Here is a 57,671-nt window from a genome sequence, read left to right on the forward strand (position 1 = left end):
GTGGTGTGGGAGGAGGGCCTAAAATGCCCTCCTACCCGATTCCACTACCAAGCCTTGTTCTTTTCGGTTAAACCGGGGCAGGGTTGTTTGAGTACAGCATTTCCAGACAATTTTGGGGAAGAGCGCATGAAAGAGTGCAAGGCATGGATTGCCGGTGTGTCGGGAACGAAACTGACTGAGGACGAAATCGCGTTTTTCCGCGATGAAAGACCTTGGGGCTTTATTCTTTTTGCACGCAATGTCGAAAGTCTGGAACAGGTTTCCGAGCTGACGGCGCACATGCGCGACCTGACGGGGCGGCACCAGACGCCGGTTTTCATTGATCAGGAAGGTGGACGCGTGCAGCGCCTTCGCCCGCCGCTCGTTCCAAACTATCCTTCGGCCTCGGAAGTCGGTGCGATCTATGCGCGTGATCGCGAAGCAGGTCTGCGAGCTGCGTGGCTTCATGCCCGCCTGCATGCATTCGATTTGCTGAAGGTTGGCGTCAATGTGGACTGCCTGCCGGTTCTGGACGTACCCGTCGAAGGCGCACATGATGTTATCGGCGCGCGAGCCTATTCCAAGAACCCGCAGGCGGTTGCAGAAATGGGGCGAGCTGCTGCTGAAGGCTTGCTTGCCGGTGGTCTGCTGCCTGTGGTCAAGCATATGCCGGGGCACGGCCGTGCGTTTGCCGACACCCACAAGGAGCTGGCGCGTGTCACGGTTCCCCTGAATGAGCTGGTTGCGCATGATTTCGTGCCGTTCAAGGCGCTCAATGACCTGCCAATGGCAATGACGGCGCATGTCGTATTCGATTGCATCGATCCGCAGCGCCCTTCGACATTGTCACCGACTGTCATCAACACGATCATTCGCGATGTCATCCAGTTCGATGGTCTTGTCATGAGCGACGACATTTCCATGAAGGCGCTTTCGGGCGAACTCGGTGACATTGCGGACGGCATCATCGGTGCCGGTTGTGATATGGTTCTCTATTGCGCAGGTGTGATGGAAGAACTGAAGCAGGTTGCAGCGCGTGTGCCGGTTCTTGAAGGCAAGGCGAAGCGTCGTGCCGATCTGGCCGAAGTTTATGCAGGCGATCCCGATCTTTCCGATGAGGACGAACTGCGTGCAGAATTCAACGCCATGTTCGAACTGATAGCGTAATCGTCAAAACTTGGTAAACTGACTTCACCGGCGGACTGATCCGCCGGTGGACCTTATCAGCAGGGAAACGGGTTTGGCGGCATCGGGAGCAGACACAGACGGCAAAGACGGCACGCTCGTGCCGATGGACGCGCTGTGGCAGGGCGATTCCGAGCGTATCGAAAGTGAACCGTCGCTTCTCATCGATGTGCAGGGGTTTGAAGGCCCGCTTGATTTGCTGCTCCACCTTGCGCGGAGCCAGCGCGTCGATCTCGCCCGTATTTCCGTTCTTGCACTTGCAGAGCAGTATCTGGTGTTCGTGGAACAGGCACGCGCCTTGCGCCTCGAACTTGCAGCTGACTATCTCGTCATGGCTGCATGGCTTGCCTATCTCAAATCGAAGCTGCTGATCCCGAAGCAACAGGGCGATGATGGAGCGACCGGCGAAGAACTGGCTGCTTCGTTGCATTACCGTTTGAAGAGACTTGAAGCCATGCGCGATGCGGCGGCGAAACTCGTCAACCGCAACCGGCTGGGGCGGGATGTTTTTGCGCGCGGTATGCCGGAAATGGTCATGGTGGACAGGACCAGCCAGTTTTCTGGAACGCTGTACGATCTTCTTACCGCCTATGCTTCGCAGCGCCAGCGACAGGCCGTGTCGCAGGTGCAGATTGCCAAGCGCGCAGTCTGGTCATTGAAGGAAGCTCGTGTGGCGCTCGTGCGTTTGATGGGATCGGTGGGCGACTGGATTTCTCTCGACCGTTTCCTGATCGATTATGCGCTTTCGCCGCGTGAAAGAGCTTCGGCGCTTGCGAGTTCCTTCGCCGCCAGTCTTGAACTTGTGCGCGAAGGCAAGCTGGAAGTCAGGCAAAACGCTCCTTTCGAGCCGATCTACATCAGGGCGACAGGAGATATCAGCGAATTGGATGAGGACGAGGATGTCTGAGGCGGAACGTCGAAATCTGGCTGAAATCGATAGTGACGACGATCAGATCGAAACGGAAGTTTCTGTCTTGACGCAGGGGCTTGCTGATCTTGCGCGCATTGTCGAGGCCATTGTTTTTGCGTCCTCTGAACCGGTTTCCGAACGCGCATTGGCCGAACGTCTGCCTGCCAATGTTGACGTCGCGCCAGTGTTGAAACATTTGCAGAAAATATATGAAACGCGCGGCGTGCACCTTGTTCAGGTTGGCAGTGCGTGGGCGTTCCGTACGGCACCCGATCTCGCCTTTCTTATGAGCCGCGAAGCTGTGCAGCAGCGCAAGCTGTCCCGCGCCGCGATGGAAGTGCTTGCCATCATCGCCTATCACCAGCCGGTCACGCGCGCCGAGCTGGAAGATATCCGCGGTGTGGAGACCTCAAAGGGCACACTGGATGTCCTCATGGAGACCGGCTGGATCAAATTGCGCGGACGCCGTCGTACGCCCGGTCGTCCGGTCACCTATGGCACGACCGACTCGTTTCTCGACCATTTCGGCCTTCCGGAAATCCGCGATTTGCCGGGACTGGAAGAGCTGCGCGGGGCAGGGCTGCTCTCGGCACGTATGCCATCGAGCTTTGCCGTTCCGGTGCCGAATATCGACCCGGATGAGCTGACAGAAGACGAAGAGCCGCTCGAAGATATCGATCTGGAAAGCCTTGGCTTGCTCGCCCCACGCGGTGAATAGTCTCAGTATGGCCTTTGGAGCCAATTTTATTTGTCGCAAAGCCGTTCACCGTCACACTTCTGTTTGAAAGATTTGTTGAAAGCGCTTAAATCGTAACTGGCATTGCAGGAACATGCCGCACGTTCGCGGCAATGAGAGGAATAAAATGGGTAGCTTTTCCATCTGGCACTGGCTGATCGTCCTGGCGGTTGTCCTTCTTCTGTTTGGCCGCGGCAAGATTCCCGAGCTGATGGGTGATGTTGCCAAGGGCATCAAGAACTTCAAGCAGGGCATGTCCGACGAAGACGCCAAGGATGACGCGCGGGATTCGGGTCGTACGATCGACGCCAAGGCTGACGAAACCGTCAACGACGTCAAGAAAACCACCAAGTCCTGATCTAACGGATAAAGCATGCTGCGCACGTGCAAGCGCGCGCAGCATATTTTGCCATTTACAAGTGCGGTTTTCCGCCGAAAGACGGGACGCGCGCGCGAATTGCGCGGGGTATCAAGAATATGTTCGACATCGGTTGGTCTGAACTTCTGATTATTGCGATCGTGATGATCGTGGTGGTCGGTCCCAAGGATTTGCCGAAAATGCTGCGTGCATTCGGCAAGGCGACAGCGCGCATGCGTGCCACCGCCAATGAGTTCAAGCAGCAGTTCGACGAAGCCTTGAAAGAGGCTGAGCTTGACGACGTCAAGAACATCATCGATGAGACCCGCAAGCTCGACCCGCGCTCGAAGATCACGCAGGTATTCGATCCGATTCGAAGTGCGGGCGAGGATCTGCGCTCGGGCCTTCAGTCCACGTCTTCCATGTCTCCGGCGACACCCGAAAAAGTCGCTGAAGTGACGACGCCGGTTGATGCCGGTGGCGCACCGGTTCCGCCTGCTGTGGAAAAAGCCGCAGCGCCCAAGAAGGCGACCCGAAAGACTGCACCGAAGGCAGAGAATAAAGCGACCGAAGTCACTGTAGCCAAAACGAAGGCTGCGCCGAAGGCGGCTTCCGTTGCAAAGCCGGCTCCCCGAAAGCCCGCAGCGGCAAAAGCGGAAACGGCAAAGGCTGGAACGGTCAAGGCTGCTGCCGCCACAACTGCCAAGAAGACCACGAAGAAGACAGGAACCAAAGCGTGACACGCGACGAGGACGAAATCGAACAGAGCGCAGCGCCTCTGCTTGAGCACCTGATCGAGCTGCGCCGCCGCCTGATCTGGGCAATTCTGGCATTTTTCGTGGCATTCATTTTCTGTTTCGCTTTTGCCAAACAGCTCTTCAACCTGCTTGTCGTGCCTTATCAATGGGCGCTCGACTGGGCGGGCATGGATCGCTCGAAAGCGGAACTGATATATACCGCGCCGCAGGAATTCTTTTTCACACAGGTGAAGGTGGCCATGTTCGGCGGCATCGTGCTGGCATTTCCGATCATTGCCGCGCAGATATACAAGTTCGTGGCACCCGGCCTCTACAAGCATGAGCGCATGGCGTTCCTGCCGTTCCTGATTGCATCGCCGATCCTATTTTTGACCGGGGGCGCGCTCGTCTACTTCTTCTTCACGCCGATGGTGATGTGGTTCTTCCTCGCAATGCAGCAGACTGGCGGCGCCGGTGAAGTGCAGATTTCTCTCCTGCCGAAGGTATCGGAATATCTGAGCCTCATCATGACGCTCATCTTTGCGTTCGGTCTGGTCTTCCAGCTGCCGGTGGTAACGAGCCTGATGGCTCGTGTCGGACTGGTGACGTCGGCTGGCCTTAAGGACAAGCGCAAATACGCAATTGTCATTGCTTTCGTCGTTGCAGCGGTCTTGACCCCGCCCGATCCGGCGAGCCAGATCGGCCTTGCCTTGCCAACAATCCTTCTCTACGAGATTTCAATCATCGTGGCTCGCATGATCGAGAAGAAGCGGGATGAGGCGCAGGAAGCTTCCGACGCTGAAAACAACGCTTCATCGTCCTGATTTGTCACTATGATTCTGTGAGGTCGCAGGTTGTGCGGCCTCGCTTCTGTTCAATTTCACGAAACGGCTTTTCCCATGCTCGACATCAAATGGATTCGCGAAAACCCTGAAACCCTCGACAAAGCGCTCGCCAAGCGTGGGGCTCAGTCGCTGTCGTCCGAATTGATGGCGCTGGATGAAAAACGCCGCGAATATGTTGGCAAGGTTCAGGCTGCGCAGGAGCGCCGCAATGCCGCTTCGAAGGAGATCGGCAAGGCCATGGCTGCGAAGGACGCGGCGACGGCTGACAAGCTGAAGGCCGAAGTTGCGGAGTTGAAGGATTTTCTTGCGCAGGCTGAGGACGAAGAGCGTCGCCTGACCAAGGAACTGAACGACGCTCTGTCGACCATTCCCAATATTCCGCTCGAAGACGTGCCACTTGGCAAGGACGAAAGCGACAATGTCGAAGTTCGTCGCGTCGGCAACCAGCGAAACTTTGCCTTTCAGCCGAAGGAACATTTCGAGCTGGGCGAGGCGCTCGGTTACATGGATTTTGAACGCGCTGCAAAGCTTGCAGGTTCGCGCTTTACCGTGTTGAAGGGGCCGCTTGCACGTCTCGAACGTGCGCTTGGCCAGTTCATGCTCGACCTGCACACCATGGAACACGGCTATACCGAAACGATGCCGCCGCTGATGGTGCGCGATGAAGCTGTCTATGGCACCGGCCAGTTGCCGAAATTTTCGGAAGATCTGTTCCGCACGACGGATGGTCGTTGGCTGATTCCAACCGCCGAAGTCCCGCTGACCAATCTGGTTGCAGATGAAATCGTCGACACCAAGTCGCTTCCCCAGCGCTACACGGCGCTGACTCCATGCTTCCGTTCGGAAGCGGGTTCTGCCGGTCGCGATACGCGTGGCATGCTGCGCCAGCACCAGTTCCTGAAAGTGGAAATGGTGTCGATCACCGATGCCGACAGCTCGATCGCAGAGCATGAGCGCATGACCGCCTGTGCGGAAGAAGTGCTGAAACGCCTTGGCCTACCGTTCCGTACCGTCGTGCTCTGCACCGGCGACATGGGCTTCGGCGCACAGAAGACTTACGACATCGAAGTATGGATGCCCGGCCAGAACACCTATCGCGAAATTTCCAGCTGCTCGGTCTGCGGCGATTTCCAGGGCCGTCGCATGAACGCCCGCTATCGTCCGGAAGGCGAGAAGTCGACCCGTTTCGTGCATACGCTGAACGGTTCGGGTGTCGCCGTCGGACGCGCGCTGATCGCCGTCATGGAAAATTATCAGGAAGAAGATGGCAGCATTCATATTCCTGAAGCATTGCAGCCATACATGGGCGGCCTCACGCGGATAGAGAAAACTGCGTGAATCACATTTATTGATAAATGAAGGAGTGACGACGTGCGAATTCTGCTGACGAACGATGATGGTATCCACGCTGAAGGCCTCGCAGTTCTGGAGCGGATCGCACGCAAGCTCTCCGACGATGTCTGGGTTGTCGCTCCGGAAACCGACCAGAGCGGCCTCGCGCATTCGCTGACGTTGTCGGAACCGCTTCGCCTTCGCCAGATCGATGATCGTCATTTCGCATTGCGCGGCACGCCGACCGATTGCGTCATCATGGGTGTGCGCCACGTTCTGCCGGGTGCGCCTGATCTCATTCTTTCGGGCGTGAACTCCGGCGCGAATATTGCCGACGATGTCACCTATTCGGGTACGGTTGCCGGCGCCATGGAGGGCACGTTGCTCGGCGTGCGGTCTATCGCGCTGTCGCAGGAATATGAATATGAAGGCGATCGCCGCATCGTGCCGTGGGAAACGGCGGAAACGCACGCGCCTGATCTTATAAAAAAGCTGATGGAGGCAGGATGGCCGGAAGGCGTCCTGTTGAATCTCAACTTCCCGAACTGCGGTGCGGATGAAGTCAAGGGAACGCGCGTCACAGCTCAAGGCAAGCTCAGCCATGATGCCCGCCTCGATGAACGTCGCGACGGGCGTGGCTTCCCGTATTTCTGGCTGCATTTTGGTCGGGGCAAGGCGCCGGTTGCGGATGACAGCGACATTGCAGCCATTCGTTCCGATTGCATTTCTGTAACCCCGTTGCACCTCGATCTGACCGCGCATAAGGTTCGGGCAGAATTGAGCGCAGCACTTGGGGTTGAAGCATGAGGCAGGCAGCGTCTGAGCGCCCACGGCTTTCGGACAGAGAAGGATTCGCATCCTTCGTTATGCGAATGCGCGGGTACGGGATTGACGATCCGCGCCTTTTTGCAGCCATCGAGTCCACACCACGCCAGAGCTTTCTCGCGTCGTCATGGTCTCATCTTTCCTACAGCTCCCGTACTGCGCCGCTCGACTGCGGCGAGTACATGGAGGGCATTGATGATCAGGCTCGCGCCATCGCCGCGCTCAAGCTGGAACCCGGCCATCGTGTGCTGGAGATCGGAACCGGCTCCGGTTTCACGGCTGCTGTTATGTCTTCGCTCGCCGGTCGTGTCACAACGGTCGAACGTTATCGCAAGCTCTGCGACCACGCCTTGCAGCAATTCGTGTCGCTTAAGCGCGAAAACATCATGGTCAAACATGCCGATGGTCGCCATGGATTGCCGGGTGGCCCCTTTGACCGCATCCTGATCTGGCTTGCTTTCGACGAAGTGCCGCGTCATTTCGTTGATCTTCTGGCAACGCATGGCGTGCTGATCGCTCCGATCGGTCCGGGAGATGGTCGACAGATCATGACACGTATCGCCAAGGTCGGCAGCCGATTCGAGCAGGAGGACCTGATGGTGGTCCGCTATCAGCCTTTCATCGAGGGCGTTTCGTCCGTTCTGTGAACGGAGCGCGTATCGATTCGTCAAAATGATGGCTATCAGGCTCTCTTTGGCAGTGTCAGGGAGGGCTTTCGGTCGCTTTGTGCGCTTATGGTATTTAATTGGTGAATCTTTTTTCGAAGATTTGCCGTTCTTAACCAGAGAGTAACATTAACGCGTTTTAATCACCTTACTGAGTTTCGAGTATGGGCGAGTTGAACATGCGTTTACAAATTTTGCAGCACACGTCTGAACGTCTCCTGCGGAATGTCGCGATCGTTCTGATTGCCGGTTTTGGTGCCGGGTGCAGTGCCGATACGATGCGCTTCACTGATGGTATCAGTACGGGCTCTACGTCCAGTCAGCGTGTCGCACAGCAGCCGGCTGGCGATCTTTATGCATCTGCGGCTCCCGTGGCTCCCGCATCGAGCGGTTCCGTTCAGCGCAATTCATTGCCTCCGGTGTCTTCGGCGCCGATGGCAGCACCGGTCGCGGCGGCACGGCAGTCGGTTCAGGCTCCGGTCGCAGCGGCATCCAATAACATTCAGAATCAGGTGGGGCAGGCGCAGGACATGGCTGCAAACCATGTGAACAACACGGTCAATGCAGCAGAAACCAAAGTCGCCAGCGCGGCAACGTCTACGCGCAACACCGTAAATGGTGCGCAGGAAAAGGTTCTCGGGCAGCTTCCGGCGAACCCAGCCATGCCCCGGCCAACGGATAATAATATCGCGGTTGTCCCGCAGGCACCTGCCGTCAACGGCAAGAAGCCTTCGGCGAACGATATGGCTTCGGCAGGCGCAAATGCTACGACGCCGCCGGCGCCGAACGGTACTTACACGGTTAAGAGCGGCGATTCGCTCTTCTCCATCGCGCAGAAGCACAATGTTCCTGTTGAACAGTTGAAGAAGGCAAACGGTCTGTCGAACGGCGCTATCCGCGTCGGACAGGCGCTCGTCATCCCTTCTGCTGGAGCGGGCAACGCAACGCAGGTCGCAGCGGTTTCACAGCCTCCGGAAAACCCGGCCAAGGCTGCCGCACCAGCCGCCAACGCCGATGTGAAGCCTTACACGCCGCCGCAGGCGAGCAACAAGGTGATCGAAGATGCCGAAAAGGATCAGGCGGCAGCGCCTTCTTCCACCGGTATTTCACAGATGCGCTGGCCGGTACGCGGCCGTATTCTCGCAAGCTTCGGCCAGCGTGACGGTACATCGGTAAGCGACGGTATCGACATCATGGTTCCGGAAGGCACATCGGTGAAAGCTGCTGAGAACGGCGTCGTCATCTATGCCGGTGACGGTCTCAAGGAGTTCGGACAGACCGTTCTGATCCGCCACGACAATGGCCTCGTCACCGTTTATGGTCACAACAGCCAGATACTGGTTCAGCGCGGACAGAAGGTTCGCCGTGGCGAAGAAGTTGCAAAATCGGGCATGAGCGGCAACGCGAAATCCCCGAAGCTGCATTTCGAAGTGCGCAAAAATTCGGCCCCGGTCAATCCTTCCAAGTATCTGGAATCGTGACAACAATCTAATAATGAAAGAAGGCGGGCCAAAAGCCCGCCTTCTTTTTTGGTTGGTTCCGTCTTCTTTACATTGCTATTCCAAGGCGACCTGCCAGATCTTGGATATATTGCCAGGCAACGCGCCCCGAACGGTTTCCGCGCGTGGTGGACCATTCCAGCGCTTCGGCATGCATCTTGGCCGGATCGTAAGCCAGCTTAAAATAGGCCGCATAGCCATCGACCATCGCGAGATAATCGTCCTGGCTGCATTTGTGGAAGCCGAGCCAGAGGCCGAAACGGTCCGACAGGGATACCTTTTCCTCAATCGCTTCCGAAGGATTGATCGCCGTCGAGCGCTCGTTGTCGATCATGTCGCGCGGCATCAGATGGCGCCGGTTCGAGGTTGCATAAAAGATCACATTGCCGGGGCGACCTTCGACGCCGCCTTCAAGCGCGGCCTTGAGCGATTTATAGGACGTATCGTCATGATCGAAGGAAAGGTCGTCGCAAAACAGGATGAAGCGATAGTCCGTATCCTTGATGAGGTTCATCAATGTCGGAAGACTATCGATATCCTCGCGATGAATTTCGATCAGCTTGAGCGGAGCGCGATCCGCCATTTCAGCGTTCACACTTGCCTGTGCAGCCTTGACGAGCGAGGATTTGCCCATGCCGCGCGCACCCCAGAGCAGAACATTGTTTGCCGGAAATCCTTTTGCGAAGCGCCGGGTATTGTCCACGAGCTGATCACGTACCAAATCTACGCCACGGATCAGTGCGATATCCACTCGGTTGACGCGCTTGACCGGATCCAGGGTCAGTCGTTCGGGAGCCCAGACAAAGCAGTCTGCGGCATCAAGATCGGGTGTTTTGGCTTCCGGCGGCGCAATGCGTTCCAGAGCGGCGATCAAACGGTCCAGTTTCTGGCTGAGTATGTCTTCGGTCGTCATTTCATGCCCCTGATGATAGGGCTAACGGCTTAACATGTCACAGCGGAGGCGAAAAGTGTGCGACCTTGGCGCAGGCGGGATCATCGCCGGTTGCATTTGGCGCGCTAACCATTGTAATGCCGATAATAATTTGTCTTCGAGACTTCAGAGGAGTTCCTAATGTTCGTAACACCGGCTTTCGCTCAGGCATCCGGCGGCGCTGTTGGACCAGATATGCTCATGAGCATTCTGCCGTTCATCCTGATCTTCGTGATCATGTACTTCCTTATCATCCGCCCGCAGCGGACCCAGATGAAGAAGCGTCAGGAAATGCTGACCCAGGTTCGTCGTGGCGATACCGTCGTGACCGGCGGCGGCATTGTCGGCAAGGTTCAGAAGGTTGTTGACGACAACGAACTTGAAGTCGAAATCGCTGAAGGCGTGCGCATCCGCGTTATGCGCAGCACGCTGATGGATGTTCGCGTCAAGGGCGAGCCCGTCGCCGACAACAAGAACAAGTAATTCTTTTTACGACACGCAGGCCCCGGTAAGGTTTCCATAACCGGGGCCTGCGCATTATTCGGTGCGCGCTAATATACGATGCGCGTGCCACGACGCCGGAGAGCGGTTCGCAACAGGTGAACTCCGGCATGCTCTATCCAAGCTGATACGGAATTGCTGCTCTATGCTCTATTTTTCACGCTGGAAATCTGCCCTGATCTGGCTCGCGGTTCTCGTGAGTTTCATCATCGCATCCCCTAACTTTTTCTCGCGTGAAACGCTGGCAAAACTGCCAAACTTCCTGCCGAAGCAGCAGATCGCCCTTGGGCTCGATCTCTCCGGCGGCTCACGTCTGGTCCTGCAGGTGCAGAATCCCGGACGAGGGGAGCTCGAGCGCACCGCAAATATCATGCGGCAGCGTCTGGAGGAGCTTGGTTATGGCAAACCTCTCGTCGAAGAGGAAAACCGCAATCAGATTCGGGTTGAAGTTCCCGGTGTCTATGACGCGCAGCTTCTGAAAGACATTCTCAGCGTTCGCGGCAATTTCTCTTTCCGCGCCGTCGACAGCACCATGTCACCGGATGATGCCATTCGCGGTACACCGCCCGCTGACAGTGAAATCATCTATTCCTATGACGATCCGCCTGTCGGCTATCTCGTCAAGAAGCAACCGATCCTGACTGGCGCCAATGTGACGGATGCCAAGGCGACGCTGTCGGATGACGATAGTGAGCCTGTCATCACGCTGACATTGGACGATGCAGGCCGCAAAAATCTTGCCGAAGCAACATCGCATCTGGTTGGTGGTAGCTTTGCTATCGTCGTCGACAATCAGATCGTTTCCGCGCCTGCCGTCGATGAGAAGCTCGATACGAATGAGCTGCAGATTTCAGGCGCTTTCGATCTTCAGGCGGCCAACAATATGGCCGTTGTGCTGCGTTCCGGCGCGCTGCCGCAAGATGTAACGGTTCTGGAAGAACGCACGATTGCGTCGGCTCTGGGCGAGGACTATGCCAGCGCGGCCGCACTGGCAGCATTGCTTGCGGCACTGCTCGTCGGCCTGTTCATGGTCTTGTCCTACGGTATCCTCGGTGTGATCGCCATGGTCGCACTGGCCGTCAACATCATCATTCTGACAGCCATACTCTCGCTGATCGGCGCTTCGATCAGTCTCGCCAGCATTGCCGGTCTGGTACTGACCATAGGTTTGGCTGTTGACGCCCACATCCTGATTTACGAACGTGTGCGCGAAGATCGCCGCAAGGGCTATTCCGTTGTCCAGGCGATGGAATCCGGCTTCTATCGCGCACTCTCGACCATCATCGACGCAAACCTCACCACACTTATTGCAGCGCTCGTTCTGTTTCTGCTCGGGTCGGGGACGGTTCATGGCTTCGCGCTGACGGTCGCGGTCGGCATCGGCACCACGCTCTTCACGACGCTCACCTTCACCCGCTTGCTGATCGCGCAGTGGGTGCGCACAGCCAAACCGAAGGAAGTGCCGAAGCGTCGTCTGAAACTGGTTCCGACTGTAACGCACATTCCGTTCATGCGTCTGCAATTCGTGACGCTCGGCATCTCGGTGCTGGCCTGCGCTATCGTGGTCGCGCTGTTCGTCAATATCGGCTTCAACTACGGCATTGATTTCCGTGGCGGTTCGATGGTTGAACTGCAGGCCCGCAGCGGTGACGCCAATATTGAAGACATCACCGAACGTCTTACCGAACTCAATATCGACAGCGCCCGCGTTCTGCCGGCAAAGTCTCCGCGCTCTGCCCTTGTCATTATCGGCAGTCAGGAAGTCGGCGACGATGCCGAACAAACCGTCGCGGTGAAACTGCGCGGAGAGTTCGAGCAGGACTACTCATTCCAGCGCGTTGAAGTCGTCGGGCCGACCGTTTCGGAACAGCTTTCGCGCGCCGGAGTTCTGGCGGTCATTCTGTCGCTGATCGGTATCTTCATTTACGTATGGGTCCGGTTCCGCTGGCAGCTCGCGCTTGGTGCGGTGCTTTCAACCTTGCACGACGTCATCATTCTCGCGGGCATGTTCATTGTCTTCCGCATGGAGTTCAATCTTTGGAGCGTTGCAGCAATTCTGACGATCATCGGCTATTCGCTGAACGATACGGTGGTGATCTACGACCGCGTGCGTGAGAACCTGCGCGTCTATAAAAGCGCACCACTGCCTGCCATCATCGATGCCTCGATCAACCAGACGCTGTCGCGTACCTTGCTGACGTCCTTTGTGACCTTTCTAGCGCATATTCCACTCTATGCCTTCGGTGGCGCGGATATTCGCAGCTTTGCACTGGCACTGAGCGTCGGTATCATTGTTGCAAGCTATTCATCGATCTTCATCGCCGCTCCATTGTTGGTTCAGTTCGGCCTCAAGCCGCGTGGGCCGGATGAATCCAGCGATCAAATGGATGATGAACTGGCGCAATCGCTGAATTTGGAAAGCTGAAAATGGCCAAAGGGATAGAGATACGCGAGGCCCATTTTCCGGGCCGTGCTCCCATTGACGCCTATGGCGACGGTGGATTCCGCTTTGCCGAAATGTCGCATCGCGGTTCCATTCTTTGCCTGCCTTCGGGCATTCATGGCTGGGAACCTGCGACGCCGCCGACACTGGCCAAAGCCGATCTCAAGATGATCCTTGAGCAGGCATCCGATATTGAAATTCTGCTGGTAGGCACGGGCATGGATCTGCGCCGTATTCCAGAAGACGTGCGCGCTATCCTGCGCGAACACCGCATTTCTTCCGATCCGATGAGTACAGGTGCCGCCGTTCGCACCTATAATGTGCTTCTGGCCGAAGATCGTGCGGTCGCAGCGGCGTTGATTGCTGTAGACTGACATCATGAACGAGAATGAGGCACATTGCCTGGCATTGCTTCGCCAAGCTGACCGGGACCGCTATCTGTCAGTGCTTTATGCGCCGGAGGATCATCGTGGCGGTCTGGCTGCATTATACGCATTCAACGCCGAAGTCGCGCGTATCCGTGATTTGGTTCACGAACCGCTGCCGGGCGAAGTCCGGCTGCAATGGTGGCGCGATCTCATCAACGGCGAGGCGAGGGGTAGTGCGGAAGCACATCCCGTTGCCGCAGCGCTGATCAACACCATTGAAAAATATGAGCTGCCTCGAACTGCTTTCGACAATTATTGCGAAGCGCGCATCTTCGATCTTTATGACGATCCGATGCCCAGCCGCAATGATCTGGAAGGTTATTGCGGGGAAACCGCATCGGCGATCATCCAGTTAGCCGGCTTTATACTGAACAGAGATGCCGCGCAGGCACAGACGGAAATAACCGGCCATGCTGGCGTGGCACAGGCCGTAACCGGCTTGCTTCGCCTTATGCCTATTCACCGGCGGCGTGGGCAACTCTATGTGCCTGCCGATATGTTGCAGGCAGTAGGTGTGACCCGCGAGACTTTCATTGCTGGCGAAGACAAGGCTGCTGTCGAGCGAGTGATCAGCATCATGCTGGCTTTCGCGCGTGAACATCTGGCGATTTTCGAGAAGAACAAGTCACAGCTGCCGAAGAGTCTTGTTCCGGCGTTTCTGCCTTTGGCGCTTGTTCCGGCCTATCTGCGAGCAATCGAACGCCTGGGCGCACAGGCTGCGGAAAAGGTGGCGGACATTTCAGCCATCCGGAAGCAATGGCTCATGTTCAGAGCCAACTTCTGAGTAGCCAGAACCGATGGGCTTCAGTTCAATCGAACCGAAGCCCATCGCAATATCACTCAGCCGGTTCTAGCCCCGAGCCCAGCCCCAACAAGCCCAGCCATTGACGGCAGTCAGCCAGAGCACGTGCGGAAAGCGCGCGTTTCTTGGCAACAGTCTTTTCCTTGCCGCGCAGACGCTTGCCTTCCGGCTTCGGAACATCGACGGGCGGGAAAAGCCCGAAATTCACATTCATCGGCTGGAACGAACGCTTGCCCGGTTCGTCGTCGGCAACGATGTGCCCACCCGTTATATGACCGAGCAGGGCACCGAACGCGGTTGTTCCGGGAGGTGGCGTCAACGTCTGCCCCAGCTTTTCTGCTGCAGTGAAACGACCTGCCAGCAATCCAATGGCTGACGATTCGACATAGCCTTCACAACCCGTCACCTGACCGGCAAAGCGCAGTGTTTCGCGTGATTTCAGGCGAAGCGTACCGTCGAGCAGCACGGGAGAATTCAGATAGGTGTTGCGGTGAAGGCCGCCGAGGCGGGCGAATTCCGCATTTTCGAGACCCGGAATCATCTTGAAGATGCCGGTCTGCGAGCCGTATTTCAGCTTCGTCTGGAAACCGACCATGTTGTAGAGCGTGCCGAGCGCATTGTCCTGACGGAGCTGCACGACGGCATAAGCCTTCACAGTCGGATTATGGGCGTTGGTAAGGCCCATCGGCTTCATCGGCCCATGACGCAAGGTTTCCGGCCCGCGTTCGGCCATCACCTCGATCGGCAGGCAACCGTCGAAATAGGGAGTGCCTTCCCATTCCTTGAAGTCGGTCTTGTCGCCTTCGACCAATGCGGCCACGAAGGCCTCATACTGCTCCTTGTCCATCGGGCAGTTGATGTAGTCTTTTCCGGTGCCGCCGGGGCCAACCTTGTCATAGCGCGACTGGAACCAGCAGACATCCATATTGATCGAATCAAAATGGATAATCGGAGCAATGGCATCGAAGAAGGCCAAAGCATCCGCTCCTGTTTGCGCCTGAATGGCCTCAGCCAGTGAAGGCGCGGTCAGGGGCCCGGTGGCAACAATGGTCGTTCCCCATTCCTCTGGCGGCAGGCCGGTGACTTCTTCCCGAACGATTGTAATCAGCGGATGGGCTTCAAGCTTGGCAGTGACGGCCTGCGAAAAGCCTTCGCGGTCGACGGCCAGCGCACCACCTGCGGGAACTTGATGTGCATCGGCGCATGCCATGATGAGCGATCCGGCAAGGCGCATTTCAGCATGAAGAACGCCGACGGCATTGGTTTCGGCATCATCCGAGCGGAAAGAGTTGGAACAGACAAGCTCGGCCAGTTGCTCGGTCTTGTGGGCGTCGGTGCCGCGTACGGGGCGCATTTCGTGCAGTATGACGGGCACGCCCGCCTGCGCGAGCTGCCATGCAGCTTCAGAACCGGCAAGACCGCCGCCGACGACGTGAACGGGAGAAAGATCGGATGTGTTTGACATGGGCCATTCCCTTATCGCCTTTGCTGAACGCCTTCAATGGAGAAGGCTCGCTAAGGATGGGAATCGAGCCGCAAAAAGAAATGGCATCCGTCGCGGGAGGAGGAGCGACGGATGCCATTATGGTAAGACCGGCATTGGGAGGAGGAGAACCGGTCTTGTTATCGCAAAACCTGGGAGGAGGATGGTTCTGCGATGAACCAAGTCTGGTGGGAGGAGGATCCAGACTTGGAGAAACCCCTATCGGGAGAAACTGTGAGGCTCGTTAATTAACGGGCCTTGGTCTGGCGAGCCACGAACGGAATGTCCGCGCGGGAGATGCCAAGATCGTTCAGCTCACGGGTGGAGAGCTGGCTGAGTTCATTGACGGTGTCGCGGTAACGGCGCCAGTTGTTGTAAGAGCGGAGGAGGTTCATCGTGCTATTCCTTCATCGTTGAGGAACTGGAGTTCTGTTCAATTCATCTCGTTTGTTGCCCATGATATAAGCTATTGTTTTCGCAGGTTGCAGACCCGAGTTTGCATAGCTGCTCTGCGGGTTCTGCACGACACGTTAAATCGATTAGACTGGTATGGCACAAAATTGCCGCAAAGCGATTTGATCCACTCTTTGCCGGCAGCGCAGTTTCCTATATGTTCTCAAACGCTTACGGTTGCGACAGCAACAACTGACAGAATGACCAGGAGCTAATTTGTCATTTTCCATTTCTGTTGAACGCCTGATCGAGAGATGGCAGCGGGACGGTCTGATCGATGCGGAAACAGCATCGAAACTGAATGCCGACCTTGAAAAGCGCGCTTCGGTCTTCAGCCTTGGTTCCGTTCTGGCCACGCTTGGCGGGCTGCTTCTCGGCGCAGCCGTTATCATGCTGGTTGCCGCGAACTGGCAGGAAATGCCGCGCCTCATGCGCATCGGCCTCATATTCGTTCTTATTTGGGTGAGTTATCTCGGTGGAGCCTGGCGGCAGTCTCGTGGTGACAAGCTGTTTCCGGCTACGCTCTATATTGTGGGTGCTGCATCGTTCGGGGCAGGGCTGGCGCTTGTGGGGCAAATGTATCATTTGTCCGGCGACATCCATTCCGCCGCAATCTATTGGTCCATAGGCGTTCTGGTTTCGGCTTTTCTTCTACGCGCGCCGGTGCTGGCGGCTTTCGGTGCCGGTGTCGCCTGCTTTTATCTTTCGACCTACGTTTTTGATACCTCGTCCTATGATGACGTGACCTATCGCTGGATCGGACCGCTGCTTTTGCTGTTCGGTGCTGCAGCGGCCTTGTTCACGCGCTCGCGACATGCAGCCCATCTGTGGGCAATGTTCTCCATCGGCTGGGCTTTGCTCGTCTATGCGGAGCATGAGAGCAATACGGTGCTGGTGCTTATGCTGGTCGTGGGAATCGGTCTGATACTGGCTGACGGTTTTGCCCATGATACGGTGCAGAGACTGACCCGCTTCGCTCATCCGCTCGCGGCATACGGGCTGGCTCTCGCGCTGTTGGCGCTTGTTACGCTTCAGATCAACCAGATGTTCTCCTATTCCAGCGTTACCGCAAATCTGGATAGGGACATATTATATAGCATCTTCATACTGGCGCTCGCGATCGGGGCGATTGCTGTTGCCGGTCGAAATAATGGCGGCCTGCGTTCCATCGCCTATGCCGCATTTTCGATCCAGGTTCTCTATCTGGCTTTCGAGACGGTTGGCACCATGATCGGAACATCCGGCTTCTTCCTGACTGCGGGCATTCTCGTGCTGCTGCTGGCTGCTTTTGTGAGACGCATGGAGAACCGGTTCGGAAGGAAAAGCAGCGTGGAGGCCCGCCTATGACTATTCGGCTCAAATGGCTCTATGTCGGGGCAACCGTCACTGCATTGCTGCAGACCGGCATTCTTTATGCAGGCATAGAAAAGCGCGCCTCTGTCCTGCGTTCGGGTGCGGAAGTGACGCTGCAGACGGAGCCTTTCGACCCGCGCGATCTGATGCGCGGCGACTATGTCGTTCTGGGGTACGAGATTTCCAGTCTGTCCCGAAAGGATATTCAGGGCGAGCGTCCTGCCGGTTCGCGAACCGTCTATGTGGCCGTGAAGCCCGATACAAACGGGATAGCGCGGTTTTCACGCGCGTCATTCGTTCCGCTTTCAGACCTTACCTCCGGTGAGGAGCAGATTCGGGGCGAGGCTGCTTATTCCATATCCGATGATGCGGAATCGAATATTCGTCTCAATTTTGGCATTGAACGGTATTATGTACCCGAGGGGCAGGGACGTGCGATTGAAGACAGCCAGCGCGAGCGGCGGATTACTGCCGTTGTGGCGGTCGATCCGAACGGAACGCCGGTCATCAAAGCCCTGCAGGAAGACGGCCAGCAGCTTTATCAGGAGCCTCTTTATTGATCCTGTCATCACGCCCTGTTTCAAAAGGGTTGGCTGATGCGACAGGATCGCTATATAGAGACGGAAAGGGTAGGAAGAGCTCAGCCTGATCGAACCTTGTAAATCTATGCAAGGAAGGCGGCTTTTTTCCTTTGAACCGGGAAAATTGGATGATATAGAGACGCGCGCTTTCGAGGGGCGGTTCAATATCTGAGACGAATAATGGCGCGTTCTGAGGAATGTGCTTCGGTTCAGAAGCGGATGTGGCGAAATTGGTAGACGCACCAGATTTAGGTTCTGGCGGGAGACCGTGGGGGTTCGAGTCCCTCCATCCGCACCAACTGCCATAAGGCAAAAGAATTTCTCTCCCGCGACAAGGCAAACAAGCCGGTGACGGCGGGACAATGACAAGAAGTGAAGGTTTGAACATGCAGGTTACCGAAACGCTCAATGAAGGGCTGAAGCGCGAGATCAAAGTCGTGGTTCCGGCCAAGGACCTCGAAGCCAAGCTCGCAGAGCGGCTGGAAACTGCGCGTGACCGCGCCAAGATCAACGGCTTCCGTCCGGGCAAGGTGCCTGCGGCTCACCTCCGCAAGATGTACGGCAAGTCCTTCATGGCGGAAATCGTCAACGAAATCCTCAACGACTCGTCGCGTTCGCTTCTCGCTGAACGTAACGAAAAGTCGGCTACGCAGCCTGAAGTCATCATGTCGGAAGACGAAAAAGAGGCCGAACAGGTTCTCGACGGCAAGGCCGATTTCGTTTTCTCGCTGAACTACGAAGTTCTGCCGGCAATTGAAGTCAAGGACTTCTCGAAGATCGCCGTTACCCGTGAAGTCGTCGATATTTCCGATGAGGAAGTTGACGATCAGGTCAAGCGCATCGCTTCGTCGACCCGCGCCTTCGAAACCAAGAAGGGCAAGGCCGAAAACGAAGATCGCGTCACGATCGACTATCTGGGCAAGCTCGACGGCGAGCCGTTTGAAGGCGGCGCGGACAACGATGCGCAGCTCGTTCTCGGTTCGGGTCAGTTCATTCCGGGCTTCGAAGAGCAGCTTGTTGGTGTCAAGGCTGGCGACGAGAAGGTCATCACTGTGACGTTCCCGGCAGAATACGGCGCTGCCCATCTGGCTGGCAAGGAAGCTACCTTCGACATTACCGTCAAGGAAGTTGCCAAGCCGAACGAACTCGTTCTCGATGATGAAACTGCAAAGAAGCTCGGCATCGAATCGCTTGAGCGTCTGCGTCAGGTTGTTCGCGAACAGATCGAAAGCCAGTACGGCCAGATCACCCGCCAGAAGGTAAAGCGTCAGATTCTCGACGCTCTGGACGGTGACTACCAGTTCGCAACGCCGCAGAAGCTTGTTGACGCTGAATTCAACAATATCTGGCAGCAGATCAACTTCGACCTGCAGCAGGCTGGCCGCACATTCGAAGACGAAGAAACCACCGAAGAAGCTGCTCGCGAAGAATATCGCAAGCTCGCTGAGCGTCGCGTACGCCTCGGTCTGGTTCTGTCGGAAATCGGCGAAAAGGCTGGCGTTGAAGTTTCTGAAGAAGAACTGCAGCGCGCTGTTTACGATCAGGTTCGTCGCTATCCGGGCCAGGAAAAGGAAATCTACGAATTCCTGCGCAAGACGCCGGATGCCGTTGCCAACCTTCGCGCCCCGATCTTTGAAGAAAAGGTCGTTGACCATCTGCTCGCCAACATCAGCGTGACCGACAAGAAGGTCTCGAAGGAAGAGCTGACGGCTGAAGACGAAGATGCAGCTTCGGAAGCAAAGCCTGCCAAGAAGGCTGCTCCCAAGAAGAAGGCCGCTCCTAAGAAGAAGGCCGACGAAGGCAAGTCCGAAGAGACTTGATCTTCACTTCCAGCATGAATTCGGAGGGGCCGCGCATAGCGCGGCCTTTTCGTTTTGCGATCATGGAAATGGTGGCTGAAAAGCTTGCATCCGGTGGGGCTTTGCTCTAGCCAATACAACAATCAGTTTCAGCCCAATCACAGTATTGTCGAGCCAGTAATGTCCCTAATCGATACGCGTATACCTGAACCCAAACGCTTTATCTCCGGCGCGACCGGCGACTGGGAAGTCGTCATCGGCATGGAAGTCCATGCGCAGGTCACGTCAGAATCGAAGCTGTTCTCCGGCGCTTCCACTTCGTTTGGCGCGGAGCCGAATTCGAATGTTTCTCTGGTTGATGCAGCCATGCCGGGCATGCTGCCGGTCATCAATCTGGAATGCGTCAAACAGGCGGTTCGCACGGGAATCGGGCTCAATGCTCAGATCAATCTGAAGTCGGTTTTCGACCGCAAGAACTATTTCTATCCCGATCTGCCGCAGGGCTACCAGATCTCACAGTTCAAGCAGCCTATCGTTGGCGAAGGCAAGATCATGATTTCGGTCGGCCCGGACAATAAGGGCCAGTTCGAAGACGTGGAAATCGGCATCGAGCGCCTGCATCTGGAACAGGATGCGGGCAAGTCCATGCACGATCAGCATCCGACCATGTCCTATGTGGACCTGAACCGTTCTGGTGTGGCGTTGATGGAAATCGTATCGAAGCCGGACCTGCGTTCCTCCGATGAAGCACGCGCTTATCTGACCAAGCTGCGCACGATTGTGCGTTATCTCGGCACTTGCGACGGCAATATGGACGAAGGCTCGATGCGCGCTGACGTAAACGTCTCCGTGCGCCGTCCGGGCGGGGAATTCGGCACGCGCTGCGAAATCAAGAACGTCAACTCGATCCGCTTCGTCGGTCAGGCGATTGAATATGAGGCTCGTCGCCAGATTGCTATTCTCGAGGACGGTGGCTCCATCGATCAGGAAACGCGTCTGTTCGATCCGGTAAAGGGTGAAACCCGGTCCATGCGCTCCAAGGAAGAAGCGCATGACTATCGCTATTTCCCTGATCCGGACCTTCTGCCACTCGAGTTCGACCAGGCATTCGTGGATGCGCTGGCAGTGGATCTGCCGGAACTGCCGGACGTCAAGAAGCAGCGCCTCGTCGAGAAGCAGGGTATCTCGATCTATGATGCATCGATTCTCGTTACCGAGAAGGCCATTGCTGATTATTATGAATCCGTTGCTGCGGGTCGTGACGGCAAGGCCGCAGCGAACTGGGTCATCAACGATCTCCTCGGCGCGCTGAACAAGGCGGGCAAGGACATTGAGGAATCGCCGGTCAGCCCGGAACAGCTCGGTGCAGTCATCGATCTCATCAAGGAAGGTACGATTTCCGGTAAGATCGCCAAGGATCTTTTCGAGATCGTCTGGAATGAGGGCGGTGACCCGAAGAAGCTCGTTGAAGAACGTGGCATGAAGCAGGTTACGGACACCGGTGCCATCGAGAAGGCCGTGGACGATGTCATTGCTGCCAACCCGGAAAAGGTTGAGCAGGCGAAAGCCAAGCCGACGCTGGCTGGCTGGTTCGTTGGTCAGGTCATGAAGGCAACGGGCGGGAAGGCCAACCCGCAATCCGTGAATGAACTGGTCAAGGCCAAGCTCGGGATTGAAGAGTAATGTGGGTCAGGAGCGCGACAGAGGCTGATCTCAAGGCAGTGCATGAGCTGCTGGTATCGACCTGGCACGCGACCTTTGACGACATCCTCGGGCGGGAAACGGTGGATGCCGTTACCGCCCGGTGGCACGGCATCGCTGTTCTGAAGGCCAATCTGAAGAAGCCTTATTCGGAATTCATTGTCGCCGATAACGGCAATGGTGGGATCGACGGAATGGCTTTTGCCAGCCAGTCCGAAGAAGGCAAGGCTTCGCTGCATCAGCTTTATGTTCGTCCCGACACGCAGGTTCAAGGTATTGGAACGATGCTTCTCGCCGAAATCGAGATGGCTTTTCCTGATGTTCGAACGATGAAGCTTGAAGTGATCGAGCGAAACACCAAGGCGGTGAATTTCTACGAGCGCAAAGGCTATACCAAAGTCGGCCGGAACGAGGATTGGGGCGATCCCAATTGCAAGGAACCGGTGCTGGTTATGGAAAAGTCGCTCGAAAGCTGGAATATGTAAAGCATGTCTCGCCAAAGTGGAGATCGCTTTGGGGAGACATGCGAGAATATAAAAGCCTGACGCGCGCGGCGTTTTGGGCCCATCATACTCTTGTGACAGCGGCAACTTGACCCTTGCCATGGCCAGTCGATAGGGCCATAAGCAAGAAAACCCGGTGGTTTCGGTCACCTGTGGCAATAATGGATCTGGAATAGGTCATGAAGAAATTTATTACGCAAGTTTTCACCTGGTGGAACGGCCAGACGCTCGGCACGCGGTTTCATACGTGGCGCAAGGGCGAGCGCGTCGGTGAGGACGAGTTCGGCAATATCTATTATCAGGGCGGCAAGGACTCCGAAGGTCGCACACGTCGCTGGGTAATCTTCAATGGCTATGCGGAAGCAAGTGCTATTCCTCCCGGCTGGCATGGTTGGATGCATCATCGCGTTGACACGCCGCCTACCAAGGAAGACTACAAGCCGCGCGACTGGCAGAAGCCGCATCTGCAGAACCTGACCGGTTCTCCGCTGGCGTATCGTCCGAAAGGCGCCATTGCTCGTCCGGGCACGGAACCTGCGGAACGTCCGCGCGTGACCGGCGAATACGATGCCTGGACACCGGGCAACTGATAATCGGTTTTGATTTTTGTCCGGCGCGTTCATCCGCGCCGGATTTATTATGTGTCCGCCTTTTGACGCTATAGCGGAAAAGGTTTGAGGATAGACGGCTCGCTTAAGACCAGCGGCAGCATTGCGGCTTGCGACTGGGCAACGAATCGTCACATTTCATGCTTAGGAATTGTTCCGGCTTAATTTAAACCCTTTGGATGCGGATCTCCGTTTTGACGAAGCAATCTCACGGCGCGGCTGGCAACGGAAAAAACCCGATAAAAAGGGCTGTTCAGGTTGCCTTGATTTCGCTCATTGCGACCACCAGCAGCTTTCAAGCAGCAATGGCCGAACGCATCACCAATCCGGTTGCTGAGTTCTCGGGTCTCGATAAAATCACCGGGCGTATCACGACGTTCGACGTCTATATCAATGAGACAGTTCAGTTCGGCGCCCTTCAGGTAACGCCGAAAGTTTGTTATTCGCGCACAGAGAACGAAGCACCACGCACCGACGGTTTCGTTGAAGTCGAAGAGATCACGCTTGACCGAAAGATTCGCCGTATTTTTACCGGCTGGATGTTCGCCGATAGTCCGGGTCTCAATGCTGTCGAGCATCCGATCTATGACGTCTGGCTGAAGGACTGCAAGCAGAAGTCGGAAGTCCCTCCGCCGGATCAGCGCAATTAACCGCAGCTATTTAGAAGCGCACGATTCCATCCAGCGCGTTTTCCAGCAGTTTCTCGTATTTTTTCCTTGGAACTTCCACAGCGCCGAATCTTTCGAGATGCGGTGTGGTGAACTGCGTGTCGAGCAGCACGAAGCCTTGCTTCACCAGATGCTGGACCAGATAGGCAAGGCAGACCTTTGACGCGTCCCGTTTTCGTGTGAACATGCTCTCGCCGAAAAAGGCACGCCCAAGCGTTACCCCATAAAGTCCACCAACGAGCTGTCCGTCATGCCAGGCTTCGACCGTGTGGCAATGTCCGATCTCGAACAGATTCTTATAGGCTTCGCGGATAGGTCCATTGATCCATGTGCGCGCGCGTTCACCTGTTCCGCTGGCACAACCTTCGATCACACCATCAAAATCGTTATCGAGCTTTATGTCAAAAATACCCTGGCGGATGGTCTTCTGGAGGCTTTTCGGCATGTGGAAGCCATCAAGGGGTATGACACCGCGCCTCTCGGGACGAACCCAGAAGACTTCGGGATCGTCGGCTTCTTCGGCCATGGGAAATATTCCCGTGGCATAGGCCCGCAGGAGTAGCTCCGGTTCGATTGAATAGTCGTCCGGGGATACTCCTGCGGTCACTGTCGTCAGGCGCTTTCGCTCTTGGTTTTCTTGGCCAGATACTTTTCAAGCCAATGAATGTCGTAATCGCCGTTAGCGATATCCTGATTGGCAATCAGGTCTTGGAAAAGCGGGAGGGTGGTTTTCACACCATCCACCACGAACTCGTCCAGCGCACGGCGCAGACGCATCATGCATTCGACGCGATTGCGACCATGCACAATCAGCTTGCCGATAAGGCTGTCGTAGTAAGGCGGAATACGATAGCCGGAGTAGACGCCCGAATCCACGCGGATGCCGAGGCCACCCGGCGTATGATAATGCGTGATCAGGCCCGGCGAAGGCGCAAAAGTCAGCGGGTCTTCAGCGTTGATACGGCATTCGATGGCATGGCCGGAGAAGCGGATATCCTTCTGCTTTACCGACAGGCCGAGGCCAGCTGCAACGCGAATCTGCTCGTGAACGAGATCGATACCCGTGATGGCTTCCGTAATCGGATGTTCCACCTGAAGACGCGTATTCATTTCGATGAAATAGAATTCGCCGTCTTCATAAAGGAACTCGATCGTTCCCGCACCGCGATAGCCCAGTTCCGCACAGGCGTTGGCGCAGACCATGCCGATCTTGTCGCGTGCTTCTGCATTGAGCGCCGGTGAATTGGCTTCTTCCCAAACCTTCTGGTGACGGCGCTGTAACGAGCAGTCGCGTTCGCCCAGATGGATTGCATTGCCGGCACCGTCGCCCATGACCTGAACTTCGATGTGGCGCGGCTTTTCGAGATATTTCTCGATATAGACCGCGTCGTCACCAAAGGCTGCACCAGCTTCGGTCCGCGCGGTTGCAAGTGCTACCGAAAGATCTTCTTCGGTGCGGGCAACCTTCATGCCGCGTCCGCCACCACCGGCAGACGCCTTGATGATGACCGGATAACCGATTTCCTTCGCGATGCGAGCGGCTTCGACGTCATCCGTCACACCGCCGTCAGAACCCGGAACAACCGGAATGCCGAGGCGCTTTGCAGTGCGCTTGGCTTCGATCTTGTCGCCCATGATGCGGATATGCGAAGCGGTGGGGCCAATGAAGGTGATGCCGTGCGCTTCAAGAATTTCCGCGAACTTGGCGTTCTCCGACAGGAAGCCATAACCCGGATGGATTGCGTCAGCGCCCGTGATCTCGCAAGCAGCAACGATCTGATGGATGTTCAGATAGCTGTCGCGCGATGGCGGCGGCCCGATGCAGACACTTTCGTCTGCCAGACGCACATGCATCGCGTCGGCGTCTGCCGTGGAGTGAACGGCGACGGTCTTGATGCCCAGTTCCTTACAAGCCCTGAGCACGCGAAGAGCGATTTCGCCACGATTGGCTATGAGTATCTTTTGAAACATTGCGCTTTGCTGCCCGTTCATTGAATAAGCCGTAATCTGTTGTCTTATTCGATTACGACGAGCGGCTCACCGAATTCAACCGGCTGAGCGTCTTCGATGAGAATGGCCTTGACCGTACCAGCCCGTGGGGCCGGAATCTGGTTCATGGTCTTCATGGCTTCGATGATGAGAAGCGTCTGACCTTCCTTCACCTGTGCGCCGATTTCGATGAAGTTGCGAGCACCCGGAGCCGGAGCGAGATAGGCAGTGCCAACCATCGGCGACGGAACGGCGTTCTTCGACAGATCGGCCTTGGTCGGTTCGGCGGCTGCAGCAGCTGGTGCGGCAGCAACAGCAACAGGGGCTGCGGCTGGCATAACGGTTGCTGCGGCCTGAACCGTGACCTTGCGCGAAACGCGGATACGCAGATCGCCATGTTCGACTTCGATATCGGTCAGGTCAGTTTCATTGAGAATGTCCGCCAGGTCGCGGATCGTTTCCTTGTCGATGACGGAATTTTTGCTGGACATATCAGGCCCCTTTAACGCTTTGCCCGTTGTTTTCTTCTTCTTTGGCAATTGCCGCAAGCGCGCGCAGACCGAGCAGATATCCTTCCGCGCCAAAGCCGCAAATAACGCCTTTGGCGACTGCGGATACATAGGAGTGATGCCGGAAAGCCTCACGCGCATGAATGTTCGAAAGATGCACTTCCACGACCGTTACCTTGGCCGAGCGGATTGCATCATGAATAGCAACCGAAGTGTGGCTGTAAGCGGCTGGATTGATGAGGACATAGGCGTTTTTGTCGCCAGCCTCCTGAATCCAGGTCACCAGATCGCCTTCGTAATTGGACTGACGGAAATCGACATCAAGTCCGAGTTGTTCGGCCTCACGCTTGCAGTCCGCCTCGATATTCTCGAGCGTTGCAACACCGTATATCCCCGGTTCTCGTTTGCCGAGAAGGTTGAGATTGGGGCCGTTCAAAACAAAAACCGTTTTTGCCATATCCGTCCGCGACTGATAACGCGTTACCGCGAAATTTCGGTACACTTCGCATTTCATATAGAGGGCTTGGACGCAAGCCGAAACCCTCTAAATCATTGCAGATGTTTTGCCGAACCGGTTTTTCCCGCTATTCTTTGCAAAATAAGCAGCCGATAAGGCAATTTCTCTTCACGCAACATAAACATTGGATGCCACGGCATAAACTGTTTCACAAAAGTGATCAGTCAAGCCATGGCCGATCAGCTTACTTTTTCGCTGCAGCGCGCGCTGCTGCGATTCTCTCAACCAGACCATCGACGCCGATTGCACCCGGAACCAGTTCATCGCCGATGATGTAGGATGGCGTGCCGGTAATGTTGAGCTGTTGCGCCAGCTGATAGGTCTGCTGGAAAGCGCCGGTGATAGCCGGATCTTTCATCTTTTCGCGCAGCTGTGCTTCATCAGCGCCGAGCTTTACGGCATCGGCGATGGCGGAATCTTCCGTTGCACGCTCCTGCGCGCCGAGCAGTACTTGGTGGAATTCAGCATATTTTTCCGGCATCAGCGCTCTGAATGCCTGTGCCACGATATGCGCCTTGGCTGAATCCGGACCAAGAATCGGGAATTCCTTCATGACAAAACGGACATTCTTATCGGTTTTCAGGATCGCTTCCATGTCGGGCAGTGCCCGCTTGCAATAACCGCAATTGTAATCGAAGAACTCGTAAACCGTCACGTCGCCGTCCGGATTGCCGAAGACTGCATCATGCTTGGGGTCATAAAGGGCGGCACGATTGGCAGTCAGCACCTGCTTGATCTGTTCCTGCGCCGCGTGTGCCTGCTTGGTTTCCAGCGCGCTTTGCACTTCCAGCATCAGTTCGGGATTCTGGATGAGATAGTTGCGCACGACGTTTTCAATGGCCTGCTGGTTCATCGCTGCCGGGGCTGCGGAAGCGGCAGGGCTTTCCACGGCAGCTGGAGCCTGACGGGCAGTGCCTGCATAATAACCCGCTGCAAGAGCTGCGATCCCCACGATGCCGCTGGCAACTGTTATGGAAACTATATTCTTCATTCCAAATTCCAATCTGTCTTTAATATCGCTATCAGGCGCCAACCGCCTTACTTGCTTTTCTTGGCATTAATGATGTCCTGCGCGCGAAGCCATTCGGGCGAACGGGGCTTCATCTGCTTTTGCGCGCGGATTGCGAAGATCTGGGCCTGCTGAAGCTTGCCAGAATAGTAGTTCATATCGGCAGTGGCGAGGTCGGCCAGCGCCATATCACCTTGCTGGCCATATGCTTGCGCCAGATAACCATATCCGCCCGGAAACTCCGGATCGGAAGCTATACCTGCCTTGATCTCCTTGATCGCAGTCGGCATGTTTGCCTTGGCACCGGTGAGCATGAGCGCACGCCCATAGCTCATGCGCAGCAACGGCGATTTGCGCGGATCGAGCGAAACCGCCTTCTGGAAAGCCTTTGCCGCTCCCGCGGCATCATTGGCTTTCAGCAAGACTTCGCCGCGCATTTCCTGGAAATACGGGTTCTTTGGCTGTTCCTTGATCAAGGCATCAAATTTCGGTAGCGCAGAGCGGGCAGAGCCGTTCAGGAATGTTGTTATGGCATTGCCATAGCGGGCAGGGAGCCCGCCGGGGTTGCTGCGGAACATGCGCTGCAGCGCGCCCATATTGCCCGAATAGGCGGCAATCTTCGCGCGCGCCATATCGTGGCGCATCTGCAAGGCCGGAGAATCGGTTTTGTTGAAGTACGGGCTTTTTCGTGCAAGCTCTTCCAGATTGGCAATTCGCTCACGTGGGAGAGGGTGGCTGATACGATATTGGTCGATCTGGGTGCCCGTAAGCGACAGGGCCGATGCGAAACGCTCGAACGTATCGAGCATGCCCTTGGTCGACTGACCGGTGGCATTGAGATAGTTCACGGCAAGACGATCGGCGGTCATTTCTTCCGTGCGCTGATAGTTGAGTACGCTGCGCATGGCTATTTCGCTTGAGCCCATAGCAATACCTGCGCCAGCGCCCGCGGCGTTGCCGCTGCCGCTCGCAGCGCCTGCAACGCCAGCGCCAACGCCAAGCAGCATACCAATGATCGCCATGTTGCGGGCGCGGCTGAGCTGTTCACGCAAACGCTCCTGATGCCCGCCTGCAAGGTGTCCCGATTCGTGTGCGATCACGCCAATGATTTCATTGGGCGTTTCCGCCTGCATGATTGCGCCTGTATTTATGAAAATACGCCGTCCATCAACGAAGGCGTTGAAGCTTTGCGAATTGACCAGAATAACGCGAACGCCGCGACCACCCAAACCTGCAGCCTTGAGGATTGGCGCAGCATAATCGGCAACAAGTGCCTCGATTTCCGCGTCCCGGACGATAGGCACACCACCACCACGCGACTGCGCGAATGCAGGGAGGGCACTGGTAACAGCTATGGACGTTGCGGCCACTACGGCGACCGAACGGCGAACCAAACTATGGAAAGAAAATCTCCTGGCTGGGAAAGGTGTAGTCATCGTCCCCATCGTGTTGTTCTTCCTTCTTCAAACCGGCGCGAATCTTATAGCCTTTGCATTCAATCATCGATAGGCAGGCGAGACATAATCTCCATCTCGGGATTTGGTCGTATTTTCTCGTAAAGTGCTGTTGCTTTACCAATCCGGCGATTATACGGCGGATGTAGAATGCGAAACTCGCAAGTTTCTGGAGGTAAAGTTGGTCACTCTTTCCAGCCGCAGTGCGGTCGAGCCCTTTCACGCTATGGACGTTTTGGCTGAGGCAAACCGTCGTCGCGCGGCCGGGCACCCGATTATTTCCATGGCGGTAGGCCAGCCTGCTGATCCGGCACCGGAAGTCGTTCGACAAGCCGCTGAACGTGCCTTGAAGGACGGTCGCATTGGTTACACTGACGCTCTGGGGCTGATTGAACTGAGAGAGGCCATTGCTGGGCATTATGCCGATCATTACGGTGTTTCGGTCTCACCGGAACGTGTTGCCGTCACGACTGGCTCGTCTGCTGCCTTCAATCTGGCCTTTGTGGTCTATTTCGATCCGGGCGACAGGGTTGCTATTACCCGTCCCGGCTACCCCGCCTATCGCAATATATTGACGGCGCTAGGCCTTGAGGTCGTGGAAATACCGACCGGCAATGGAACATCGGCGTCACTGACTGCTGAAGCGCTTGCTGCGGCACATGCCGAGAAGCCCTTGAAAGGGGTATTGTTTGCAAGCCCGGCCAATCCGACCGGCGCGGTCATCGACAAGCCGGAACTGAAAGCGATCATTGAAACTGCCCGTGATCTGGGTATCCGGGTCATTTCAGACGAAATCTATCATCGGCTTTCCTATGAAACGGACGATGTCACGGCGTTGGAGATTTCCGATGATGTGACGGTCATCAACTCGTTCTCCAAATATTACTGCATGACCGGCTGGCGTATTGGCTGGATGGTTCTGCCCGAAGACGATATCCGCGCAATCGAGCGACTGAGCCAGAGCCTTTATATCTCCGCACCGGAGCTTTCGCAGCGCGCTGCCATCGAAGCCTTCCATGCAACGGCGGAACTTGAGCGGGTAAAGGATCGCTATCGTCAGAACCGACTGATCCTGCGGGATCATCTTCCACGCATGGGTCTCAGCCTGGCTGCACCAATGGATGGCGCATTCTATGCCTATTGCGACGTTTCCCGTTTCACCAATGACAGTATGGAATTTGCTCGCCGCATGATTGCCGAAATCAATATAGCAGCAACACCGGGACGCGATTTCGATCCGCTGGATGGACATCGCACAATGCGTTTTTCCTACGCTGGCAAGATCGAGGAAATGGAAGAGGCTGTCCGTCGCCTTGAAGGCTGGCTGCCACAACAGAAAGCCTGAGCCGGTTCCGGTTTCTTCCAACCATTTACCAATATCGAAAGATAAAGAAAAACCGGCGTTTCCGCCGGTTTTTTCATTTCAATCATGAAACAGATCTCAGAAGAAACCCTTCTTCTGCCACCAGCCAGCACGCTTGGGCTTCTGGTCTTCGCTCTCGCTTGAAGTCACAACGGGCTCAGCGCTTTTCTGCGGCTCGGCAATCGTTGCTACTTCTGCCTCGACCGCTACCGTCTCTTCGACTTCGACAGCTGGCTTCGCAGCAGCTCTGCGGGTACGCCGCTTTGGCTTCTCCGCTTCTGCTTCTGGCTCCTCAGTGACCGCTACCGGTTCAGCAGGAGCTTCTTCGGCAACCTTCTTGCGGCTACGGGTCTTGCGCGCAGGCTTGGAGGGCTTTTCCTCCGCCTCCGCGACTACCACGTCCTCAGCCGCTTCTTCAGTCTTCGCAGACTTGCGAGCGCGGGGCTTGCGGGCAGTCTTGGCAGGCTTTTCCTCGGCTGTTGCTTCAATAGCCGGAACAGCAACTTCAGCCGCTTGTTCCACCGCTACCGATGCAACTGCTTCGACAACAGCTTCCTCGGCTTTAACCGGCAGAACCGGCGTGTAACCGACGAACTCCGGATCTGGAACCTTGCGTACACGCGGTTCGTCGTCGCGACGATTCTTGCGTCCGCCCCGGCGACCACGGCGACGCTTCTTGCGGCGATCTTCTTCGCTCAGCGAAGCATTCGAAGATGATTCCTGCGCGTCATCGGCGTCATCGTCTTCGTCGGAGGCATCTTCCGAAACGGAATCGGTCTTTGCAGCCTGTTCCGGGTTCTCGCGATCACGACCGCCGCGACGACGACGACGGCGGCGACGCTTGCGATCACCTTCGTCACTACGATCTTCGCGAGCCTGAACGTCAGCCGTCGCTTCTTCTTCGGCTTCGTCCTCATCGACCGGGATTTCCGGGTCTTCGATATCGTCTTCGATATAGGCCATCGGCTGAACCGGAGGCTGGGTGATAGGCCGTGTCGACGGCGCGCCCTTGTCGATAACGAAATGCTGATGGCCGACACTTTCGTCGGCGTCGATGCTGATGGCAACGCCGAAGCGGCCTTCCAGATCCGCCAGCAACTGACGCTTGTGGTTCAGCACATAAAGCGCCGAAGCCGCTGGCGTGCGAACATTGATGTCAAAGCCCGAATGACGTAGCAGATAATCTTCGATGCCGCGAATGATATGCAGCGCCATCGACGAATCCGAGCGGACATGGCCGGTGCCGCCGCAATGCTGGCACACCTGCATCGTGCTTTCCAGCACCGATGCGCGGATACGCTGGCGCGACATTTCCAGTAGGCCGAAATGCGAGATGCGGCCAACCTGAATGCGAGCGCGGTCGTCCTTCAGGCAATCCTTCATCTTCTTTTCGACAGCGCGATTGTTGCGCTTTTCTTCCATGTCGATGAAGTCGACGACGATCAGACCGGCAAGGTCGCGCAGACGCAGCTGGCGCGCCACTTCCTCGGCTGCTTCCAGATTGGTCTGGAGCGCGGTGTCTTCGATGGAATGTTCGCGCGTCGAGCGACCGGAGTTGACATCGATGGCAACCAGCGCTTCGGTCTGGTTGATGATCAGGTAGCCGCCCGATTTCAGCGTCACCTGCGGCAGCAGCATGCGGTCGAGCTGGGCTTCGACGCCGTTGCGTGTGAAAATCGGCACTTGTTCACGATAAGGCTGGACCACCTTGGCATGGCTCGGCATGAGCATGCGCATGAAGTCCTTGGCCTCGCGATAGCCGTTCTCGCCGGAAACGAGGATTTCTGTGATGTCCTTGTTATAAAGGTCGCGGATCGAGCGCTTGATCAGGCTGCCTTCTTCATAGACGAGGGAAGGTGCCGTCGACTGCAAGGTCAGCGTGCGGACATTTTCCCAAAGGCGCATCAGATATTCGTAGTCGCGCTTGACTTCCGCCTTGGTGCGATTGGCGCCAGCGGTACGCAGGATCACGCCCATGCCCTGCGGCACTTCGAGTTCCTTGACGATTTCCTTCAGGCGCTTGCGATCCTGCGGTTGGGTGATCTTGCGCGAAATGCCACCGCCACGCGCGGTGTTGGGCATCAGCACCGAATAACGACCGGCCAGCGAAAGATAGGTCGTGAGAGCAGCGCCCTTGTTGCCGCGCTCTTCCTTGACCACCTGCACCAGAAGAATCTGGCGACGCTTGATCACTTCCTGAATGTTGTACTGGCGGCGATTGGTACGGGCAGGCGTCGGAAGCTCCTCAAGTGCATCTTCCGAACCAACAGATTCGACCATGTCCTCTTCATGTTCGATGTCGTCCTCGTCGCCGTTATCGAGGGCTTCGGAGATCACATCGCTTTTCTGCGAAAGAGCCATGGCCGGTGTGCCGGGCACGTAATTCTCAAAAGCCGGGCCGACGGGCTCGGCTGCAGGCAATCCCTTGTCGGCTGCATTGGCTTGCGCGTCGCCATTCTGGCCGTCACGACGACCGCGACGACGGTTGCGGCGCGAACGATCGTTCCGGTCGCTGCGCTCGCTTCGTTCACTTTTGGCGCGCGGTTCGTCCTCATCGTCTTCGGCGCGTGCGGCCTTAGCTTCCGCTTCGAGCAGCGCAAGACGATCTGCTACCGGGATCTGGTAGTAGTCAGGGTGGATTTCCGAGAATGCGAGGAAGCCATGGCGATTGCCACCATATTCCACGAACGCAGCCTGAAGTGAAGGTTCGACGCGGGTAACGCGTGCGAGGTAGATATTGCCTTTCAGCTGCTTCTTGTGTTCCGACTCAAAGTCGAATTCTTCAATCTTGTTGCCCCGAGTGACGATAACCCGGGTCTCCTCCGGGTGGGAGGCATCTATAAGCATTTTGTTGGACATTATTGTCTTTCCTGCCGGCGCCAAGACGCAAAACGCGTGCGCCGGACGAAACCCTGAGGGCTGTCGTGCTCACTGCGTTGCATCTGCCGGATGGTTCTGGGTTCGTCGGAAAAAAAGCTGCTGCCTCCGCGCGCGACGGCCTCGTGGCGATCACGGTCTTCAGGCTTGCAGTGGTCAGTCTTGCTTGACCCATAGCTGTTCCGAACGAAACGACCTCATATATGACCCGGAAAAGCCGGGCCGACCTCTGTGCTCTTTTCGAGCATTGGCGACAGCGCGTAAAGATGCGCAGTCGGCCGATAGAAACGGAGGGCGGGGGAGCCACATCTCCGCTGAATTCTGTACTGGTTATCGGGGGCGACGAATGAATATGCCGCTGTTTTCACTATCATTCCTTGCGGTTCATTTTGAGAACCGGCAAACGATTCTGATAGTTCACCCAAAACCTTTCATAGCTTTTATGGCGTCGTTTGAACGATGACAAGTGCGAATATCATTTGACATTCGCATCGCAATTTCGCCGAAAGCTGAGTATAGGCCCTTTTCAAGGTCGAAATACGGCTGGAAATCCTTCCTTAACTGTAGTTTTGTACGAGTGTTTTAATGGGTATTCGGGCGAGATGGTGCAGGGGCAAACGTGCCGGTATCGCAATTATTGATACCAGTCATTCAATGATGTTCTTGATTGTGGCAGCCGATGCATTTTCGAAGCGCTGAAAACGCTATGACACGATTGGCGAGTTTGCGATGCCTTCTGGCATTGTTTGCTCTCTTGTCGATTTTGCTGTTGCAGGCTGTATCTGTTTCCGCTGCCGATCGCGTGACGTCTCCATTATCAGCACTGACTTTCCGGATGGCCGGCGACGATCTGCGAACGCGCATTGTTGTCATGTTCGATCAGGAGCCAAAGCTGTCGACCCTGCTTCTGGATAATCCACATCGTCTGGTTGTCGACCTGCCTGAGACGCGGTTTGGTTTTGATGAAAAAAGTCTCGAAGCCCGAGGACTGGTATCCCGAGTTCGTTACGGGCTGGTGGGCAAGGGTCGTTCACGCCTCATCCTGACATTACGCGGTCCGTTCAAGGTCGAGGATCTCCGTGTTCTGAAAAATGACAGCGCATCGGGCTATCGCCTTGTGGCCGATATCGTTGCGACTTCGGATCGCGAATTTGCAGATCAGCTCAAGGGGCACGAGGAAATAACAAGTTCCACGGATCGCAGTGAAAAGCCTGTTCAGGCCGCATCCCAGAGCACGCCCGCCACGCGTCCGTTTACCGTTATGATCGATCCTGGTCACGGCGGTATCGATAGCGGTGCAGAAAGCTTGAGCGGCATCAAGGAAAAAGACCTGACCCTCGCTTTCGGGCAGGAGCTCAGAGATCGTCTGGCGCAGGACAAGAATATCAAAGTTCTCATGACGCGTGATGACGACACTTATCTGAGACTTTCAGAACGCGTGCGAATTGCGCGCCAGCACGAAGCGGATTTGTTCATTTCCATCCACGCCGATACGATCAATCAGCATGATATTCGCGGTGCGACGGTCTACACAATTTCCGACAAGGCATCGGATTCCGTTGCGCGCGCCATGGCTGAGCGTGAGAACAAGTCTGACACCCTTGCAGGTGCGGCGCCTGAGGAGCAGCCCGAGGTCACCGACATTCTTCTCGATCTGACGAGACGCGAAACGCATACATTCTCGCTGAGCTTTGCCGAGAAGGTGATTCATTCGCTGCAAGGACAAGTGAATCTCATCAATAATCCGCATCGCTTTGCCGGTTTTCAGGTGCTGCGTGCGCCGGATGTGCCGTCCGTCTTGATCGAAATCGGATATTTGTCCAATGCCGAGGACGAAAAACTGATCAGCAATCCTGAATGGCGCAAGAAGCTTGCAGAGCGGCTGGCGATTGCGATCAGGGCTTTTGAAGCATTGAAGCATCCCGCAAGCGTGAGCAAAGGGTAGGGACCTGAAAAGTGGAGATGTCCCACTTGGAGTTACATGCACTTCAGCTTATAAGATGCATGCTTGCAACAGTTTTGTGGATTTTCGTCGTGCGGACGAAAGTGACCGCGTTAAATTGGTAAAAACACGTAAACCATCTTGCCTTTGACTCATTTGCTGGTCACTAAGCCAGTAGTTGCCATACGGCATAATTGGGTTAAAGGGTTGGCTGTTCGTGCTTTGACCCTTATCATGTGAATAATCTGAAGGCAGGATTCCGCATTTATGGTAAGGCTTATCGGATATTTCTTCGGGATCGGAACGGTGCTGATGCTCCTCGTGGCAGGTGGCGTCGCCCTTTACGTCGGAAGTCTCACGAAGGATTTGCCAGATTACGAGGTGCTCGCAAAATACGAGCCGCCCGTCATGACGCGTGTTCACGCCTCGGACGGTAGTCTGATGTCGGAATTCGCGCGCGAGCGCCGTCTTTATATTCCCATTCAGGCTGTGCCGAACCGCGTGAAAGCCGCTTTCGTTTCGGCTGAAGACAAGACCTTCTACGAACATCATGGTCTCGATTTTGCGGGTCTCGCCCGTGCCATGATAACGAACGTCAAGAATATGGGCTCGGGTCGCCGCCCGGTTGGCGCATCCACGATCACGCAGCAGGTTGCGAAGAACTTTCTTCTGACGTCCAAGCAGACCTATGATCGCAAGATCAAGGAAGCCATTCTGGCGATGCGCATCGAGCAGGCCTACTCGAAGGACCGCATTCTCGAGCTCTATCTCAACGAAATCTTCTTCGGTCTTGGTTCCTACGGTATTGCCAGCGCGGCTTTGACCTATTTCGACAAATCGGTCGGTGAACTTTCCATCGCAGAGAGCGCTTATCTCGCAGCCCTGCCGAAAGGTCCGAACAACTACCATCCTTTCCGCCAGCCCGAGCGCGCTATCGAGCGCCGCAACTGGGTGATCGACCGGATGAGCGAAAATGGCTACATCACCGCCGAAGAAGCGACGGAAGCCAAGAAGCAGCCACTCGGTGTGAAGGAACGTTCAGACGCCCATTATGTGTTCGCGTCGGAATATTTCACCGAGGAAGTGCGCCGTCAGATCATCCAGAAATACGGTGTCGATGCGCTTTACGAAGGCGGTCTTTCTGTTCGTACCACACTGAACCCGACCTTGCAGGTCGAGGCTCGCAAGTCCTTGCAGGCGGCATTGCTTCGTTATGATGAGGCGCGTGGCTGGCGCGGTCCCATGAAGAATGTCGAGCTTGGCAATGACTGGGGTACGGCCTTCGGTGACATGCAGTCCTACGCGGACGTGCCGGAATGGCAGCTTGCGATCGTCCTCAATGTTTCTGCCGCTGGCGCAGACATCGGTCTGCAGCCGCCGCTTGAGGCATCAGGCTCGCGCAGCAAGGAGCGCAAGCGCGCATTCATCGCTGCTGACGATATGAAGTGGGCCATGCGTGTCGTGAATATCGGTGGCAAACGCACCAGCGCCAAGTCGCCGGAAGGCGTTCTGAAGGCGGGTGACATTGTCTATGTCTCCAAGGAAGGTGATTCCCGTTTCCGTCTCCAGCAGCCGCCGAAGCTTGAAGGTGCGCTCGTTGCCATGGACCCGCATACCGGCCGTGTTCTGGCCATGGTTGGCGGTTTCTCCTATGCGGAATCGGAGTTTAACCGCGCAACACAGGCCTATCGTCAGCCCGGTTCTTCGTTCAAGCCGTTTGTTTATGCTGCGGCCCTCGATAATGGCTATACGCCTGCTTCCGTTGTTCTGGACGGTCCGCTGGAAGTCAATCAGGGTGGTACCCTCGGCGTCTGGGCGCCGAAGAATTATTCCGGCAAGTTCTCCGGCCCTTCGACGTTGCGCTACGGTATCGAACAGTCGCGTAACGTCATGACTGTGCGTCTTGCACAGGACATGGGCATGAAACTTGTAGCCGAATATGCCGAACGCTTCGGTATCTACGACAAGATGCTGCCGGTTCTTTCGATGGCGCTTGGTGCCGGCGAAACGACGGTTCTGCGCATGGTGACCGCATATTCCATCATTGCGAATGGCGGCCAGAGCATAACGCCGTCGATGATCGACCGCATTCAGGATCGCTACGGCAAGACGGTCTTCAAGCACGATGCCCGCCAGTGCGAGGGCTGCAATGCACAGGATTGGGCAAATCAGGATGAGCCGACACTGATCGACAATCGCGATCAGGTACTTGATCCGATGACCGCCTATCAGATCACGTCGATGATGGAAGGCGTCGTTCAGCGCGGTACAGCGCAGATCTTGAAGAGCCTCGACCGTCCGATGGCTGGCAAGACCGGTACGACAAACGACGAAAAGGATGCGTGGTTCGTCGGCTTCACGCCCGATCTCGTAGTCGGCGTCTTCATGGGTTACGATACGCCGACGCCGCTCGGTCGCGGCAATACCGGTGGTGGTCTGGCAGCGCCTGTGTTCAAGTCGTTCATGGAACAGGCTCTGGTCGGGACGCCGAAAGTCGATTTCCGCGTACCTGAAGGCATGACGGTCATCGCTATCAACCGCAAAACCGGCATGCGCGCCAATCAGGGCGATCCGAATGTGATCATGGAAGCGTTCAAACCGGGGACGGGTCCATCGGACAGCTATTCGGTTATCGGCATGGATTCCTTCCGCGAAGGTTCTCCGGTTGCACCACAGTCGCCGCAGGCAACACGTGCGATCAACTCGGGATCTGGCGGACTTTACTGACCGGGAAAGCAGGGCTTTGCCCTTTACACCGCGCCGCGTGCTGACTATGGTCCGCGGCGCTTGGGCTATTCGTCCATGCCCGAAAGTCTGGGCCTCGTAACGACCGGTTCAGCTTCTCAAATAAATAGAATGATAATGAAGGAACGATTTGCCCATGCGCGCGGAAATCGAGACGCTGGTTGACGAAATCCAGCAGGCCATAAGCCTGCTGAGGAGGCATCTTTGACTGGGATCAGGCGATAAAACGTCTCGGCTATCTCAATCAGAGAGCCGAAGATCCCACGCTTTGGAATGATGCCCAGGAAGCCCAAAAGCTGATGCGCGAGCGCCAGCAGCTGGAAGATAGCATCAATGGCATCAACCATCTGAAACAGACGCTGAACGACAGCATCGAACTTATCGCCATGGGCGAAGAAGAGGACGACAAGTCGATCATTCAGGATGCGGAAAACACCATCCGCGAACTGAAGCAAGAGATCGACCGTCGCCAGATCGATATGCTGTTGTCGGGCGAAGCCGACGCGAACGACACCTATGTCGAAGTGCATGCCGGTGCCGGTGGTACGGAAAGCCAGGACTGGGCGTCGATGCTCCTGCGCATGTATACGCGCTGGGCCGAGCGTAACGGCCGCAAGGTCGAAGTGATGGAAGTGCACGAAGGCGAAGAAGCGGGCATCAAGTCCGCGACCATTCTCGTCAAGGGGCACAATTCATACGGCATGATGAAGACCGAATCGGGCGTCCATCGCCTGGTGCGAATTTCCCCCTATGATTCCAACGCCCGCCGTCATACGTCCTTTGCCAGCATCTGGGTTTATCCTGTCATCGATGACAATATCGATGTGCAGGTTACGGAGGCGGATGTTCGCATCGATACCTACCGCGCTTCGGGCGCGGGCGGCCAGCACGTCAACACCACCGATTCGGCAGTGCGTATTACGCATATTGCGACCGGGATCGTGGTGCAGTGTCAGGCGGAGCGCTCACAGCACAAGAACCGCGAAAAGGCATGGTCGATGCTGCGCGCTCGCCTCTATGAAGAGGAACTGAAAAAGCGCGAAGCAGCGACGGATGCGGCGAATGCCACCAAGACCGAAATCGGTTGGGGACACCAGATTCGCTCCTACGTCCTGCAGCCTTATCAGCTCGTCAAGGATCTGCGTACCGGCGTTGAAAGCACCAACCCCCAGGAAGTGCTGGATGGCTCCGTTACGCCGTTCATGGAAGCCGCACTAGCCCACCGTATTCAGGGTGGCGGCGAAATGATCGACGATATCGACTGATCATTCGCAAACATGCGTGCAGAAAACGAAACCCGGCCTTTGGCCGGGTTTTCTCGTTTCAGAGGCTCAGAGCAATGGTTCTATCTGTTTGCCTGCCTTGAGGAAATTGACCGGATTGATCGCCCGACCGTTTTCGCGGACTTCATAGTGCAGATGACTGCCGGTGGAACGTCCGGAACTTCCTGCCTCGCCGACAACCGCTCCGGTGGCAACCTGTTGACCGTCGCGTACCAGAACGCGGCTCAGATGGGCAAAACGGGTTGAGAATCCATTACCATGATCGATTTCGACCATATTGCCATATCCGCCAAAGCGACCTGCCTTTACAACCTTGCCCGCTGCTGTGGACTTTACCGTCTGACCGTATGCCGCGCGAAAGTCGATACCGGAATGGAACGCAGCCGTACCTAGAAATGGATCGCGGCGCACGCCAAACAGGCTGGTAACGGGCTTGCCCGGAGCCGGATTGGCCAAGGGCAGGGCGCTTACACGTTTGCGTACCTGATCAAGCCGATCAAGCGCGCTGTCGAGATTGCGCAATTGCATGTCGAAATCATTGACCACCATACCGGGCGACGAAACCGGGATAAGCGGCCCGCCCATTGCAACAGCCGCATTGGCAGGCGTTTCGATACGCAGCCCGGCGGCGTTCAAAGTATCGAGGATGCTGTCGGCCTTTTCATAGGCGGCGTCAGCCAGCACTCTCACCTTGCCATTCTGCTCGCTTTCGATGCGATGAAGGTTCTGGGTGATCGTGGCCAATATCTTGTCGGAAGTCTCAAGTGTCGATTCACCCGAAAGTCCGCCAGAAAGACGCAGTCCTATGGAGCCGGCATCGGCGCGGCGATCAGGCTTTCCTGCAGGTGCCTTTCCTGGAACGGGACCGGTAATGATCGGGTCGATACCTGGAAACTCGTGTCCTGCCAGCGCTTCATCGGGGATAAGCTGGCTATGCTGCTCCTGATCAGGCACGCCTTCCGTCGGCATTTCCGGCATTGGCTGCAATTGCGAAGCTCGTTCCAGCAGAGGTGCGAGTTTTCCGTCGCGCGCATTCAGCGTTTGCTGGCGCTGCATCAGTTCGGCGACCTTGTTCTCCATCACCTGCTGATCGAGCATTTGACGGCTGGTGATGCGATCAACCTCGGTGCGAAGGGCTGAAATGCGGTCCTCATAGAGCTGCTGGTTGCGGGCATGGCGCGCAATACCGGCGCTCATCAGGTCGTCGCGAAGCACCAGATAGGCAGTTGCTCCCAGATATCCGGCCGAAAGCGCCAGAAAAGCAGCACCTCCAAGAGCGGCCATCCATGGACGAAATGTGAAATGGCTGATCTTTTCGCCGCGCGCAATAATCAGGACAGGCGGTTCCTTGCGCTCTCCGAACACCTTTTTCGTCGATGTTTTTGCCTGCTTCCCAGTCATGCCAGCCGCATGCCCCTTCTCGATTCCCTTGTTTGATTACAACTTATTAGGGTTAACAGACCTTTACATTCGAGGCTTGCGCGGGCCATGCGAGCAGTTTTGTTTTTACTGAAGAGTTTAAGGAAACGACTAGATGGATACTGGTGATAAAGAGCGGTAGAAAGACGGCGTCAGCCCAGCTTCGGCACGTGCCAGTTCATTGAACGGTGGTTTGAGTTCGCCACGGAAATTGGCGCGAACCAGTTCGCGAAATCGCGCTGCCGGATCGATTTTGTTTCGGGCGCAGAAGAAACGAAACCATTTAGCGCCAACAGCGACATGGGTTTTCTCGTCATTGTAGATGACGTCAAGAATTGCTGCAGTCTCATGGTCGCCGGTTTCGATCATCTTCTCAAGCAGAGATGGCGTGACATCGAGCCCGCGTGCCTCGAGTATGAGCGGCACGACAGCGAGACGGGCCTCCAGATCGTTGCGGGTCTGGTGAGCAGACTGCCAAAGCCCATCGTGGGCAGGCATGTCGCCATAGTCTGCGCCAAGCGACTTGAGACGATCACGCAGCAGCGTGAAATGCCGCGCTTCGTCGTCGGCGACTTTCATCCAGCCATCGAAGAAACTGCGCGGTATTGGTTTGGCCGCAAAACGGGCAACGATGTCGAGCGCAAGATCTATGGCGTTCAGTTCGATATGGGCGAGCGCGTGCATCAGCGCAATGCGCCCGTGTTCCGTGTTGAGCGACCGCTTTTTCAACATGCGGGGAGGCACGAGTTCCGGCTTTTCAGGGCGTCCGGGACGCTCAGGCAAAGGCGGATCGAGGGGGCTGCGAACCGACAGCGTGCGACCGAACCAGCGAGCAGCGGTCTCTCGCGTCAGCCTGACCTTTTCGTCGAGATCGCCGGCGGATATGGCGCGGATGGCATTACCGCGCAGTGTCTGTTCGTATGATGGCTTGCTTGTCATCGCTCAAAGCGCGCGTGCGGCGTCCAGAACCGCCTCGGCATGGCCGTCGACTTTGACCTTGTTCCAGACTTGAGCGATGCGTCCTTCTGCATCGATCAGGAATGTCGTGCGTTCCACGCCCATATATTTGCGGCCATACATGCTTTTTTCAACCCACACGCCATAGGCTTCGAGCGCTACACGATCTTCATCGGCAGCAAGGTCGACGGTCAGATCGTGCTTCTTGCGAAATTTTGCATGTTTCGTCGCGCTATCGGGAGAAAGACCGATGACGCGAACGCCGATCTTGTCGAACTCCGGCTTCAACAGCGAGAAAGCAATCGCTTCCTTGGTGCAGCCGGACGTGTCGTCTTTCGGATAGAAGTAGATGACAACCGGCTTGCCTTTGAGAGACGACAGGGAGATTTTGCCATTATCCGAAGGCAGAGTGAAATCGGGTGCCGGATCGCCAACTTGGGGATGAGCCATATCTGCGCCTTTCTTTTATGGATTAGGATGGAAACCACCTGTTACAGTCTGAGCTATCGCATTCAGGCAGGGCTTGTGCAACCATTGATGCTGGCGTCACCGCGATGTCGGTTGAAAGGCGCAAGGCTGCCTATGCATGTATGCGATGCGGACAGGAAGCAATTATAAAACAGATAATTACGATCACTTAATGAAGTAAACTCTGAAGGATCGTATGGAATGGCACTCTTTTTCTGGCTGGGTTGTTGACAGAGAAACCGCAGAAGATCCGCTTCAGCAAGCGGGACATGAAAAGAATCGAGCGTCTCGCCGCTGACGGCGAGGGTGGCTTTTTGCCCGGCCCGGCCCGTCCGAGCCGTTCTTTTTTATCGCGCTGTTCCCATGCGATTTTGTCGATCTGTATCCTTCTGGTTCTCATAGTCGGTGCCGGTTTTGTCATCCTTCGCAGCGGTGTCGATAGCAATCTTCTGCGTGACGAAGCACAGAAAAGCTTGACGCATATTCTCGGTGAAGGTGCGTCCGCCTCCATCGGGAGTGCGGCGCTATCGCTGGATCAGGATAGTCACGTTGCGCTCGAAGCCCGTGACGTATCGATCGCTGATCCGAAGCAGGGCGTCGAAATCAGCGGAATCAAATCTGTGCGCTTGGGGCTGGCGCCGTTGCCGCTTTTGACCGGCAAGGTACGTGTTGCTCAGCTCGAGGTGGATGGCGTTTCCTTTGAAATGCCAGAAACGAAAGGTCCGGGATTCTGGAAGTCCTTGCCTTACGACGAACATGGCATTGTCGATTTCGATGCGGTTTCGGGTGAGCTTTTCGCCGCCATGCGCCGCAGTCTGGAGCTTTTGCGTGCGCAAGACACGCATGTCATAGGCATTTTCAACAGCACCGTTGCATTCAAGGTTGGCGATGAACAGCAGGTTCTGGATATCGAGCAGGCCCGTCTCATCGAAAATGGTGGGAAGATCGACATCGCCGGCAGCGTCATCTGGAAAGGCAAGAAAATTGCACTGGATGGCAAGATCGACCGGCATGCAGGTGACAACAGTCTGGCCGGCTTCGAGCTGAATGTCCGCGATATTCCCGTTGCATTGGGTTCCCCGCCAGAAGTTTCTCCCGTCATAAATGGCAATCGTGTCAATCCGGCCCATTTCGAACTGGAAGCATCGGCACGCTTGTCCTTGACAGGATCGGCTGCCGATGGCGATCAGCCGGAACGTCTTGCAACAGAACTCGCTGTCGACGGCATAGATATGCAGCTCGGCAAGGTTGAAGACGTGCGTGGTGGTATTCGCCTTAATCTTGAACATACGGTAGGAAGCCGCAAGATCGAGATCAAGTCGTCCCGGCTGCAGCTTGGCGGGATGCAGGCACAGTTCAATGGGGCATTTGGTCCGGAACCGGAAGCTGAAAACAATACGGGCGGTCCGACATATCGCTTCGAGGTTCTGACCACTTCGGCGACGAGTATGCCATCGGAATCGACCGATCCGCCGCTATCCTTCGCAACACGGATAGCTGGGCGCTATATGGCCGACCAGCAACGCATCCAGTTTGCCAATCTCGACGTACAGACGGAAACCGGGCAACTCTTTGGCCAGGGAAGCATGGGCTTCGGTGCCGGTTCGCCGGAGATGATCTTCCTGCTGCGCATTCCTCAAATGCCGGTTGCAGACGCCAAGCACCTATGGCCCATCGATGTTGCGGATGGCGCACGTGAATGGGTGCTTAAAAACCTCTTTGGCGGAACTCTCAAAGACAGCCGCATCGATATTTCGCTCGCAGGCGGTCGTTTCAACGGACCCGGTCTGCCACCACCGCTGACTGGTGACGAAATCAAGGCTGATTTCAAGGTTTTTGATACACGCTTTGATGTGGTTGGAGAACTGCCGCCCGTGCGCGACGCCGATGGTGAGATATCGGTTCGTGGCGCCTATACGACCATCAAGCTTTTGAAAGGCGTGGCCTACACGCCAAACAACCGTAAAGTTGATGTGTCTGACGGCACGCTCATCATTCCATGGGGGCCACAACGGCCGGTTATCGCGGAACTGGATCTCGGTGTTTCCGGTGAGGCATCGGCAATCGCTGAAATTGCCGGAAACAAGCCTATCGACGTTTTGAAGAATGTGCCGTTTCTGCCCGGCGACGTGACCGGTGATGTGAAGTCGCGCGTCAAGGTGAACTTTGCCGTTTCCAAGGATCCGCCGCCCGGCACGCTTCGCTGGAACGCTGACATTGGCTTCACCGGTCTCGACATTTCGAAGCCGATAGCCGGATCGTCCGTCAGTGATGCGACAGGCAGTATCAAAGTAGATCAGTCGGCGGCCATTATTACTGCCGATGCAAAACTGGATGGTGTTCCTGCAAAAATCAGCATGGTCGAGCCCGTCAATCGTTCGGGTCCGGTCAAGCGCGAGCAGAAGGTCAAACTGGATATCGACGACAAGACCCGTGATGCAGTCTTTCCCGGTTTGAATTCCATCTTCTCCGGCCCCATGTCTGTTGATCTTGGCATGGATGATGGCGGCAAGCGCCATGTTTCAGCTGATCTCGGCAAGACGCAGATCGATCTGCCATGGCTCGGATGGCGCAAAGGGGCAGGCATACCGGCGAAGGCAACCTTCGATCTGGTCCAGAGCGCGGACGACAAGAGCAAGATGGACATCAATAATCTTGTCTTCTCTGGCGATGCCTTTGGAGCGAAGGGCGATCTTTCCATTGCGAAAGGCGATTTTCAATCGGCGAATTTCAGCGAGATACGCCTGAACCGAAACGATAATCTTGCAGTCAAAGCGACCAAGAGCGGCGGCGGCTATCGGGTTAATGTGCGTGGTTCGCAGTTCGACGCGCGGGCCCTGATCAAGCAGGTTTCCGACCTTGGCGAGAAGGGCAGCGGCGGCGGTAAAAGCAATAATCCGCGGGTGGTCGTGAGCGCTCAGATCGATGCAGTCAGCGGCTTTAACGGTGAAGCTTTAAGCAATGTCGCTGTCTCCTACGAGAGCGCGGGCAGCAAAGTATCGGGCGTATCGGTCAATGCTGTAACGTCGTCTGGCGAATCCTTTGTGGCAACGAACAATGATCAGGGCGATGCGCGCTCCATTTCGCTGCAATCCAATGATGCAGGAGCGGTTCTTCGTTTCTTCGATTTCTACGACAAAATGCGCGGTGGCAAAATCACGGTTGGTCTCGCCGCACAGGGCAACGGCCCGTTGCGTGGTCAGATCGATGCGCGCAATTTTGCGATCATCAACGAACCGCGTCTTGCGAAAATCGTTTCCAGTTCGCCATCGAGCGGCGGCACAAGTCTCAATCAGGCAGTAAAACGGGATATCGACGTTTCGCGCGTTGATATCGAGCGCGGTTTTTCGTTGATTGAGAAGGGCAACGGTTATCTGAACCTGTCCAAGGGTGTCGTTCGCGGTCCGACCGTCGGCACGACCTTCCAGGGAACGCTCTATGACAAGCAGGGCAATATGTCGATCACCGGCACATTCATGCCCGCCTATGGTGTCAATCGGCTGTTCGGCGAGCTACCCATCTTTGGTGCGCTGCTCGGAAATGGTCGCGATCGCGGCTTGATCGGAATCACTTACAAGCTTACTGGCAGCGCCAAGCAGCCGCAGGTGATCGTCAATCCGATCTCCGTCATCGCGCCGGGCATATTCCGCTCAATCTTTGAGTTTTGATAAAAAAAACCGGGCGCGAGGCCCGGCTTTTCTTGGTTCAGTTGTCGCCCGTTTTATGCAGGGCGGATCAGTACATGGCGTTTCTTGCCAAGAGACAGCTTGATAACGCCCTGATCGTTCAGTGCACCAGCATCTACGGTCATGCGAGGATCGCTGACTGGTTCGTCATTGATACGTACGGCGCCACCTTCAACGTGACGGCGGGCTTCGCCATTAGTCGTGCAGAGTTCGGCCAGAACCATCAGCGCCAAAACCCCGATGCCGCTGTTCAGCGTTGCCTTGTGAACGCCGACTGTCGGAAGATTTTCCGACAGTTCGCCATCCTCAAAAGTCTTGCGGGCTGTTTCTGCGGATTCATCGGCCGCATCACGACCATGAAGCATGGCCGTTACTTCCGTCGCGAGGATTTTCTTCGCTTCGTTGATTTCGACGCCTTCGAGCGCTGCCAGCTTGGCGATTTCGTCCAGCGGAAGCGTCGTGTAGAGCTTCAGGAAGCGCTCGACATCGGCGTCCTCCGTGTTGCGCCAGTACTGCCAGAAATCATAGGCGCTCAGCATTTCAGCGTTCAGCCAGATTGCGCCGCCAAGCGATTTGCCCATCTTCTGGCCCGATGCTGTCGTCAGCAGTGGCGAGGTGAGGGCATAAAGCTGCGGGGTTCCCATACGGTGACCGAGATCGATACCGTTGATGATATTGCCCCACTGATCTGAACCGCCCATCTGCAGACGCAGATCGTAGCGTTTGCTCAGTTCCACGAAATCGTAGGCCTGAAGGATCATGTAGTTGAATTCGAGGAATGACAGCGACTGCTCGCGATCGAGGCGCGTCTTCACCGAATCGAACGAAAGCATGCGATTGACCGAGAAATGACGGCCCACATCGCGCAGGAATTCCAGGTAATTGATGTTGCGCAGCCAGTCGGCATTATTGACCATCAGGGCATCGGTGGCGCTGTCACCAAAGGTGAGGTAGTTGGCGAAGACGCGCTTGATGCCGGCAATGTTCTCGGCAATCGTATCTTCGGTCATCAGCTTGCGGGCTTCGTCCTTGAAGGACGGATCGCCGACCATGCCGGTGCCGCCGCCCATCAGCGCAACAGGCTTGTGCCCGGTCTGCTGGAGCCAGTGCAGCATCATGATCTGGATCAGACCGCCCGCATGAAGGCTTGGAGCCGTAGGATCGAAGCCGATATAGGCCGTCACGGTTTCCTTGGCCAACAATTCGTCGAGGCCACTTTCATCGGATATTTGATGAATGAAGCCACGCTCGGAAAGCGTGCGAAGAAAATCGGATTTGAAACCGGACATTCCTTTTCCCTGACTGATAAGGCGAAGTTGAAACTGGTCACAAGCGGCTGCTTGCATCCCTGTGATATGTCCGCCTTTAGCACCAATCAACCGCCAATAACAAGGAAACTCCCGAATTGATGGGTTGCGAACCAGTAATTTGGCTTCATTGCTCGTTGAGCGCATCCCCGAAAAGTGTGAAACGGTTTTCGGATAAGATGCGCGTCAGAAAACAGTTGGAGCGCAGATCTGATTCAATCAGATCGAAACGCGCTCTAGTGTTGTGCCGTGTTCGAAAACAGATTGAGCACAATGACACCGGCAATGATCAATCCCATGCCGAGCACTGCCGCGAGGTCGAGCTTCTGGCCGAACACCAGCCAGCCGATCAGGGCCACGAGCGTGACGCCGATCCCGGACCAGACCGCATAGGCAATCCCGACAGGAATGCTCTTCAAGGTCATGGAAAGAAAATAGAAAGCCAGACCGTAAGCGACGACAACGATCAAGGACGGCCCAAGCCGTGTGAAGCCTTCTGATGCCTTGAGGCTAAGCGTTCCGATGACTTCGGACACTATGGCGATAGCAAGAATGGCATAAACCGGCATGTCACGCTCATGAGATGGATTTGAGAAAACGAATCATTGGATCGCGATGGTAGCATCGCATAAAAAATCCGGCGGGAGACCCGCCGGATGAGACGCTGCAAATCTGGAAAACGACAGCTGAATTTCTTGTAAGCTTAACGCAAGCGCTTCGGACGTGCTTCGACCAGTTCGCCTGCAAGGCGGCGATCCAGATACTCGGCGCAATCCTCGATGAGCTCGTCACCCTGACCGGTGAAGAAGTGGTTCGCCCCCGGAATCGTCGTCTGGGTGATCGTGATACCCTTCTGGGTTTTTAGCTTGTCCACCAGAGCCTGCACATCCTTTGGCGGCGCCACTTTGTCCTGATCGCCATGGATGATGAGACCGGACGAAGGGCAGGGTGCGAGGAAGGCGAAATCATATGTATTCGGCTGCGGCGCAACCGAAATGAAGCCTTCGATTTCCGGACGGCGCATCAGGAGCTGCATGCCGATCCATGAACCGAACGAGTAACCGGCGACCCAGCACGTCTTGGAATCCGGATGCAGCGCCTGCACCCAGTCGAGTGCGCTTGCAGCGTCCGAAAGCTCGCCCGCACCATGATCGAATTCGCCCTGACTGCGGCCAATGCCACGGAAATTGAAGCGCAACGTGGTGAAGCCGCGCTGCTGGAACATGTAGAAGAGGTCGTAGACGATCTTGTTGTTCATCGTTCCGCCGAACTGCGGATGTGGATGAAGGATAAGCGCGATTGGAGCATTCTTTTCTTTGGAAGGCTGATAGCGACCTTCGAGGCGTCCGGCAGGGCCGTTGAAAATGACTTCTGGCATGTGTACTCCGCTCGTAACGGGAAGACCGGACTGGGGCGGCGAAACTTGACGTCGTAGGACGCCGCTTCTAGAACCGGTTGGAAATTTCGACAGACTGAAAGCGAGTTTCAGTTCCTATGGGGGCTTAATAGGCTTTTCTTGATTGAAAATTCAAGAAAATTGCGCTTCCAGAATTTTGTTTAGGAGATAGGTACGGTGAACGGGAGCGGCAAGAGGCTCTATCTGGATTATAATGCCAGTGCTCCGTTGCTTGATGAAGCACGCGAAGCGGTTATCAATGCGCTCGGCATTACCGGCAATCCATCTTCCGTGCATCGTGAAGGCCGCGCCGCGCGTGCGCTCGTCGAAGCGGCGCGCCGCAGCGTTGCAGCGCTCGTCAATGCCAGACCAGACCATGTTTTCTTTACGTCGGGAGCAACGGAAGCCGCGTCGACGCTGCTGACACCCAACTATATGATGGGACGTTCGCCGGTCCGCCTGTCACATCTTTACGTGAGTGATACGGAACACCCTTGCATGCTGTCCGGAGGGCGGTTTGCAGCGCAGGACGTCACCGTTCTACCGGTTGATGGAAATGGCATTGTACAACTCGATGCCCTGAAAACTGCGCTTGCCGGTCACGACAAAAACCAGGGTCTGCCGCTCGTGGCCATACAGGCCGCCAACAATGAGACCGGCATCATCCAGCCGATTGCGGAAATTGCCACTATCGTGAAGGCTGCGGGCGGCATTTATATCGTCGACGCAGTCCAGGCGGCAGGGCGCATTAAGTTAGATATTTCAGATAATTGTGGTGATTATCTCATAATTTCCTCGCACAAGATTGGCGGCCCGAAAGGCGTCGGCGCGATTATCGCTATTTCCAACCTCATGATGCCGCGCGCGCTTGTTCGCGGCGGCGGTCAGGAAAAGGGGCATAGAGCGGGAACGGAAGCTCTGCCGCTGATCGCAGGTTTCGGTGCTGCGGCAGATACTGCTAAGACACGACTGGACGGCGAGGGCTGGTCCCCGGCGATGCGGGACAGGCTGGAGGCCGGGTTGGAGGCGATCGCCCCGGATGCGGTGATCTATGGCAAATCGGTCGGCAGATTGCCGAACACGACCTTCTTTTCCCTTGAGGAGCAAAAGGCGGAAACCGTACAGATAGCTTTTGATCTCGGCGGGATTGCGCTTTCGGCAGGCTCGGCCTGCTCGTCAGGGAAAGTAGGTCCCAGCCATGTGCTGTCGGCCATGGGACATGGAGACAGCCTCGGGGCGATCCGCGTGTCACTCGAACCAACGGCCACACCTGATCAGGTCGATGCGTTTCTCGACGTGTTCCGCAAAATTATCGAGCGTCGCGCCAAGAAGGCGTGATTGTGATTCAAAAATCGAGGCCGAGCTTCTGCTTTGCAGCGGCGATATAGCTCTCGTAGCGCGTTTTAAATTCTTCCCGCTTGGCGATATCGGCGGCGATATCGTCGGAAGCGCTGGCATTTGAAATGTTGAACTTGTCGTGGGCGTCCTGAAAAAACTTCAGCTGATTGATGGTGCGGCCTTCGTCGTTCACCTGTTGTTCGAGAAACTTTACATAGTCCTGCAGATTTTGGGTGTTCATTATGGTCTCCCTTTCCTTTGGCTATCTATGTTCCTACATGCACAAGGCAAGGGCGGGCATGATTCTGATAGGCTGCCCGGAAATTCCAATTCTTCAAAGAAAATCAAGGCGTCAAAGCCGGGATGTGTCGTCTGCGATCGCCGTTTCATCGGACTGTTTCATTAAGTTGATCGTTTTAATCGGCATTTTTAGGGGCAAATTTGAACCCGGTGCTTGAAATTCAGTTTAGAGAGGTTTTAAAGAAGGGCCACGCACACTATATTGAGGCGGTATTGTTCAAGACATATCACCTTGACGTTTGCAACTGTCGGGCCTTGACCCCGACGAGGATGGAGAACGCCAATGCCTGCAGTGCAGGAGACCATTGATCAGGTCCGCGGCCTTGACGTGGACCAGTACAAGTATGGCTTCGAGACGACGATCGAAGCCGAGAAGGCCCCCAAGGGCCTGAACGAAGATATCATTCGCTTCATTTCCGCCAAGAAGAACGAGCCGGAATGGATGCTGGAATGGCGTCTGAAGGCCTATGAACGCTGGCTCACCATGGAAGAGCCGACATGGGCTCGCGTCGATTATCCGAAGATCGATTTCCAGGACGCATATTATTATGCGGCGCCGAAAAACCAGTCCGGCCCGAAGTCGCTCGATGAAGTTGATCCGGAGCTGTTGAAGACCTACGAAAAGCTTGGCATTCCGCTGCGCGAGCAGGAAATCCTTGCTGGCGTTCGCAAGCAGGGCGAGCCGAGCGAAATCGATGGCAATCCTTCCGACAATGTCTATGCGTCCGGCCGCGTTGCTGTTGATGCCGTGTTCGACAGTGTGTCGGTGGTTACGACCTTCAAGGAAGAACTCGCCAAAGCTGGCGTAATCTTCTGTTCGATTTCGGAAGCGATCCGCGAACATCCCGAACTGGTGCAGAAGTATCTGGCTTCTGTGGTTCCTGTTTCGGACAACTATTACGCGACGCTGAATTCGGCTGTCTTCACGGATGGTTCGTTTGTTTACGTTCCGAAGGGCGTTCGCTGCCCGATGGAACTTTCGACCTATTTCCGCATCAACGAGAAGAACACCGGCCAGTTCGAACGTACGCTCATCATCGCTGATGAAGGCGCGTATGTTTCCTATCTGGAAGGTTGCACCGCACCGCAGCGCGATGAAAATCAGCTGCACGCGGCTGTCGTTGAGCTGATTGCGATGGAAAACGCCGAAATCAAATATTCGACGGTCCAGAACTGGTTCCCTGGCGACAAGGACGGCAAGGGCGGCATCTACAACTTCGTTACGAAGCGTGGCGATTGCCGTGGCGATAACTCCAAGATTTCGTGGACGCAGGTTGAAACCGGCTCTGCGATCACGTGGAAATACCCGTCCTGCATTCTGCGTGGCGATAATTCGCGCGGCGAGTTCTATTCAATCGCTGTTTCGAATGGCCATCAGCAGATCGACTCGGGCACCAAGATGCTGCACCTCGGCAAAAATACGTCGAGCCGCATCATTTCGAAGGGTATTTCGGCCGGTAAGTCGAACAACACCTATCGCGGACAGGTTTCTGCCCATCGCAAGGCCGAAAATGCCCGTAACTTTACCCAGTGCGACTCGCTCCTGATCGGTAACGATTGTGGCGCGCATACGGTGCCGTATATCGAGGCGAAAAACGCCACGGCGCAGTTCGAACACGAGGCAACCACCTCCAAGATTTCGGAAGACCAGCTGTTCTATGTGATGCAGCGCGGCATTCCGGAAGAGGAGGCAATCGCTCTCATCGTCAATGGCTTCGTGAAGGAAGTCATTCAGGAACTGCCGATGGAATTCGCCGTCGAAGCCCAGAAGCTTATCGGCATCTCGCTTGAAGGTAGTGTCGGTTAACCGATCGCCTCTTTCCCAGTGATTTTTCTGGCCAGCCTTTTCCTGGCATTAGAACAAGGTTTACATTCATGCTTGAGATCAAGAACCTCCATGCAAAGATCGCCGACACGGATACCGAGATCATCCGTGGCCTGAACCTCACCGTGAACAAGGGTGAAGTTGCTGCGATCATGGGTCCGAACGGTTCGGGCAAGTCCACGCTTTCCTATATCCTCGCCGGTCGCGAAGACTATGAAGTGACGGAAGGCGACATTCTCTACAACGGCGAGTCGATCCTCGAACTCGACCCGGCTGAACGCGCCGCCAAGGGCATCTTCCTCGCATTCCAGTATCCGATGGAAATTCCGGGCGTTGCCACGATGGAGTTCCTGAAGGTTGCGATGAACAGCCAGCGCAAGGCGCGTGGCGAGCCGGAACTGAAGATCCCGGAATTCATCAAGCGCGTGAAGGACGCTGCTGGCAAGCTCAGCATCGACATGGACATGCTGAAGCGTCCGCTGAATGTCGGCTTTTCTGGCGGTGAGAAGAAGCGTGCTGAAATTCTTCAGATGCAACTTCTGGAGCCGAGCCTCTGCGTCCTCGACGAAACCGACTCCGGCCTCGACATCGACGCGCTGAAGATCGTTTCGGAAGGCGTGAATGCCCTGCGTTCGCCGGACCGCGCCGTGATCGTCATCACGCACTACCAGCGTCTGCTCGAACACATCGTTCCGGATAGCGTGCACGTGCTTTACAAGGGCCAGGTCATCAAGTCCGGTGACAAGAACCTTGCGCTGCACCTTGAAGAAAATGGTTATGCCGACGTAATCGGCGAAGCTGCCTGAGGAGGGATGGATCATGAATATCCAGACCGCCCCGGCTACCAAGCCGCGAACGCCCGCTGAAAGCGCGCTGATCGACAGTTTTGCCGACCGCATGGGCGACCTGCCGGGTAATGGCGATGTTGTCGTTGCACGTGATGCGGCGCTTGAAACGCTCAAGGAGAACGGCATTCCGTCCCGCCGCGTCGAAAGCTGGCATTACACGGATTTCCGTACGCTTCTCAAGGGTGTGGCGCCATTCGATGCCGCTGCCGGAACACAGGCATTGCCTGCGCTCATCGCCGGTTCGTCCATCGCTGCCACAAGCAATGGCGTGGCTCTTGCCGCGAAAGTGCCTGAAGGTGTGTCGCTGACCCCGGTTCGCGAGGCGTTGGCCGACGGCTCGCTCGTCACCCAGCTTCGGTCGCGCGGCTTCGACGATACGATCGGCCAGATCAACGCTGCCTATGTCAGCGATGGCTGGATGGTTTCCATCGCCGATGACACCGAACTGGAAGCGCCATTGGAGCTTCAGAACATCCAGAAGGCCGGACAGGGACACACTCGTTTTCCTGTCCGCATTGGTGCAAATGTCAAGGGCACCATCGTGGAACGCCAGAATGGCGGCGAAGGCGATGCCTTCTCCACCTCTGTCAACCATGTGACCGTTGGCGACGGCGCTGAAATCCTTTGGATCATCCTGCGTGATTTCGGTCAGGCAACGCAGCTTTCGCAGTTCAATGCGACGATTGGCAAGGGCTCCAAGCTCACGCTCTATATCGTCAATGCGGGCGGCAAGCTGGTTCGTCAGGAAGTGCACGTCAATGTGACGGGTGAGGATTCCGACTTCGAGCTTCGCGGTCTCAATCTTCTGGCTGACGACACGCACACCGATGTCACCATGACGGTCGGCCATCTGGTGGAAAACACGCGTTCGACCCAGATCATTCGCAACGTGGTCAAGGACCGTGCGCGTGGCGTTTTCCAGGGTATGATCCGCGTTGCGCAGATCGCCCAGAAGACCGATGCCCGCATGGCGTGCAATACGCTGCTGCTTTCGGATGATGGCGAGTTCGATGCCAAGCCTGAACTCGAAATCTTTGCCGATGACGTGGCGTGTGGCCATGGTGCGACGGTTGCCGAATTGTCGAGGGACTATCTGTTTTATCTGATGGCACGCGGCATACCCGAAAACGAGGCACGTGGCCTGCTGATCAAGGCGTTCATCGCCGAGATTATCGAAGAGCTGGAAGACGAAACGCTGGTTGAGGCACTGGAAGAAGTGCTGTCCAACTGGCTCGCCACCCACGCCTGATTGATTGAGGCAGAGTGTGCAGGTGCACGCTCTGCCTTTTCCTGCCGAAACGGCAAGAGGAACGATCATGGACCAGAAGAATCCGCTTGTAGCGCGCTATGACGTCGAGGCGATCCGTCGCGACTTTCCGATCCTTTCGAGAGAAGTGCACGGCAAGCCGCTGATCTATCTCGACAATGGCGCATCGGCGCAAAAGCCTCAGAGCGTCATTGACGCTGTAACGCACGCCTATTCCAACGAATATGCCAATGTTCATCGCGGCCTGCATTTCTTGTCGAATGCGGCAACGGATGCCTATGAAAAGTCGCGTGAGACGGTACGGCGCTTTCTGAACGCCGGTTCTGTGGACGAAATTGTCTTTACGAAGAACGCGACCGAAGCGATCAACACGGTCGCCTATGGTTATGGCATGCCGAATATCGGCGAAGGTGATGAAATCCTTCTGTCGATCATGGAGCATCACTCCAATATTGTGCCATGGCATTTCATTCGTGAAAGACAGGGCGCAAAGCTGGTCTTCACGCCGGTGGACGATGAAGGCATCTTCCATATCGAAGAATTCGAAAAGCGTCTGACGGAGCGAACCAAGCTCGTCGCCATCACGCATATGTCGAATGCGCTTGGAACGGTGACGCCGATCAAGAAGATCGTCGAGCTTGCCCATGCGCGTGGTATTCCGGTTCTGGTCGATGGCAGCCAGGGCGCTGTGCACCTGCCTGTCGACGTGCAGGATCTCGGCTGCGACTGGTATGTCTTTACCGGCCACAAGGTTTACGGACCATCCGGCATAGGCGTCCTTTATGGCCGTTCGGAAATGCTTGAGAAGATGCGTCCCTTCCAGGGCGGCGGCGAAATGATCGAGGAAGTCACGGAAGAATATGTGACATATAATCATCCGCCGCACCGTTTCGAAGCCGGCACGCCGCCGATCGTTCAGGCTATCGGTCTTGGTGCGGCGCTTGAATATATGGAAAAGATCGGTCGTCATGCGATCCTCGCCCATGAGGAAGACCTGCGCGATTATGCTCATGAGCAGCTCGGCCGGATCAACTCGTTGCGCATTTTCGGCAATGCGCCGGACAAGGGAGCGATCATCTCGTTTGCGCTGGAGGGAATTCATGCGCATGACGTTTCGATGGTGATCGATCGGGCAGGGGTTGCGGTCCGTGCCGGAACACATTGCGCGCAGCCGCTCTTGAAACGCTTCGGCGTTACCTCTACATGCCGTGCATCCTTCGCCCTGTATAATACCCGTGCTGAAGTGGATGCATTGGCGGAAGCCTTGGAAAAGGCAAGGAAGTTTTTCGGATGACCGATATGGAACAGAAAGTTCAGGACAAAGCCGATACCGCGCCTGTCCAGGGTGGAGAAAAAGCCGAAGGCAATTCGGTGTTTTCCGCTTCTGCCATCCCGCAGGAAGACCTCCTGCGTATGACGGACGACATCATCGCGGCCTTGAAGACGGTTTATGATCCTGAGATCCCGGCGGATATCTACGAGCTTGGCCTCGTTTACAAGATTGACATCGAAGATGATCGCACCGTGAAAATCGAAATGACTCTAACTGCTCCCGGCTGCCCTGTGGCAGGCGAGATGCCGGGCTGGGTTGAGAACGCAGTCAGCGCCGTTGAGGGTGTTTCCATGGTGGAGGTCACGATGACATTCGATCCACCTTGGACGCCGGACCGTATGTCCGAAGAGGCCCAGGTGGCTGTCGGCTGGTACTGAAATCTGATCGAAGCAAACAAAATGCGGCTCTTGAGCCGCATTTTTATTTCGTGAACACCTAGACGAAAATTTTATCATTCATCTTCCATTCAATCGCCAGCGCCTATTTTCAATGAGGCGGGAGTGCTGACTATGGAGGATGTAACGATGTCAGTCAGAAGCAGCCTAACTGCTCTTCTCGTTTTCGGTGGTGTCATGTCTTTTTCGGTACCGTCGTTCGCTTTGCCAATGCCACAACCCACGAATACGCATGATGCCGGTAGTCTTGCGGAGCAAGTCGGGTGGCGGTGTGGGCCTGGCTGGCACATGAATCGCTATGGACGCTGTGTTCCCAATCGGGCCAGAGCACGTTGCGCCCGTGGCTGGCACTTGAACAGAAATGGCGTTTGTGTGCGAAACCGTCCTGTCCATAAGGTCTGCGTTCGCGGATATCATCTGACACCGCGTGGCTATTGCGTACGCAACTGGTAGTGTGCGTTTTCCTCCCGAAATCGAGACGCGACTTCGGGAGGAGGGCCCGGTGGATCAAGACGGATCTAATTGCGCCCGAAGGCAATGCAACTATGGACTAGCGTACCTCAAGCACTTCCCCGGTGCGACGATCAATGACTACACGCATATCGTTGTCTCGACGGTCTATTCCTCGGACAATATACGCGCCTCTGCGTCGTGAAACGCTTTCGACTTCATCCATTCCCTCGCTACGCGCAATCCTCGCAGCCCGACGTTCGCTGATTTCATCCCGTTCGGAACGACGATCAGGGATTACCCGGCGATCGCTGTCCGGGTTGACTTGAATACCATTAGGACCGATCTCAATACTTTGGGCCTGTGCGGGAACGGCTGAAACAAAAGCCGACATAATCACCATCGCCGCTGCCATTGCCGAAAATTTGTACATGGCACCTATCCATTTTTAGTTTCGCACCCGCCGTCGAAATGAACGAATTGGATCGATGCCGGTTCCCGTTCCGGCGGTCAACTCTCCTAACACGCTGAACATCCTGTGATTATGCCCATGTCGATCCGACCGTCGGTCAAAACGATCTAGTATTTATAGGAAGACATTATCGTGATGCGGGGGACGCTGATCCCAATTGGCCAACTGGCAGAACTGAATCTGGAAACCTGCATAGAGCGTCTTGAAACTGAAAATAGTGATGTGTGCGATCAAAATGATGCGCATCGAATCTACATTGCAGAATAAAACTGATTTGAGGTCGCAGGTGACGATAAAAAATATCAACTAACTTATGTAATTGTAATCACTGCATAAAAGCCAATTCAAAGGCGATGTGCTGGTGCCCCCAGAGAGACTCGAACTCCCGACCCCCTGATTACAAATCAGGTGCTCTACCAACTGAGCTATAAGGGCACTTGCGCCCGATTAGCACAAATGCAGCGCGTGTAAAACGAAAATTCATCGCTAGCAGGTCATGGCAACCGGGTTTTTCATGTGATAGCCAATAGCGGGTTGGGGAAACAGTGGCAAACTTGTCAGGGTTGGCCAGATTCGGGACTGTAAATATGGAAGATAAATCGCTCGCGCTGCATTTTCTGTCGTCGGGAACCGAAGAATCACTTGTCGCCCAAAAAGAACTCGTTGCCCGCTACGGTCATGTGGCTGCTGAAGATGCCGATATCATCGTTGCGCTTGGCGGCGATGGAACCATGCTTCAGGCGCTTCGCGATTTCATGAACAGCGGTACGCCGATCTATGGCATGAATCGCGGCTCTGTCGGCTTCCTGATGAACGAATTCAGCGTGGATGACCTGCCGGAGCGCATTCTGGCCGCGCAGATGGAAACCATTCGCCCGCTTGTCATGGTCGCCGAAACAGAATCCGGCCAATCATTCGAGGCTTTGGCGATCAACGAAGTTTCCCTTTTCCGTCAGTCCTATCAGGCTGCGAAGATTCGGATAACGATTGACGGCAAGGTGCGTCTGGACGAACTCGTCTGCGATGGTGTGATGGTCGCGACGCCTGCAGGTTCCACCGCCTACAATCTTTCAGCACAAGGTCCCATTCTGCCACTTGAAGCGCCACTTCTGGCGCTCACCCCGGTGAGTCCCTTCCGTCCGCGCCGTTGGGGTGGGGCGCTATTGCCGAAGCACGTAACCGTTCGCATGGATTTGT

The 57,671-nt window shown here is 55.9% G+C and carries 54 protein-coding genes and 2 tRNA genes (1 of these 56 running past the window's edge); 37 read left to right on the top strand and 19 right to left on the bottom strand.

Annotation, left to right across the window (positions count from 1 at the left end):
• Window positions 1–126: 126 nt before the first annotated feature.
• From nagZ to dipM, 10 genes are all read left to right on the top strand, one after another.
• On the top strand, window positions 127–1,146 hold the full coding sequence (gene nagZ / locus CES86_RS03140) for a beta-N-acetylhexosaminidase (RefSeq protein ID WP_012092216.1): 1,020 nt from the start codon (window positions 127–129) through the stop codon (window positions 1,144–1,146).
• 73 nt (window positions 1,147–1,219) lie between these two features.
• Window positions 1,220–2,071, top strand: a complete 852-nt coding sequence (locus CES86_RS03145) for a segregation and condensation protein A (RefSeq protein WP_094513700.1) — start codon at window positions 1,220–1,222, stop codon at window positions 2,069–2,071.
• On the top strand, window positions 2,064–2,792 hold the full coding sequence (gene scpB, locus CES86_RS03150) for an SMC-Scp complex subunit ScpB (protein WP_012092214.1): 729 nt from the start codon (window positions 2,064–2,066) through the stop codon (window positions 2,790–2,792). Before CES86_RS03145 ends, scpB begins: the two co-directional genes overlap by 8 nt.
• Before the next feature lie 145 nt (window positions 2,793–2,937).
• Window positions 2,938–3,168 carry a twin-arginine translocase TatA/TatE family subunit gene (locus CES86_RS03155; RefSeq protein WP_010661242.1) on the top strand — a complete coding sequence of 77 codons (231 nt, stop codon included), beginning with the start codon at window positions 2,938–2,940 and terminating at the stop codon, window positions 3,166–3,168.
• 119 nt (window positions 3,169–3,287) lie between these two features.
• Window positions 3,288–3,908 (top strand): Sec-independent protein translocase protein TatB, encoded by a 621-nt coding sequence (gene tatB, locus CES86_RS03160; protein ID WP_094513747.1) that lies wholly within the window; start codon window positions 3,288–3,290, stop codon window positions 3,906–3,908.
• Entirely contained in the window at window positions 3,905–4,729 is an 825-nt protein-coding gene (gene tatC, locus CES86_RS03165) for a twin-arginine translocase subunit TatC (RefSeq protein ID WP_012092212.1), read from the top strand. The genes tatB and tatC overlap by 4 nt, the downstream gene beginning before the upstream one ends.
• 75 nt (window positions 4,730–4,804) lie before the next feature.
• On the top strand, window positions 4,805–6,088 hold the full coding sequence (gene serS / locus CES86_RS03170; protein ID WP_094513748.1) for a serine--tRNA ligase: 1,284 nt from the start codon (window positions 4,805–4,807) through the stop codon (window positions 6,086–6,088).
• Between the two features lie 33 nt (window positions 6,089–6,121).
• Window positions 6,122–6,889 (top strand): 5'/3'-nucleotidase SurE, encoded by a 768-nt coding sequence (gene surE / locus CES86_RS03175; RefSeq protein ID WP_071633074.1) that lies wholly within the window; start codon window positions 6,122–6,124, stop codon window positions 6,887–6,889.
• Window positions 6,886–7,554, top strand: a complete 669-nt coding sequence (locus tag CES86_RS03180) for a protein-L-isoaspartate(D-aspartate) O-methyltransferase (protein ID WP_094513701.1) — start codon at window positions 6,886–6,888, stop codon at window positions 7,552–7,554. Before surE ends, CES86_RS03180 begins: the two co-directional genes overlap by 4 nt.
• 182 nt (window positions 7,555–7,736) lie before the next feature.
• Window positions 7,737–9,053 (top strand): cell division endopeptidase DipM, encoded by a 1,317-nt coding sequence (dipM, locus tag CES86_RS03185; protein ID WP_094513703.1) that lies wholly within the window; start codon window positions 7,737–7,739, stop codon window positions 9,051–9,053.
• Between the two features lie 67 nt (window positions 9,054–9,120).
• On the opposite strand, the gene CES86_RS03190 is transcribed toward dipM, so the two are convergent.
• On the bottom strand, window positions 9,121–9,984 hold the full coding sequence (locus CES86_RS03190) for an ATP-binding protein (RefSeq protein ID WP_094513704.1): 864 nt from the start codon (window positions 9,982–9,984) through the stop codon (window positions 9,121–9,123).
• 159 nt (window positions 9,985–10,143) lie between these two features.
• On the opposite strand from CES86_RS03190, the gene yajC reads away from it, so the two are divergent.
• The 4 genes from yajC to CES86_RS03210 all read left to right on the top strand — a co-directional run bounded on the left by yajC (window position 10,144) and on the right by CES86_RS03210 (window position 14,158).
• Complete coding sequence (gene yajC, locus CES86_RS03195; RefSeq protein WP_010661250.1) at window positions 10,144–10,485, top strand: preprotein translocase subunit YajC; 342 nt, start codon at window positions 10,144–10,146, stop codon at window positions 10,483–10,485.
• 163 nt (window positions 10,486–10,648) lie between these two features.
• The gene (gene secDF, locus CES86_RS03200; RefSeq protein WP_010661251.1) at window positions 10,649–12,928 is read left to right on the top strand and encodes a protein translocase subunit SecDF; all 2,280 of its coding nucleotides are present in this window, start codon (window positions 10,649–10,651) and stop codon (window positions 12,926–12,928) included.
• Window positions 12,929–12,930: 2 nt separating this feature from the next.
• A complete protein-coding gene (locus CES86_RS03205) occupies window positions 12,931–13,320 on the top strand; it encodes an Mth938-like domain-containing protein (RefSeq protein ID WP_012092205.1) in 390 nt (129 codons plus the stop codon).
• A gap of 4 nt (window positions 13,321–13,324) precedes the next feature.
• Window positions 13,325–14,158, top strand: a complete 834-nt coding sequence (locus tag CES86_RS03210; RefSeq protein WP_012092204.1) for a phytoene/squalene synthase family protein — start codon at window positions 13,325–13,327, stop codon at window positions 14,156–14,158.
• A gap of 52 nt (window positions 14,159–14,210) precedes the next feature.
• On the opposite strand, the gene trmFO is transcribed toward CES86_RS03210, so the two are convergent.
• Both trmFO and CES86_RS03225 read right to left on the bottom strand, forming a co-directional pair.
• Window positions 14,211–15,641, bottom strand: a complete 1,431-nt coding sequence (gene trmFO, locus CES86_RS03215; RefSeq protein WP_012092203.1) for a methylenetetrahydrofolate--tRNA-(uracil(54)-C(5))-methyltransferase (FADH(2)-oxidizing) TrmFO — start codon at window positions 15,639–15,641, stop codon at window positions 14,211–14,213.
• Between the two features lie 266 nt (window positions 15,642–15,907).
• On the bottom strand, window positions 15,908–16,054 hold the full coding sequence (locus CES86_RS03225) for a DUF1127 domain-containing protein (RefSeq protein WP_006466676.1): 147 nt from the start codon (window positions 16,052–16,054) through the stop codon (window positions 15,908–15,910).
• 274 nt (window positions 16,055–16,328) lie between these two features.
• On the opposite strand from CES86_RS03225, the gene CES86_RS03230 reads away from it, so the two are divergent.
• The 8 genes from CES86_RS03230 (at window position 16,329) to CES86_RS03265 (ending at window position 23,307) form a co-directional block, all read left to right on the top strand.
• Window positions 16,329–17,459, top strand: a complete 1,131-nt coding sequence (locus CES86_RS03230; RefSeq protein ID WP_094513706.1) for a DUF2157 domain-containing protein — start codon at window positions 16,329–16,331, stop codon at window positions 17,457–17,459.
• The gene (locus CES86_RS03235) at window positions 17,456–18,025 is read left to right on the top strand and encodes a GDYXXLXY domain-containing protein (RefSeq protein WP_094513707.1); all 570 of its coding nucleotides are present in this window, start codon (window positions 17,456–17,458) and stop codon (window positions 18,023–18,025) included. Before CES86_RS03230 ends, CES86_RS03235 begins: the two co-directional genes overlap by 4 nt.
• Window positions 18,026–18,261: 236 nt before the next feature.
• Window positions 18,262–18,344, top strand: a tRNA-Leu gene (locus CES86_RS03240).
• Window positions 18,345–18,432: 88 nt separating this feature from the next.
• A complete protein-coding gene (gene tig, locus CES86_RS03245; RefSeq protein WP_268876087.1) occupies window positions 18,433–19,866 on the top strand; it encodes a trigger factor in 1,434 nt (477 codons plus the stop codon).
• A gap of 159 nt (window positions 19,867–20,025) precedes the next feature.
• Window positions 20,026–21,528 carry an Asp-tRNA(Asn)/Glu-tRNA(Gln) amidotransferase subunit GatB gene (gene gatB / locus CES86_RS03250; protein WP_012092152.1) on the top strand — a complete coding sequence of 501 codons (1,503 nt, stop codon included), beginning with the start codon at window positions 20,026–20,028 and terminating at the stop codon, window positions 21,526–21,528.
• Window positions 21,528–22,031: a GNAT family N-acetyltransferase gene (locus CES86_RS03255; RefSeq protein ID WP_036583875.1), complete on the top strand. Its 504-nt coding sequence runs from the start codon at window positions 21,528–21,530 to the stop codon at window positions 22,029–22,031. The genes gatB and CES86_RS03255 overlap by 1 nt, the downstream gene beginning before the upstream one ends.
• 197 nt (window positions 22,032–22,228) lie before the next feature.
• Entirely contained in the window at window positions 22,229–22,639 is a 411-nt protein-coding gene (locus CES86_RS03260; protein WP_010661260.1) for an NADH:ubiquinone oxidoreductase subunit NDUFA12, read from the top strand.
• A 197-nt stretch (window positions 22,640–22,836) separates the two neighbouring features.
• On the top strand, window positions 22,837–23,307 hold the full coding sequence (locus tag CES86_RS03265; RefSeq protein WP_010661261.1) for a DUF2155 domain-containing protein: 471 nt from the start codon (window positions 22,837–22,839) through the stop codon (window positions 23,305–23,307).
• A gap of 10 nt (window positions 23,308–23,317) precedes the next feature.
• Here the strand turns inward: CES86_RS03265 and aat are convergent, their stop codons facing one another.
• From aat to CES86_RS03295, 6 genes are all read right to left on the bottom strand, one after another.
• Complete coding sequence (gene aat, locus CES86_RS03270; RefSeq protein WP_012092150.1) at window positions 23,318–23,932, bottom strand: leucyl/phenylalanyl-tRNA--protein transferase; 615 nt, start codon at window positions 23,930–23,932, stop codon at window positions 23,318–23,320.
• Window positions 23,933–23,937: 5 nt separating this feature from the next.
• Complete coding sequence (accC, locus tag CES86_RS03275; protein ID WP_010661263.1) at window positions 23,938–25,296, bottom strand: acetyl-CoA carboxylase biotin carboxylase subunit; 1,359 nt, start codon at window positions 25,294–25,296, stop codon at window positions 23,938–23,940.
• Between the two features lie 44 nt (window positions 25,297–25,340).
• Window positions 25,341–25,805: an acetyl-CoA carboxylase biotin carboxyl carrier protein gene (gene accB / locus CES86_RS03280; protein ID WP_012092148.1), complete on the bottom strand. Its 465-nt coding sequence runs from the start codon at window positions 25,803–25,805 to the stop codon at window positions 25,341–25,343.
• A gap of 1 nt (window position 25,806) precedes the next feature.
• Complete coding sequence (gene aroQ / locus CES86_RS03285; protein WP_010661265.1) at window positions 25,807–26,280, bottom strand: type II 3-dehydroquinate dehydratase; 474 nt, start codon at window positions 26,278–26,280, stop codon at window positions 25,807–25,809.
• A 244-nt stretch (window positions 26,281–26,524) separates the two neighbouring features.
• Window positions 26,525–27,331 (bottom strand): DsbA family protein, encoded by an 807-nt coding sequence (locus CES86_RS03290; RefSeq protein WP_012092146.1) that lies wholly within the window; start codon window positions 27,329–27,331, stop codon window positions 26,525–26,527.
• 47 nt (window positions 27,332–27,378) lie between these two features.
• Entirely contained in the window at window positions 27,379–28,794 is a 1,416-nt protein-coding gene (locus CES86_RS03295; protein ID WP_036586818.1) for a M48 family metalloprotease, read from the bottom strand.
• A gap of 190 nt (window positions 28,795–28,984) precedes the next feature.
• On the opposite strand from CES86_RS03295, the gene CES86_RS03300 reads away from it, so the two are divergent.
• Entirely contained in the window at window positions 28,985–30,148 is a 1,164-nt protein-coding gene (locus CES86_RS03300) for a pyridoxal phosphate-dependent aminotransferase (RefSeq protein ID WP_040129331.1), read from the top strand.
• Window positions 30,149–30,244: 96 nt separating this feature from the next.
• Here the strand turns inward: CES86_RS03300 and CES86_RS03305 are convergent, their stop codons facing one another.
• Window positions 30,245–33,025, bottom strand: a complete 2,781-nt coding sequence (locus CES86_RS03305) for an Rne/Rng family ribonuclease (protein WP_094513710.1) — start codon at window positions 33,023–33,025, stop codon at window positions 30,245–30,247.
• Between the two features lie 2 nt (window positions 33,026–33,027).
• Here CES86_RS03305 and CES86_RS03310 point away from each other — a divergent pair, with 2 nt between their 5' ends.
• From CES86_RS03310 to prfB, 4 genes are all read left to right on the top strand, one after another.
• Complete coding sequence (locus CES86_RS03310; protein WP_010661270.1) at window positions 33,028–33,213, top strand: hypothetical protein; 186 nt, start codon at window positions 33,028–33,030, stop codon at window positions 33,211–33,213.
• Between the two features lie 509 nt (window positions 33,214–33,722).
• A complete protein-coding gene (locus tag CES86_RS03315) occupies window positions 33,723–34,988 on the top strand; it encodes an N-acetylmuramoyl-L-alanine amidase (RefSeq protein WP_373418761.1) in 1,266 nt (421 codons plus the stop codon).
• A 264-nt stretch (window positions 34,989–35,252) separates the two neighbouring features.
• Window positions 35,253–37,712 (top strand): penicillin-binding protein 1A, encoded by a 2,460-nt coding sequence (locus CES86_RS03320; protein ID WP_010661272.1) that lies wholly within the window; start codon window positions 35,253–35,255, stop codon window positions 37,710–37,712.
• A gap of 154 nt (window positions 37,713–37,866) precedes the next feature.
• Window positions 37,867–38,995 (top strand): peptide chain release factor 2 gene (gene prfB, locus CES86_RS03325; protein ID WP_105529024.1). Its coding sequence is split into 2 segments (ribosomal slippage): window positions 37,867–37,935 and window positions 37,937–38,995, totalling 1,128 coding nucleotides; the frame shifts between segments, so codons are not numbered across the junction.
• 66 nt (window positions 38,996–39,061) lie between these two features.
• Here prfB and CES86_RS03330 read toward each other — a convergent pair.
• From CES86_RS03330 to bcp, 3 genes are all read right to left on the bottom strand, one after another.
• Complete coding sequence (locus tag CES86_RS03330; protein ID WP_094513714.1) at window positions 39,062–40,414, bottom strand: M23 family metallopeptidase; 1,353 nt, start codon at window positions 40,412–40,414, stop codon at window positions 39,062–39,064.
• 129 nt (window positions 40,415–40,543) lie between these two features.
• A complete protein-coding gene (locus CES86_RS03335; protein ID WP_012092139.1) occupies window positions 40,544–41,371 on the bottom strand; it encodes a ferritin-like domain-containing protein in 828 nt (275 codons plus the stop codon).
• Window positions 41,372–41,374: 3 nt separating this feature from the next.
• Window positions 41,375–41,839: a thioredoxin-dependent thiol peroxidase gene (bcp, locus tag CES86_RS03340; RefSeq protein WP_094513716.1), complete on the bottom strand. Its 465-nt coding sequence runs from the start codon at window positions 41,837–41,839 to the stop codon at window positions 41,375–41,377.
• Window positions 41,840–42,126: 287 nt separating this feature from the next.
• Here bcp and CES86_RS03345 point away from each other — a divergent pair, with 287 nt between their 5' ends.
• The gene (locus CES86_RS03345) at window positions 42,127–45,525 is read left to right on the top strand and encodes an AsmA family protein (protein WP_094513750.1); all 3,399 of its coding nucleotides are present in this window, start codon (window positions 42,127–42,129) and stop codon (window positions 45,523–45,525) included.
• Between the two features lie 53 nt (window positions 45,526–45,578).
• Here the strand turns inward: CES86_RS03345 and tyrS are convergent, their stop codons facing one another.
• The 3 genes from tyrS to CES86_RS03360 form a co-directional block, all read right to left on the bottom strand.
• Window positions 45,579–46,832, bottom strand: coding sequence for a tyrosine--tRNA ligase (tyrS, locus tag CES86_RS03350; protein WP_012092136.1), 1,254 nt, complete (start codon window positions 46,830–46,832; stop codon window positions 45,579–45,581).
• 254 nt (window positions 46,833–47,086) lie between these two features.
• A complete protein-coding gene (locus tag CES86_RS03355; protein ID WP_010661279.1) occupies window positions 47,087–47,419 on the bottom strand; it encodes a DMT family transporter in 333 nt (110 codons plus the stop codon).
• A gap of 134 nt (window positions 47,420–47,553) precedes the next feature.
• Window positions 47,554–48,228, bottom strand: coding sequence for an alpha/beta hydrolase (locus CES86_RS03360; protein ID WP_010661280.1), 675 nt, complete (start codon window positions 48,226–48,228; stop codon window positions 47,554–47,556).
• Window positions 48,229–48,423: 195 nt separating this feature from the next.
• Here CES86_RS03360 and CES86_RS03365 point away from each other — a divergent pair, with 195 nt between their 5' ends.
• Window positions 48,424–49,584, top strand: coding sequence for a cysteine desulfurase family protein (locus CES86_RS03365; protein WP_094513717.1), 1,161 nt, complete (start codon window positions 48,424–48,426; stop codon window positions 49,582–49,584).
• 7 nt (window positions 49,585–49,591) lie between these two features.
• Here the strand turns inward: CES86_RS03365 and CES86_RS03370 are convergent, their stop codons facing one another.
• Window positions 49,592–49,825: a hypothetical protein gene (locus CES86_RS03370; protein ID WP_012092134.1), complete on the bottom strand. Its 234-nt coding sequence runs from the start codon at window positions 49,823–49,825 to the stop codon at window positions 49,592–49,594.
• A gap of 342 nt (window positions 49,826–50,167) precedes the next feature.
• Between CES86_RS03370 and sufB the strand changes: the two genes are divergently transcribed.
• The 6 genes from sufB (at window position 50,168) to CES86_RS28270 (ending at window position 56,005) form a co-directional block, all read left to right on the top strand.
• Window positions 50,168–51,691: a Fe-S cluster assembly protein SufB gene (gene sufB / locus CES86_RS03375; RefSeq protein WP_012092133.1), complete on the top strand. Its 1,524-nt coding sequence runs from the start codon at window positions 50,168–50,170 to the stop codon at window positions 51,689–51,691.
• Between the two features lie 68 nt (window positions 51,692–51,759).
• Entirely contained in the window at window positions 51,760–52,515 is a 756-nt protein-coding gene (sufC, locus tag CES86_RS03380) for a Fe-S cluster assembly ATPase SufC (RefSeq protein WP_012092132.1), read from the top strand.
• A gap of 13 nt (window positions 52,516–52,528) precedes the next feature.
• Window positions 52,529–53,806, top strand: a complete 1,278-nt coding sequence (gene sufD / locus CES86_RS03385) for a Fe-S cluster assembly protein SufD (protein WP_094513718.1) — start codon at window positions 52,529–52,531, stop codon at window positions 53,804–53,806.
• A 67-nt stretch (window positions 53,807–53,873) separates the two neighbouring features.
• The gene (locus CES86_RS03390; protein WP_036586808.1) at window positions 53,874–55,118 is read left to right on the top strand and encodes a cysteine desulfurase; all 1,245 of its coding nucleotides are present in this window, start codon (window positions 53,874–53,876) and stop codon (window positions 55,116–55,118) included.
• Window positions 55,115–55,534 carry an SUF system Fe-S cluster assembly protein gene (locus tag CES86_RS03395; protein ID WP_094513720.1) on the top strand — a complete coding sequence of 140 codons (420 nt, stop codon included), beginning with the start codon at window positions 55,115–55,117 and terminating at the stop codon, window positions 55,532–55,534. The genes CES86_RS03390 and CES86_RS03395 overlap by 4 nt, the downstream gene beginning before the upstream one ends.
• Before the next feature lie 228 nt (window positions 55,535–55,762).
• The gene (locus CES86_RS28270; RefSeq protein ID WP_407922995.1) at window positions 55,763–56,005 is read left to right on the top strand and encodes a GCG_CRPN prefix-to-repeats domain-containing protein; all 243 of its coding nucleotides are present in this window, start codon (window positions 55,763–55,765) and stop codon (window positions 56,003–56,005) included.
• Window positions 56,006–56,102: 97 nt separating this feature from the next.
• Here CES86_RS28270 and CES86_RS03400 read toward each other — a convergent pair whose 3' ends face one another.
• Entirely contained in the window at window positions 56,103–56,435 is a 333-nt protein-coding gene (locus CES86_RS03400; protein WP_010661288.1) for a PepSY domain-containing protein, read from the bottom strand.
• 171 nt (window positions 56,436–56,606) lie between these two features.
• On the opposite strand from CES86_RS03400, the gene CES86_RS28100 reads away from it, so the two are divergent.
• Window positions 56,607–56,741, top strand: coding sequence for a hypothetical protein (locus CES86_RS28100; protein ID WP_255412136.1), 135 nt, complete (start codon window positions 56,607–56,609; stop codon window positions 56,739–56,741).
• 92 nt (window positions 56,742–56,833) lie between these two features.
• Here CES86_RS28100 and CES86_RS03405 read toward each other — a convergent pair.
• Window positions 56,834–56,909, bottom strand: a tRNA-Thr gene (locus CES86_RS03405).
• Between the two features lie 152 nt (window positions 56,910–57,061).
• On the opposite strand from CES86_RS03405, the gene CES86_RS03410 reads away from it, so the two are divergent.
• Window positions 57,062–57,671: the 5' portion of an NAD kinase gene (locus CES86_RS03410; RefSeq protein WP_012092129.1), read on the top strand. 164 nt of this gene lie beyond the right edge of the window; only the first 610 of its 774 coding nucleotides appear in the window; its start codon is at window positions 57,062–57,064; its stop codon lies off the right edge, out of view.

This window comes from Brucella lupini (genome assembly GCF_002252535.1).
Lineage (GTDB): Bacteria > Pseudomonadota > Alphaproteobacteria > Rhizobiales > Rhizobiaceae > Brucella > Brucella anthropi.

Excerpts from the sequence above, each read along its gene's own strand:
- nagZ (WP_012092216.1), top strand. The coding sequence starts at position 127 with ATGAAAGAGTGCAAGGCATGGATTGCCGGTGTGTCGGGAACGAAACTG.
- scpB (WP_012092214.1), top strand. The coding sequence starts at position 2,064 with ATGTCTGAGGCGGAACGTCGAAATCTGGCTGAAATCGATAGTGACGAC.
- CES86_RS03155 (WP_010661242.1), top strand. The coding sequence starts at position 2,938 with ATGGGTAGCTTTTCCATCTGGCACTGGCTGATCGTCCTGGCGGTTGTC.
- tatB (WP_094513747.1), top strand. The coding sequence starts at position 3,288 with ATGTTCGACATCGGTTGGTCTGAACTTCTGATTATTGCGATCGTGATG.
- serS (WP_094513748.1), top strand. The coding sequence starts at position 4,805 with ATGCTCGACATCAAATGGATTCGCGAAAACCCTGAAACCCTCGACAAA.
- CES86_RS03180 (WP_094513701.1), top strand. The coding sequence starts at position 6,886 with ATGAGGCAGGCAGCGTCTGAGCGCCCACGGCTTTCGGACAGAGAAGGA.
- dipM (WP_094513703.1), top strand. The coding sequence starts at position 7,737 with ATGGGCGAGTTGAACATGCGTTTACAAATTTTGCAGCACACGTCTGAA.
- CES86_RS03190 (WP_094513704.1), bottom strand. The coding sequence starts at position 9,984 with ATGACGACCGAAGACATACTCAGCCAGAAACTGGACCGTTTGATCGCC.
- yajC (WP_010661250.1), top strand. The coding sequence starts at position 10,144 with ATGTTCGTAACACCGGCTTTCGCTCAGGCATCCGGCGGCGCTGTTGGA.
- secDF (WP_010661251.1), top strand. The coding sequence starts at position 10,649 with ATGCTCTATTTTTCACGCTGGAAATCTGCCCTGATCTGGCTCGCGGTT.
- CES86_RS03205 (WP_012092205.1), top strand. The coding sequence starts at position 12,931 with ATGGCCAAAGGGATAGAGATACGCGAGGCCCATTTTCCGGGCCGTGCT.
- CES86_RS03210 (WP_012092204.1), top strand. The coding sequence starts at position 13,325 with ATGAACGAGAATGAGGCACATTGCCTGGCATTGCTTCGCCAAGCTGAC.
- trmFO (WP_012092203.1), bottom strand. The coding sequence starts at position 15,641 with ATGTCAAACACATCCGATCTTTCTCCCGTTCACGTCGTCGGCGGCGGT.
- CES86_RS03225 (WP_006466676.1), bottom strand. The coding sequence starts at position 16,054 with ATGAACCTCCTCCGCTCTTACAACAACTGGCGCCGTTACCGCGACACC.
- CES86_RS03235 (WP_094513707.1), top strand. The coding sequence starts at position 17,456 with ATGACTATTCGGCTCAAATGGCTCTATGTCGGGGCAACCGTCACTGCA.
- tig (WP_268876087.1), top strand. The coding sequence starts at position 18,433 with ATGCAGGTTACCGAAACGCTCAATGAAGGGCTGAAGCGCGAGATCAAA.
- gatB (WP_012092152.1), top strand. The coding sequence starts at position 20,026 with ATGTCCCTAATCGATACGCGTATACCTGAACCCAAACGCTTTATCTCC.
- CES86_RS03255 (WP_036583875.1), top strand. The coding sequence starts at position 21,528 with ATGTGGGTCAGGAGCGCGACAGAGGCTGATCTCAAGGCAGTGCATGAG.
- CES86_RS03260 (WP_010661260.1), top strand. The coding sequence starts at position 22,229 with ATGAAGAAATTTATTACGCAAGTTTTCACCTGGTGGAACGGCCAGACG.
- CES86_RS03265 (WP_010661261.1), top strand. The coding sequence starts at position 22,837 with ATGCGGATCTCCGTTTTGACGAAGCAATCTCACGGCGCGGCTGGCAAC.
- accC (WP_010661263.1), bottom strand. The coding sequence starts at position 25,296 with ATGTTTCAAAAGATACTCATAGCCAATCGTGGCGAAATCGCTCTTCGC.
- accB (WP_012092148.1), bottom strand. The coding sequence starts at position 25,805 with ATGTCCAGCAAAAATTCCGTCATCGACAAGGAAACGATCCGCGACCTG.
- aroQ (WP_010661265.1), bottom strand. The coding sequence starts at position 26,280 with ATGGCAAAAACGGTTTTTGTTTTGAACGGCCCCAATCTCAACCTTCTC.
- CES86_RS03290 (WP_012092146.1), bottom strand. The coding sequence starts at position 27,331 with ATGAAGAATATAGTTTCCATAACAGTTGCCAGCGGCATCGTGGGGATC.
- CES86_RS03295 (WP_036586818.1), bottom strand. The coding sequence starts at position 28,794 with ATGGGGACGATGACTACACCTTTCCCAGCCAGGAGATTTTCTTTCCAT.
- CES86_RS03305 (WP_094513710.1), bottom strand. The coding sequence starts at position 33,025 with ATGTCCAACAAAATGCTTATAGATGCCTCCCACCCGGAGGAGACCCGG.
- CES86_RS03315 (WP_373418761.1), top strand. The coding sequence starts at position 33,723 with ATGCATTTTCGAAGCGCTGAAAACGCTATGACACGATTGGCGAGTTTG.
- CES86_RS03320 (WP_010661272.1), top strand. The coding sequence starts at position 35,253 with ATGGTAAGGCTTATCGGATATTTCTTCGGGATCGGAACGGTGCTGATG.
- CES86_RS03330 (WP_094513714.1), bottom strand. The coding sequence starts at position 40,414 with ATGACTGGGAAGCAGGCAAAAACATCGACGAAAAAGGTGTTCGGAGAG.
- CES86_RS03335 (WP_012092139.1), bottom strand. The coding sequence starts at position 41,371 with ATGACAAGCAAGCCATCATACGAACAGACACTGCGCGGTAATGCCATC.
- bcp (WP_094513716.1), bottom strand. The coding sequence starts at position 41,839 with ATGGCTCATCCCCAAGTTGGCGATCCGGCACCCGATTTCACTCTGCCT.
- CES86_RS03345 (WP_094513750.1), top strand. The coding sequence starts at position 42,127 with ATGAAAAGAATCGAGCGTCTCGCCGCTGACGGCGAGGGTGGCTTTTTG.
- tyrS (WP_012092136.1), bottom strand. The coding sequence starts at position 46,832 with ATGTCCGGTTTCAAATCCGATTTTCTTCGCACGCTTTCCGAGCGTGGC.
- CES86_RS03355 (WP_010661279.1), bottom strand. The coding sequence starts at position 47,419 with ATGCCGGTTTATGCCATTCTTGCTATCGCCATAGTGTCCGAAGTCATC.
- CES86_RS03360 (WP_010661280.1), bottom strand. The coding sequence starts at position 48,228 with ATGCCAGAAGTCATTTTCAACGGCCCTGCCGGACGCCTCGAAGGTCGC.
- CES86_RS03370 (WP_012092134.1), bottom strand. The coding sequence starts at position 49,825 with ATGAACACCCAAAATCTGCAGGACTATGTAAAGTTTCTCGAACAACAG.
- sufB (WP_012092133.1), top strand. The coding sequence starts at position 50,168 with ATGCCTGCAGTGCAGGAGACCATTGATCAGGTCCGCGGCCTTGACGTG.
- sufC (WP_012092132.1), top strand. The coding sequence starts at position 51,760 with ATGCTTGAGATCAAGAACCTCCATGCAAAGATCGCCGACACGGATACC.
- sufD (WP_094513718.1), top strand. The coding sequence starts at position 52,529 with ATGAATATCCAGACCGCCCCGGCTACCAAGCCGCGAACGCCCGCTGAA.
- CES86_RS03390 (WP_036586808.1), top strand. The coding sequence starts at position 53,874 with ATGGACCAGAAGAATCCGCTTGTAGCGCGCTATGACGTCGAGGCGATC.
- CES86_RS03395 (WP_094513720.1), top strand. The coding sequence starts at position 55,115 with ATGACCGATATGGAACAGAAAGTTCAGGACAAAGCCGATACCGCGCCT.
- CES86_RS28270 (WP_407922995.1), top strand. The coding sequence starts at position 55,763 with ATGCCACAACCCACGAATACGCATGATGCCGGTAGTCTTGCGGAGCAA.
- CES86_RS03400 (WP_010661288.1), bottom strand. The coding sequence starts at position 56,435 with ATGTACAAATTTTCGGCAATGGCAGCGGCGATGGTGATTATGTCGGCT.